This is a genomic window from Acidisoma sp. S159 (genome assembly GCF_009766125.1).
GTDB lineage: Bacteria > Pseudomonadota > Alphaproteobacteria > Acetobacterales > Acetobacteraceae > Acidisoma.
The window spans coordinates 1-56925 of record NZ_LMUG01000059.1 but is presented as its reverse complement, the minus strand read 5'-3'; the positions used below and the strand labels follow the sequence as shown (position 1 = coordinate 56925).

The following is a 56925-nucleotide window of genomic DNA, read 5'->3' as shown; positions in this document are numbered from 1 at the left end:
GATCTTGAGGCGATCGACTTCCAAGCCAGTCAGCCGCGCCGCCCGCTCATTGCCGCCGACCGCATAAAGCTGGCGGCCATAGACGCTGCGGCTGAGCACAAGGCTCGCGATGACCGAGAGCACCACGAAGATGATGAAGGGGTTCGGCAGGCCAAAGATAGCGCCGCCGCCCAGGTTAAAGAATGGGCTGTCATCGGGCCGGAAGCCGTCGATCGAATGGCCGCGGGTAATCACCAGTGCAAGGGCGCGCGCGATGCTCATGGTGGCGAGCGTCGGCACGAAGGGCGGCATGCGCAGCTTGGTGACACAAAGCCCGTTGAAGAGGCCAAAAGCGGCGGCGATCAGCAGCGCGAGAACACAGGCGGGAATGGTGCCCATACCGGCATTCATCAGGGCGGCGGAGGAGACAGCGGACAGACCCCAGACGCTGCCCACCGACAGATCGATGCCGCCGGTGATCATGACCATCGCCTGCCCCAGCACGACGATGCCGACGAAGGAGAAGTTGCGTGAGTCATTGAGGAAGTTGTCGGGTGTCGCGAAATCCGGCGCGAACACCGACAAGCCGATGACCATGATGATCAGCGCGAGGATAATGCCGGTTTCGCGGGAACGCAGCGCGCGGCTGACGAAGGACCGGCGGCCCTGATCTTCCGTGGCGCCGCTCATTGGCGTGGCCCTGCCGAGGCAGGTGCGACTGCGGCGTCGCGATGCTTGCAACGAGGCTGTTGGCCCACGTCCGTCCTCCCGACTCTTGTTGCGCCGGTTCAGGACCGGCCTTTTCGCACCACGGTCGTTGCCATGGCTTAGCCGGAAGTCATTCGCCGTTTCACGGAAGCACGTCTTGCCGAGGCGGACGGTATATCGCCGCGACAGATCGCGGCAAGTGCGGAACGCGGTTATGTCTGAGGATTGGAACGTTCTCAGCGATTCAAAGGGTTAAACCGCCGAAACTTGCCGAAAGTGCAAGTAGTGTGGTGCATTCCGCGACCTGTTCCACAGCTCCCAGCACGTCCCCGGTATGACCGCCCAGGCGCCGCCAGGCAATCGAGGTGACGAGCCCCGCCGCGATGATCGCCGCGACAAGCATCGGCTCGACCATGGCGACTGGCCGCAGCAGCAGCGCGAAAGCGACGGCGATCGCGGCGGCGATGCCGATACGAATCGGCTCCGGCCGCTCCAGACTGGCGCCAAGACCACCCGGCCGCACCGGGCGAAGGAGCAGGAAAGGCACCAGCATCCCGGCTCGCCCGATCACCCCGGAGAGAATCAGCGCACCCGCCACAAGGCCCGGCGTATTCGCCATGGCGATGGTGGCTAGAGTGCCCCCTCGCAATGCAACGGAGAAAATCAGCGCGAGCGCGCCGAAGCTGCCGATGCGGCTGTCCTTCATGATGGCGAGTCGCCGCTCAGGCGTGGCGCCGCCCATGGCGTCTGCGAAATCGGCCAGCCCGTCCTCATGCAATCCGCCGGTCACGAGCGTGGTCGCGGCGAGCGCCAATAGCGCCGCGAGCCAAGGTGCGAGCCCCAGCCGCGCGGCGACCAGGAACATCGCGGCGCCGATCGTCCCAACGACAGCACCCACCACCGGCCAGGCCCAAACGGCGCGGCCGGACGGCGCCCCTTCGACACCGCGCGGCAATGGCAGTCGCGTCAGCAGCCCGAAGGCGGCGACCAGCTCCGCTACGCGGCTGTCGATCTGGCTCCGGATATCCGCCATCGCTCAGTCCCGGTCAGTCACCCCTGCCTGATCGAAAGTCGCCATCCCCGTATGGCAGGCGAGCGCCGCACGGAGGATCGTCACGGCCAGCGCTGCTCCGGACCCCTCGCCAAGCCGCATGTCGAGATCGAGGAGATGCGGTCGGCCCAGTTCGCGCAGCAACCGCCGGTGGCCGGCCTCGGCCGAGACATGGCCGATCAGGGTGTGATCCAAGCCCCCCGGCAGCAGCCTTGCCAAAGGCGCGGCCGCGGCGGAGCAGACGAAACCGTCCAGCAGCACCGGCACGCCACGGCGGCGGGCGGCGATCACGGCACCCAGTATCGCCGCCGTCTCGCGCCCGCCGAGACGGCGCGCGACCTCCCAGGGATCACCCAGCGCGGCTGCATGCAGCGCCAGCGCCCTATCCACCACCATCGCTTTGCGGCTCACGCCTGCCGGGTCGAGGCCCGTGCCGCGTCCAGCCCAATCGGCGCCACCGCCGCCGAAAAGCGCCGCCGACAGAGCTGCCGCCACCGTCGTATTGCCGATGCCCATTTCGCCCAGGCACAGCAGATCGAGCCCCGGCGTCACCGCCGCGAAGCCCGCCGCGAGGGCGTCGCGAAATTCGGCCTCGGTCATCGCTGGGGCGAGGGTGAAATCGGCGGTCGGCTTGTCAAGCGACAGCGGATGAACCGCCAGCGCCGCCCCCGCCTGGCCCGAAATCTGGTTGATCGCGGCCCCGCCCGCCTCGAAATTCGCCACCATTTGCGCCGTGACCGCCGCCGGAAACGGCGACACGCCCTGGGCGACGACGCCGTGATTGCCCGCGAAGATCACGACCTCCATCTGATCGAGGCGCGGCACCGCGCGGCCCTGCCAGCGGGCGAGCCAGGCCACGCCTTCCTCCAGCATGCCCAGGCTCCCGGCGGGTTTCGTCAGCCGCGCCTGCCGGGCGGCGACCGCACGGGCCGAGGCTTCGTCGCCCTGCGGCAATCCCTTGAGGAGATCCGCGAGGCGGTCGGGAAGAATGGTGGTCATGGCGTAGCATCCTCGCGCGCGATGAGATGGAAGAAACTGCCGGAAACGCGGCCTCGCCTGCCGCCCGCCTGACCGAGATCGGTTCCGGCGGCGTCGCTCAGCCTGGCGAAGGGCGCGTCCGTGCCGGGCTCCGAGACCGTTGCATAATGAAACTCATGACCCCGCAGCGCCGCCCCTGCGGCACCCAGCGGCCCCACCGCCTCCAACACCGCGCGGCGATAGCCGAGATGCAGCTTGCGCCGCGCGAAGCTGGTGGCGTGGTCGAGCAGCCCCGCCATCGCATGCGCCTCGCCGTTCGCATCGGTAAGGCTGCGGCCGAGCACCATCATGCCTCCGCACTCTCCATGAACGGGGCGGGTGGCCGCGAAAGCCGCAAGCCCTGTCTTGAACCGCGTGGCGGCGGCGAGTGCCGGGGCGTGCAATTCGGGATAGCCGCCGGGCAGCCAGCAGGAATCGGCGAAAGCAGGCGGAGGCTCGTCGGCCAGCGGCGAGAAGAACAGGATCTCGGCGCCCATCCTGCGCCAGCCTTCAAGCAGATGCGGATAGAGGAAAGTGAAGGCTGCATCCCGCGCCACCGCTATGCGCTGGCCGAACGGGAGCGCGGGCAAGGTCGCCACCTCCGCCGCAATGGGCACCGCCAGCGCCTGGATAGCGTCGAGATCGAGCCGCCGTTCCGCCAGCTCCCCAAGATGGGCGAGCCGGGTGTCGAGATCCGCGAATTCGCCCGCCTGCACCAGCCCGAGATGGCGCTCCGGCAAAGCCAGCGAGGGGTCGCGCAACAGCGCGCCCAGAACCGGCAGACCAATCTCGGCCATCGCGGGCCGGATGCCCGCCTCATGCTTCGGGCTGCCGAGGCGGTTGAGGATGACGCCCGCGATATCGACACCCGCCTCAAAACCCATAAACCCCCGCGCATTCGCCGCCGCCGTCTGGGACTGGCCGGAGACGTCCAGCACCAGCACCACCGGCAATCCCCAACGTGCCGCCAGATCCGCCGCGCGACCGGCGGCGCCCTTGGGACCCGCGCCATCGAAGAGTCCCATCGAAGCCTCGATGAGGACGAGATCGGCGCCCGCCGCCGCCTCGCCCAACAGCGCGTCCAGCAACTCGGGCGGCATGGCCCAGCTATCGAGGTTGAGCGCCGGGCGGCCGGTCGCCGCCGCATGGAAGGCGGGGTCGATGTAATCCGGCCCGGATTTCGCCACCGCGACCGCGAGCCCATGGCGCCGGAATGCCGTCGCCAGCGCCAGCGTCACCGTCGTCTTGCCGGAACCCGAGCGTGGCGCCGCCAGGATCAGCCCGGCGGCCAAGGCAGCTCCCCGGCGATGCCCGCGACGAGATCGGCGATCCGCCCGCGCATAGAGACGATGCCGCCGATCACGATGAGGGTCGGCGCTTCCTCGTCACCCGGTCCCACCGCCGCCGCGACATGGCCGAGATCGGTGACGGTGACCTCCTGCGTCGGCGCCGTGGCATTGCGGATGATGGCGGCGGGCATCTCGGCCGCCATGCCGCCCGCCATGAGGCGACGGGCGATGGTGCCGATGCGGCGCGCGCCCATATACAGGATGATGGGCTGGCCCAGCGCCGCCATCGCCTCCCAGTTGAGGCTTGCGTGCTGCGACTCGGCGCCGTGACCGGTGGCGAGGATCACCGCCTGGTTGATGCCGCGCATCGTGGCCGGGATCAGCGCGGCGGCGAGCCCCGCGACGCCCGCCGTCATGCCCGGAATGACCCGAAACGGAATCCCGGCCTCGGCCAGCGCAAGAACCTCCTCGCCGCCGCGCCCGAACACGAAGGGATCGCCGCCCTTCAGGCGCAGCACGCGCTTATCGGCCTGCGCCAGTGCCACAAGAGCCTCGATGATGCTCGTTTGCTCGGAGGAAGGACGGCCGCAGCGCTTTCCGGCATGAATCCGGGCGGCATCTGGCCGCGCCAGAGCCAACACGCGGTCGCTCACCAGCGCGTCATGCAGCACGACATCGGCCTGGGCGAGCCCGGCGATCGCGTGCAGCGTGAGGTGGCCGACATCGCCGGGACCGGCGCCGGCGAGCCAGACATGGCCGGGCCGAAACTCGGGAACCTCGCCCATCAGCCGGCGCAGGGCATCCGAGACCGTCATCGTCCTTTCCCGCCGTCGCCGGCGTCTCTAACTACGGGGCTGTGGATGCGCCCCCTCTCCGTCGCGGCTGGACCACCGGCGCCTGCGCCACCGCCGCCACACGCGCGGCCGCCGAAGGGCTGCTGACCGGCCAGTTCCCCGATCCCGTTACCATAAGCCTGCCACGCGGCGGCACCGCCGCCTTCGCCTTGGCTGAGGCGCGGCTGACGGCGGGCACCGCCATAGTCGGCATCGTCAAGGATGCCGGCGACGATCCGGACGTGACCCATGGCGCCCTGATCCGCGTCACGCTGTCCCCCGGCGCACCCGGCACCGGAATCCTCTTCCACGCGGGCGAGGGCGTCGGCACCGTAACCCTGCCGGGCCTGCCGGTTCCGCCGGGCGAACCCGCGATCAACCCGGTGCCCCGGCAAATGATCCGCACCACCCTGGCCGAGTTCGGAGCCGACTGGGTGGTGGAGATCGCCATCCCGGGCGGCGAGATTCTGGCCGAGCGCACGCTGAACGGGCGGCTGGGGATTCGCGGCGGGCTCTCGATCCTCGGCACCACGGGCATCGTCATCCCGTATTCCTGCGCCGCCTGGATCGACAGCATTCAGCGCGGCATCGACGTGGCACGCGCCACCGGCCTCACCCATGTCGCGGCGGCCACCGGCCGAACCTCGGAGCTTGCGGTCCAGGCGCATCACGCGTTGCCGGACCTCGCCCTCATCGACATGGGCGACTTCGTGGGCGGCACGCTGAAATACCTGCGGCGGCATCCGGTGGAGCGGCTGACCCTCGCCGGCGGCCTCGCCAAGATGACCAAGCTCGCGCAGGGACGGCTCGACCTGCATTCCAAACGCGGCGGCGTGGACTCCCTGGCGCTGGCCGCGTTCGCGACCGAACTCGGCGCCACCGCCGAGGTGGCGGCGGCGGTGGCGGCGGCGAATACGACCGCGCTCGCCTTCGAGGTCGCGCCCGAGATCCCGCTGGCCCAAGGCATCGCCGCCCGCGCCCATGCCGTGGCGGCGGAGGTTCTGGCGGGTGCGCCGATCGTGCTTGAGGTGCTGATGTTCGACCGCCAGGGCAACCTGGTCGCCTCTCACGGCGACCCCCTAAAGCGGCGGACATAGCCGGCGTCGTAGAGGGCGCTTTCGCGAAACCCTTCCGCATCCAGCGCCACGCCGACCAGGATGAGCGCCGTGCGCGGGATCGGGTCCGCCGCGTGCAGCATCACCAGCCGGCCAAGCTTTCCCCGGATGACCCGCTCCTCCGGCCAGGTGGCACGGGCCACGATGGCGGCGGGACAATCGACCCCGTAATGCGGCAGCAACGCCGCCACCACGGCGTCGAGCGCGTGGATCGCCAAATGGATCGCGAGTGTCGCGCCCGTCGCCGCGAAGGCCGCCAGATCCTCGCCGGGCGGCATGGCGGAGGCACGCCCGCCGACCCGCGTCAGCACCACGCTCTGCGCGAGCCCCGGCACCGTCAGCTCTCGCCCCAGCACGGCGGCGGCGGCGGCGAAAGCGGGAACGCCGGGCGTCATGGTCCAGGCGATGCCGCGCCGGTCGAGCCTGCGGGTCTGCTCTGCCACCGCGCTGTACAGGGAAAGATCGCCGGATTGCAGCCGCGCCACATCCTGCCCGGCGGCATCGGCAGCGACGCATTCGGCCTCGATCGCATCGAGGTCGAGCGATGCCGTATCGACGATGCGCGCGCCCGGCGGGCAATGCGCCAGCATCTCGGCCGGGATGATCGAACCGGCATAGAGGCACACCGGGCATGCGGCGATCAGCGCCGCGCCCCGCAGCGTCAGCAGATCGGCGGCGCCAGGACCGGCGCCGATGAAATGGACCGTCATGCGGCGCCTGGCCCCTCGGCCAGCGCAAGCGTCACGCCATCACGCGCGATGCGCGGCAGGATCAGCCGGCTATCCGGCCCCGCCGCCGCCAGCGCCGCGGCCTCGGCGACCGAGGCGAGACCGACCTCGGCTTCCGCGCGGACTGAGCGGGTGAGGCAGCGGCCTTGCTCGCCCTTGAGTGCCGCATGGTCGATCCAGCGGATGGGCAGGCCCAAGGTCGTGGCGGCCTCGGCAATACCGGCTTCCCTGCCGCGGAACTCGGGAGCGGCCAGCACATCTAACCTTGCCGCGATCCGTTCCGCAGCGTCTTGCGCCAGCGCGACGATGGCGGCGGCGCTTACCTCCCGACGGCAACCGATGCCGACGACGATCACGGCTTCACCACGCGATACTGGGTCACGACGCGCGCCGGGGCGAAGCCTTGCAGACTGCCGATCGGCTCCAGACGCTCGATGCCGATGCGGGTAAGGCGCCCTCCCCAAGCCGCATGACAGGCGGCGACCGCCTGCTCGGTTTCCAGCGTGACCGCGTTGATCACGAGCCGCCCGCCCGATGGCAGCACATCCCAGCACGCCACGCGCAAAGCCGCATCGCCCGCGCCGCCGCCGATGAAGACGGCATCCGGCGGCGGCAGCCTCTCCAGCGCAGCCGGCGCGGTGCCCTCGCGCACCACCAGTCCCGGCACACCCAACGTCCCGGCATTGCGCTTGATCCGCGCCGCGCGATCCGCCCGCGCCTCGACGGCGATGGCGCGCATCGCGGGGTGGCGCAGCATCCATTCAATGCCGATGGAACCGGAGCCCGCGCCGATATCCCACAACCGCTCGCCACGTCGCGGGGCCAGCGCCGCGAGTGTTATCGCCCGCACCTCGCGCTTGGTGATCTGTCCATCGGTCTCGAACCAATCCTCCTCGAGGCCAGGCGACAGCGGCAGGCTTGGCCCGCCGGCGACTTCCAATGCGATGACATTGAGCGGAGCGAGCCCGTCGGGCGCCGTCTCCTCCGCTCCGAAGCCGCGCCGACCCTCGAGCGGGCCGCCCATCGCTTCGAGCACCGTAAGCTGTGTCGCCCCGAACCCCCAGGCGCGCAGATGCGCCGCCACGATTCCCGGCGTCGTGCCATCCGCCGACAGCGCGAGGATACGGGCGCCGGGTTGCAGCAGCGGACGCAGCGCCGCCACCGGGCGCCCGCATAAGGAAATGGTCGCGGTGTTCTGCATCGCCCAGCCCAGCCGGGCACTGGCAAGCGTGAAGGCGGATGGCGCGGGCAGGCACAGGATCTCCGCCATCGGCACCTCCGCCGCCAGCAAACTCCCCACGCCAAAGCAAAAGGGATCGCCCGAGGCGAGCGCCACCACCGGCTGCCCGCGCCGCGCCAGGATCGCGGGAATGCCCTCGGCCAGCGGATTAGGCCAGGCACGCGCCTCGCCCCGGATCAATGCTTTCGCCAATGCGAGGTGCCGCCCCCCGCCCATCACCAGCGCCGCCGCGCCGATCGCCGCGCGCGCGGTGGCGGAGAGCCCCTCGACACCATCCTCGCCGATGCCGACAAGGGTCAGCCATGGTAGAACCGCCACCACTACGAACCCTCATTCTCGGCGGGACGACCGAAGCATCCGCCCTCGCCCGCCTGCTCGCGGGCGATGCGCGCTTCGCGCCCATCCTGTCCTTCGCGGGCCGCACCCTGGCACCCGTCCCGCCACCGATCCCCCATCGCCTCGGCGGGTTCGGGGGAGCGGCCGGTCTCGCCGCCTATCTGCGGGCGGAGCGCTTGGCGGCGCTGGTCGATGCGACGCATCCCTTCGCTGTCCGCATCTCTGCCAATGCCGAAGCGGCGGCTGGCGCTACCGGCATTCCGCGGTTGGTGTTGCGGCGCCCCGGCTGGACGGCGATCCCGGGCGACGACTGGCGCCGCGTCGACACTGTGGCAGAGGCGGCCGAGACACTTGGTGCCGATCCGCGCCGCGTCTTCCTGACGATCGGGCGGCAGGACCTGCTGCCATTCCGAGCGGCGCCACAACACTCTTACCTGCTGCGTTCCGTCGATCCGCCTGACCCGGCCCTGGTGCCGCCCAGAGCCACCGCCATCGCAGCACGCGGGCCATTTTCCGAGGCGGCCGAGCGGGCGCTGATGGCCGGGCATGCGATCGAGCTCGTAGTCACCAAGAACTCCGGCGGAGATGACGCCAAACTGCGCGCGGCGCGAGCCCTCGGATTGCCCGTCATCATCGTGGACCGCCCGCCCATGCCGTCGGGCGAGACCGTCGCCGATGCCCCGGCCGCGCTGGCTTGGCTGCTGGCGCATCACGCGGCGGCCGACCCGCGCGGGGTATAAACCCAGTCGCGCATCCCCTTGCCCCGCGCGAGACGGCGCGTCTCCGCCGAACCCACCAGCACCAGGGTGCGCATATCAGCGCCCGCCGAATCAGCTTGCGCCAGCGCGACGATCTCCAGCCGTTCGTCCGGCCTGCTGACGGCGGTGGCGAAGACCACCGGCGTCTCGGGCGGCAGCACCGCGCGCAGGCAATCCAGCGAGGCGCCGAGCTGCCACGGCCGCGCGCGGGAGACCGGGTTGTAGAGCGCGAGCACGAAGCCGGCTTTCGCCGCCGCCTCCAGCCGCCGCAATATCAGCGGCCAAGGCTTGAGATTGTCCGAGAGCGAGACGACAGCGAAGTCATGACCCAGCGGCGCCCCCAGCCGCGCCGCCGCCGCGAACATGGCGGAGACGCCGGGCACCACCGTCACCTCCAGATTCCGCCAAACCGGTTCGCCCGCCTCGATCGCCTCGAAGACCGCGCTCGCCATCGCGAAGACGCCAGGGTCGCCGCCCGAAACGATGCCAACCCGGCCGCCCGATGCGGCAAGCGCCAAGGCGGCACGGGCGCGGGCAAGCTCCTCCCGATTGTCCGAGCCATGGCGGACCTGGCCGGCGCGCGGCGGCACACGGTCCACATAGGCGGAATAGCCGAAAAGGTCGGTGCAGGCGTCCAGCGCGGCCCGCGCTTCGCCGGTCAGCAGCGCGTCATCGCCCGGCCCGAGGCCGATGACATAAAGGGCGCCGGATGCGCAGCTCACCGCGGCCTCTGGCGGCCGGGAACCAGGATGAGCGAGAAATACGGCGCCGTGTCGTCCAATTTCTCCGTCAGCAACTGGATCCGCGAGCCGGTCATGGTGCCGCGCTCGACATAGACCGCGCGATTCGCCCGCCCCGCCGTTTCCAGCGCCGCGCGCACCTTGGGCAGGTTGCGCCCAAGCTTCATGATCACCGCCGCGTCGGCCCCCGCGAGATGCCCGGCCAGCGCCTCGGCCGTCATGGTGCCGGGCAACACCGCCAGCACATCGTCGCCATGGGTCATCGGCAGCCGCGCTTCGGCCCAGCAGCCGCTCATGCCCAACACCCCCGGCACGATTTCGGTCGCGAAACGGTCGCGCAGCCGGTCGAAGAGATACATCGAGGAGCCATAGAAGAACGGATCGCCCTCGCAGAGCAGCGCGACATCTAGCCCTGTCGCCAGCCGCTCGGCCAAAGTCTCGGCAGCGGCGGCGTAGCAGGCGGCCATGGCATCGACATAGCGCCCGTCATGCGGCGAGATCTCGGTCGTCATCGGATAGTCGAAACGCAATTCCTCGGCCCGGGGCGCGATCATCCCCTCGGCGATGCCCCGCGCATGGCCGATGCGGCCGGCCTTGGCGAAATAGGCGACGACCGGCGCCGCCCCCAGGATGCGCGCCGCCTTGCGCGTGACCAGCTCCGGGTCGCCGGGTCCCATGCCGAGGGTGAAGAGCGTGCCGCTCACTCTCGCTCGCTCGCCACCGCATTGACGGCCGAGACCGCCATGGCGCTGCCACCCCGCCGACCCTCGACGATGACGTAGGGAAGCTTGGCATAGGCCGCGAGCGCCGCCTTGGATTCGGCGGCGCCCACGAACCCTACCGGCAGGCCGATCACCGCCGCCGGTGGAGGCGCCCCGGCATCGATCAATTCGAGCAGGTGAAACAAGGCCGTCGGCGCATTGCCGATGGCGACCAAGGCGCCACCCAGCCGCTCGCCCCAAAGCTCCAGCGCCGCCGCCGAGCGGGTATTGCCGATCCGGGCGGCGATTGCTGGCACCTCGCACGCATCCAGGGTGCAGAGGATCTCGTTCATGGCCGGCAGGCGCGCGCGGGTGATGCCATTCGCGACCATCTTGGAATCGCAGAGGATCGGCGCGCCGGCCAGCAGCGCCGCGCGGGCGGCCTTCGCGAAACCGCCGCCGAAACGGATGGCCTCAGCCACCTCCACCATGCCGCAACCATGGATCATGCGAACCGCGATGCGCGACTCTTCGGGCGTGAAACGCGAGAGATCGGCCTCGGCCCGGATGATGGCGAAGGACCGCTCGTAAATCGCGGCGCCCTCGCGGATGTAGTCGTATCTTGTCATGCGGCGGTCTCTAGCACCGCTGGTGTTTCAATCAGACTGAGGCCCCGCAACGCCGGAGGGTCCGCGGCGCGCCCGTCCGTAAGGAAATCGAGGCGGCCCGCGCGCCCGACCAGCATCAGCGGGGCGGGTCCGGGGTGAGCGCAGCCCTTGGGACAGCCGGAGAGATGCAACAGCGCCGCACCCGCCGGTCGTCGCGCGGCAAGCCAGGCCGCCGCCTCATGCGTATCGATCTCGCCCCGGCTACAGCGCCCGGCACCGGCGCAAGTCGCGATGTCGAGCCGCGAATCGCCGGGCGCGCTGATGAAGCCGAGCGCCGTGGCGGCGGCGAGCAGCGCGGCCGCGTCCGACACGGAAACACCGCCGACCGCAAGGCTCTTCCAAGGTGTGGGCCGAAGGCCGCCGTCGCCATATTCCCGGGCAAGAGCGCCAAGGGCGGCCAGTTGCTCCACCCGCATCTGACCAAAGGGCGGCATTATCAGGACCGCGCCCGCAAGCCCATCCACACATGCAACAAACCCGAGCCGCGACGGTCCCGCATGACGGGCCGGGCCGGGCCGGGCACGTCCGACGAACTCAGCCGCGAGACCGAGTGCACGAGACGCGGCATCGGCCGCGTCCAGCGTCAGCGTGTTGCCACCGCAGCGCAATTCCCAACGGACCGCGCCGCTAGCGCGGAGCATGATGTCCAAGCCGAGATCGCCGAGCGTCAGCGCGCCGCCGCCGTCCAACAGAAAGCCGAACTTGGCGGGCAGGCCAGCGAATTTCGGATCGGCCAAACCATGGCGGATCGCACGCGCGATCTCCGCCGTCTCCGCCGCGATGGCCGGATCGGCGCCGAGCAGCGGTGACACAATGATATTCGCCCGCGCCTCGATCGCCTCATCCGGATCCGCCGCACCGGCGGCCAGCATCGCCTCGGTGAAGGGCGCGATACTGTCCGGGCGCAGGCCGCGAATCTGGAGATTGGCGCGACTGGTCACTTCGATCAGCCCATTGCCGTGCCGTGCCGCCGCCTCGGCCAGCGCCGCGATCACCGGCTCCCCAACGACACCCTCGCGCGGGCGGATGCGGGCCAGCCAGCCGTCACCGGATTCCATCGGCCGGAACAGGCTCGGGCACCAACCGCGCTTCAGCGCCGCGCTCATGAGGCAAGGCTCGCGGCGGTGCTGTTGCGGCGCGGACGCCAGAGGTCGCGCACGACCGCATCCCGGAAGCGGGCGACGAGCGCCGCATGGGCCGCGGGATTAGCCTCGGTCAGGAACAGGGAAACCTCGGGCGTGCCCAGCGTCGCGTCATGCAGCAGATCGAATTGCGCGTCGAAACGGGTGGGGAGCATGGCGGCAAAACCCGCGAGCGTTTCGACACCGCGCACGATTTCGGCGGCGCCGCGATAGCCGTGACGCATCATGCCGGCGATCCAAACGGGATTCGCGGCGCGTCCGCGCACCACGCGCACGATCTCCTCGGCGACGAGCCGCGCCTTGGGCGCGTCGGGGCGGCTGGTATCCAGATGATAGAGTGCGGGGTTGTTGCCCAGCAGCGCGGCGGCGGCGGCGAAGCCACCTTCATGCGCGGCATAGTCCGTGCTTTCCAGGATATCGGTCTCGGCATGATCCTGCGGATGCACGAAGGCCGAGGCGCGCGCCAGCCGTAACGCGAGCCCGTCGCTTTCGGCCTGACCCTCGCCGCTGTCCCAACTGGTCGCGGAACCGGCGAGATAGGCGTGTCCCGCGTCCCGCGCTTCCAGCGCAACGCCGCTGCCATAGGCGCCGGCGGCGGGACCGAACACACGCGCCCCAGGGCTCGCCACCAGCGGATTCCAGTCGGGCGCCTCGTCGCGTGCCGCGACCGCGCGGGCGGCCTGGTCAAAAAGGGAAATCTGCGCCGCGAAGGCGTCCCGAAACAGGCCCGAAATCCGCAGCGTCACATCGACACGCGGACGGTCGAGCACTGCTAGGGGCACCACCTCGAAGCCGGAAACGCGGCTCGACCCCGCGTCCCAGAGCGGCGCAACGCCCATCAGGATGAAGGCGAGCGCCAGATCCTCGCCACCGGTACGCATCGTGGCGCTACCCCACAGGTCGAGCACCAGCGCGCGCGGCCACTCTCCTTGCTCCTGCCGATGCCGCGCGAGCAGCGCCGCCGCAGCGCGTTCGGCGAGTGCCATGGCGGAGCGTGTCGGGATCGCGCGGGGATCGAGCGTGGTCAGGTTGCGGCCTGTCGGCAGCACATCGGCGCGGCCGCGAGTGGGCGCACCGGCGGGTCCAGGCGCGACGAACTTGCCGTCGAGCGCGGCAAGCAGCGCCGTCATCTCCGCTTCGGCACAGCCATCGAGCCGCGCCAACAAGCTTTCCGCCGGCTGGCCGCAGGACTGCGCCAGCGCCGCCAGCAGACTGTCGCGCTGGGTCGGAGGGGGCGCCGTGCCGAAGACATGGAGCCCGTCGCGGATCTGCAACTCCTTCACGTCGCAGAGATAGGCGTCGAGCCGGGAAAGCGCCGCGTCCTCGCCCTCCTCCGCCAGCTTCACGCCGCTTTCGGCGAGCAGACCGGAAGATGCCGCCTCCTCCAATATCGCGCGGCGCAGGCTGACGGCACGGCGGCGGTCGAGACCGTCGGCGGCGGCGAATTCGTCGATGAGGCGCTCGAGTTCAGCGGCGCGACCATGTAGCCCGGCGGTGGTGACGGGCGGGGTCAGGTGGCCGATGGTCACGGCGCCCAGCCGGCGCTTGGCGGGTGCCGCCTCGCCGGGGTTGTTGACGATGAAGGGGTAGATCACCGGCAGCCCACCCATCAGCCGCACCGGCCAGCAGTCGGCGGAAAGAGCGGCGGCCTTGCCGGGCAGCCATTCCAGCGTGCCGTGGGTGCCGAGATGGATCATCGCATGGATGCCCAGGGTTTCGGTCAGCCAGCGGTAGAAGGCGATATAGGCAGCCGAGGGTGGCGCGGCGGGATCGTGGTAACCGGCCTTGCGGTCACCGCCCTCCGCCCGGTCGGGCTGGACGGCGACGATGATCTCGCCGAAGCGCAGCGGCACGGTCGCGGTCGAGAGGCGCCGGGCGATGGTGGCGGAGTCGGGGATGGCGCCGATGGTGAAGCCCTCAGCGGCCAGCCGCCGCAGGATGGCTTCCAGGCTTGCGAGGCTGTCGAGGCCTACGGCATGGCCGATCTCGTGCCGCGTTCCGCCTTCGGCCGCGCCGGGATAATCGGAGAGGATGATGGCGATGCGCCGTTCGGCACGCGGCGTGGCCGCCAGTCTTACCCAGCCGGCGGCCCGGTCGGCGGCGAGCGCGATGCCTTCTGTGTGAGGCACCAGACGGGCGACGCCCTCGGTGTCGCGCTCCTTGAAGGAGACGGCGGTGGTGAGCAGCCGCCCATCGGCTTCCGGCAACACCACCTGCATGGCGAGATCCGCCTGCGAAACCCCTCGCGAGGAGGCGTTCCAGGCATCCCGGCTGCTGCCCGCCTGGATCAGCTGCAACACCGGCACGCCCGGCGTTTCGAGCGGCGAAGCGGCATCGCCGAGGCGGGCGGAGAAGCCCGTCAGGTTCAGGACGACGGCCGGAGGATGGGCCGCCAGGCTCTCGCGCACGAAGGCGATGGCGGTGGGGTTCTTCAGGCTGTCCACGAAGAGGGCGCGAGCGGCGATGCCGCGTGCGGCGAGGGCGTCGGCAAGCGCGGTGACGGTCGCGGTCTCGCCGGCGAGGAGATGGGAACGGTAAAATACGATGGTGGCGGTTTGAGCGACACTCGTCATGCTCGGCGAGGGACATACCGGGCAACAATCCACCGTCATCCTCGGCGAAGGCCTAGGATCCACGCCTTCGGCTTCACCGCCACAAGCAAGGCGTGGATCCTCGGCCTTCGCCGAGCATGACGTGATGGGCCGTGTCGGCCACAGAAACTCGCCGAAATCGGTGAGCAGCTCCGCAGGTTCCGGCGACCCGCGCCAAATGCCAGCCGCGCAAGCCGCCGCGACGAAAGCGCGGGCCATGTTCGCGGCGCCGCCTTGCCTCAGACAAAGGTCAATCGCCGCCCGCGCAGACTCCGCCATCGTCGACAGCGCCGCTAGACGCGCATCCTCTGGCCCGTCACCCGGCAAGACTGCCAGCGGGATGCCCTCGGCAAGACAGGTCGCGGCGATTTCCTCCGCGCCGTAGCGCCAATAATCGAGGCCGCCGAGCAGCCGCAGCACGACCACGCGCGCCGGTGCGACCAACCTTTCGCACAGAAGATCGACGGAGAGAGGATGCAGATACCGCCCGATCCGCTCCGGCCGCAGCCGCGGGAATTCTTCGGGCAGGACAGCGGCATGTGCGGCGGCCAGATCGCTGTCGGAGAAGGACAGGAACAGGATCGGCGCGGCCTGCCCACCGGGCTCCACGGCCGCCTCGCCTTCCTCCAGCCCATGCGTTTCCCGCAGCAGGAGGTGCATCAGAAACCCGAACGTCGAAGTCGCGGCGCCCCGCTCACCCGCGCACCGCCGCAGTGATGGCCGCCTGATCCAGGCCCTTGCGGCCGATCACCACGATCCGGCCGGTCCGGTCCTCGCCGGGCTTCCAGGCGCGATCGAATTCGTGGCGGAAGCGGAAGCCGACGCCCTGCACCAGCAATCGCAACGGCTTGCCCGTCACGCTCGCGAAGCCCTTCATGCGCAGCACATCATGCGCCTCGGCCGCAGCTCGCAACCGGGACACCAACGGCTCGGGCGACGCCGCCTCGGCGACTTCCACCACGAAACTGTCCCAGTCGTCATGCTCATGCGCGCCATCGACCGCGTCGTGATGCGACGGCCGCGACGCCAGATCATCCTCCGCCCGAGCATCGAGGCCGAGCAGCACGCCGAGATCGACCTTCCCCTCCCGCGCAGGCACCACCTTCACCCCACGCGGCAGAAACGCCCTGATACCGGCGGCGACATCAGCAATCGCCAGCCCGTCCATCAGGTCCGTCTTGTTGAGCAGCACCAGATCGGCGGCGGAAAGCTGGTCCTCGTAAACCTCGGCCAATGGATTATCGTGATCGACGGCGGGGTCCGCCGCCATCTGGGCCGCTACCGCCACGGGATCGTCGGCGAAATGACCGGCGGCGACCGCCGGGCCGTCCACCACAGCGATCACGCCATCCACCGTTACCTGGGCGCGAATGGCGGGCCAGGAGAAAGCCTTCAGCAGCGGCTTGGGCAAAGCGAGGCCCGAGGTCTCGATCACGATATGGTCGGGCGGATTTGGCCGGTCGAGCAGCGCTTCCATCGCCGGCAGAAACTCATCCGCGACCGTGCAGCACAGGCAGCCATTGGACAGCTCGACGATCTGGTCGGCGTCGCAGCCCTCGATGCCGCAGCCTTCCAGCACGGCGCCGTCGATGCCGAGCGCGCCGAATTCATTGACGATCACCGCGATCCGCAGCCCGCGCGCATTCTCCAGCAGATGGCGCACCAGCGTCGTCTTACCGGCGCCGAGAAAGCCGGTGATGATCGTGGCCGGAATCCGCGCCTTCATGCCGCGGCCTCCAAGGCCGGTATCCGCCCGATGATGACGTTCTTGAGGCTCGCCGGCCGCCGGGACGGCAACACCGCCCCGCTCGCGGTAGCGGCGTACGCGGTCGCATAGGTGATGAGGTCGGGCGCATGGTCGGGGGAAAGGCGCCCGAGCAAGTAGCCCCATTTGCCCGGCGCGGTCGCCGCCACGCTGCAACCGTCGTCGCAGCGCGCGAGGCAGGTCACCGGTTTGAGCACAAACGGCTCATCGCCCTTCAGCAGACCGGCAATACGGTCGTGCAGAATTTGGCCGGACCGCGGCTCGTCCGGGTAGCCGCAGGTAACGCAGACATGCAGGCAATTCTCCGCCACGTCCCACTCCTTCGTCGCGCCCTGTCGCCGGACGGAAAGCGGGGATGCGGTCGAACGGAAAGGTTCGACGGCGGATGCGTATCCCGCCGAGGCACCCCGCCCGGAAGGAAGACTAGGGTCGTGCGATGGCAGGTCTCCTGGCTCGCGGATCCGATCGCTTCCGGCCTTCCTTCCCAGGCGTCTCGCCCAGTGGACCTTGGCCGGCAGCTCTCCGCTTACAGTTGCGGGGGCAGCCGCGGCATAGGGCGAAAGGCCGCCCGCACCGCATTCCCTTTTCATCCACCTACCAGCAAGCTGATTGGTGGAACCATCACGGCTGATCTAAGACGCCACTCCATGGCCCGTCAATCTCACGCCCCGCTGACCCTCGTGCTTGGCGGCGCCCGCTCCGGCAAAAGCCGCCACGGCGAGTCGCTGCTCGCAGCGGTGCCCGGCCCGCTGATGTATCTCGCCACCGCCGAGGCCTGGGACGAGGAGATGCGGCTGCGCATCGAAACCCACCGCGCCCGCCGCGACCAGCGCTGGACCACGATCGAGGCGCCGCACGATCTGCCCGGCGCTTTGGCTTTGGCCGGCTCGCGCCCGGCTCTGGTCGATTGCCTGACGCTATGGCTGACCAACCTCATGCTCGATGCGCGCGATCCGGAAACGGAAACCACGCGGCTGGAAACGGCGCTCGCCGCACGCGAGGCGCCTACGGTGTTGGTGGCCAATGAGGTGGGGCTCGGAATCGTGCCGGAGTCTCGGCTCGGCCGCGCGTTCCGGGATGCGGCGGGGCTGTTGCACCAGCGGCTGGCGGCCCGTGCCGACCGGGTGCTGTTCATGATCGCGGGCCTGCCAATGGTGGTGAAATGAGCGACACGGATCCCGCCGAGGCAGAGCGCTGGCGCGCCAAGATGGCCCGCCGCAAGGAAATCCAGGACGCTGAGGTCGCCGGCAAGACGATCGAGCGCGGTTTGCTCATGGTCCATACCGGGCCGGGCAAGGGCAAGACGACGGCGGCGATGGGTCTCGCGCTACGGATGCTCGGCCGAGGCCGTCCGGTGGCGATCGTGCAATTCATCAAAGGCGCCTGGAGCACCGGGGAGCGCACCGCCCTCACCCGTTTCGACGATCTTCTTGCCTGGCACAGCATGGGCGAGGGTTTCACTTGGGAAACTCAAGACCGCGAACGCGACATTGCAGCGTGCAAGCGGGCCTGGGCCGAGGCTTGCGTCCAAATGGCGCGGCCCGAACTTGGCTTTCTGGTGCTCGACGAGCTGTGTATCGCGTTACGCTACGATTATCTGGGGCTCGACGAGGTCTTGGCGGCTTTGCAGAGTCGGCGCGCCGATCTGCATGTTTGCGTGACGGGCCGCAACGCGCCAGCGGGGTTGGTGGAAGCGGCGGACCTGGTGACGGAAATGCAGGCCGTGAAGCATCACTTCAAGGCCGGCGTAAAGGCGCAGGAAGGCGTCGAGTTTTGAGCGCAGACGCGCGCGCGATCGCTTCCATCATGTTGCAAGGTACCGGCTCCAGCGTCGGCAAGTCGCTGCTGGTGGCGGGACTCTGTCGTGCGCTGACGCGACGGGGATTTCGGGTTCGCCCGTTCAAGCCGCAGAACATGTCCAACAATGCGGCGGTCACAGCGGAGGGCGGCGAGATCGGCCGTGCCCAGGCATTGCAGGCATTGGCCTGCGGCGTGTCGCCTTCCGTTCACATGAACCCCGTGCTGCTCAAGCCGCAAAGCGAGATCGGGGCGCAGATCGTGGTGCAAGGCAAGGTCTTCGGCCAGGCTCGCGCGCGAGACTATCAGGCCATCAAGCCGCAACTCCTTCCCCGCGTGCTGGAGAGTTTCAGCCGCCTGCAAGCCGAAGCCGATATCGTTGTGGTCGAAGGGGCCGGCAGCGCCTCGGAAGTCAATCTCCGCGCCAGCGACATCGCGAACATGGGCTTCGCCCGTGCCGCTGATGTGCCGGTGATTCTGGTCGGCGACATCGATCGCGGCGGAGTCATCGCGAGCCTTGTCGGTACCCAGACCGTATTGGATGCCGATGACGCCAAGATGATCCGGGGCTTCATCGTCAACCGCATGCGCGGCGATGCCTCGCTCTTCGATGCTGGAATGCGTTTCATCGCCAACCGCACCGGCTGGGCGCCGCTCGGCCTTGTGCCCTTCTTCGCGGACGCGCATCGCCTGCCTGCGGAAGATGCCGCCGATCTGCCGCGCTCCACCACGCCGCTTGGCGCCAAGCTTCGGATCGCCGTGCCAGTTCTGCCAGGCATCGCCAATTTCGACGACCTCGACCCATTGCGGGCGGAATCCTCGGTGGCACTCCTCATGTTGCGGGACGGCGCGCCTCTGCCGCCGGAGACCGATCTCGTCATCCTGCCCGGCTCGAAAACCACGATCGCCGATCTCGCGGCCCTGCGCGCCTTTGGCTGGGACGCGGATATCCTGGCGCATTATCGGCGCGGCGGCCGGGTGCTCGGGCTTTGCGGTGGCTACCAGATGCTCGGCCGCCGCATCGCCGATCCCGAGGGCATCGAAGGCCCGCCCGGCGAAACCCTCGGACTCGGCTTGCTCGATGTCGAAACTGTCCTGCGCGGGTCCAAACGTCTCGCCAGCGTGACCGGCCGCACGAACGCCGATGGCGCCGCCTTTCATGGCTACGAGATGCATATGGGCGAGACCACAGGCCCCGATACGCATCATCCCTTGGTGCAACTCGCGGATAGCCGAATGGACGGCGCGACCTCCGCGGACGGTCGCGTGATGGGCAGCTATGTCCACGGCTTCTTCCAGCACGACGCCCAGCGCGCCGCGTGGCTCACCCGTTTCGGCGCCACCGTCATCCCGAAGAGTTACGCCGCGGGAATCGAATCAGTGCTCGACGCCTTGGCAGGCCATCTCGAATCCCATTGCGATATCGCAGCAATTCTGGCGATCGCGGCATCCGGCTACCCTGCCGCCGCGTAGAGAGTATGTGGACGGCAGAGGCCGCCCCAATCTTTCACGCGAGGACCAAAACCGTGGCGCTGGCCTACCCTCTCACCATGCCCGCGCTTGCGCGGACGCCGATACGAGGCAATATGCCCCTTCGGCGACCGTCGTATTCCGCGCGGCGCCTGCGGGAGAGCGTCACCCTGGGCAGTCTCGGCAATGATACCGGGAATAGCGGCGAATCCACGCTGCGCGCGCTGCTCGAGCGTTGCGCGCAGGGCGACCGCCAGGCCTTCCGAACGCTTTATGATATGCAAGCGCCCCGCATGCATGGGCTGGCGATGCGCATCACCCGCGATACCGCCTTGGCCGCGGATGCGACGCATGACGCCTTTATTCAGGTCTGGCGCCAATCCGTACGCTTTGATCCGGAGCGCGGCGCGGCGGGAGCCTGGCTCACCAGCATCGTGCGCTATCGCGCCCTCGACATCGCGCGGCGGCGAATACGCGAAAAGCCGGGCTACGAGCCGCCGGAGCAAGAGGACGAGTCACCCGACGCACTGTCACAGATGATCAGCAGCACCGAAGGTGCCGCGCTGCATCGTTGCCTGGACCAGCTCGAACCTGATCGGCGCAAGCTCATCCTACGCGCCTATGCGGATGGTTTGTCTCATAGCGAGCTATCCGAATCGATGGGCACGCCGCTTGGCACGATCAAGTCGTGGATCCGCCGCGCGCTGATCGCCCTCAAAGAGTGCCTTTCGCCATGAGCGGCGTGGCGGAGGAAGACGATCTGCGCGCCGCCGAATATGTTCTCGGCACGCTTGACGAAAGTGAGCGCGCTACCGTCGCGAGGCGCGCAGAAACCGATGACGTATTGAATTCCGCAATCGCCGCCTGGGAAATTCGGCTTAGCCCCTTGGCGGTTCTGGTGTCTCCGGTCACGCCGCCGCCTGAGTTGTGGCGGAGGATCGAGCAGTCGCTTGGTGCGCCCGTCGTTGCCGAAGCGCGTCGTCCCGCGCGGCGGAGTTTCTGGGAGAGCCTCGGATTCTGGCGTGGCGTTTCGGGTGCCGGCTTCGCTTTGGCAGCCGCGTTGGCCGTGCTCGTGCTGCTCAGGCCGGTGCCGCCTACCGGGCCGTCCGCGAATCTGCCATCCGCGAGCGCCGTACTCGCCGCCTCCCCGGGCGGACCCCCGGCATACTTGGCCGAGGCGGATACCAACGGCCGCCTGACGCTTCATCCGCTGACGCATGTGGCGGTGGCGTCGGATCGAGATCTCGAACTGTGGGCGCTCCCGGTCGGCGGCACGAAACCGCAATCCCTCGGTGTATTGCGCGCGGCGGGCGGGGTGGCGACTTTGCCTCAGGCGACTCAGGCGGGAATGCAGCTCATGGTGAGCCTGGAGCCACGAGGCGGATCACCAACCGGGGCGCCGACCGGTCCGGTTCTCTTCGCTGGGCGTTTGGCACGGCTTTGATGGCGACCGCATTCGTGGTGTCTGCCGCACCCCCGGAAAATTGAATATCCGGCCCTTCCTGTGGCGCTAGAGCAAGCGTGGATACCCGGCCTTCGCCGAGCATGACGGGGTAGAGGCGACGCGCGTTGGCACTTCGTCATCCTCGGCGAAGGCCGAGGATCCACGCCCTCGCTAGTCTAGTCTGCGAACATGCGGAATGTCCGCGTTTGCCAGGACGACGCGCGTCCAATAACGCAGTCACCAGCACAACAAAATGTCGGGGCGCCTCTGTGAAGCGCCCCGACCACCGACATAGAAATCGATGCGGCCAGGAAATTCCGGCCGTCTACCTTTAAAAATTTGCTGCGTGCTGATCAGGCCGGCATCAGCACGTGATCGATCACCTGGATCACACCGTTCGACTGCTTGACATCAGAGATCGTGATGTCGGCCATACCGCCTTTGCCGTCTTCAACGACGATATTGTTCGGGCCGTTCATCATGAAATGCAGCGTGCCACCCTCAAGGGTCTTGAGTGTCGCCTTGCCGCCGCCCGCATGAATGATGTGCTTAAGCGCGGCCGTCGTGTAGTCACCCGATACAACATGATAGGTCAGGATTTTCGTGAGTGCCGGCTTGTTCTCCGGCTTCACCAGCGTCTCGACCGTGCCAGCCGGCAGATCGCCAAACGCCTCGTTGGTCGGTGCGAACACAGTAAATGGACCCTTGCCGCTCAGCGCATCGACAAGGCCTGCTGCCTTGACGGCCGCAACCAGTGTCGTGTGGTCGCCTGAATTCACCGCATTCGCGACAATCGACTTATTGGGATACATCGCCTGGCCACCGACGACGACGGTATGAGCCATGCCAGACGATTGGGCGAGCGCAGCCGAGATTGTAGCCGGCGCGACAAGGCCGGTGCTGACAGCAACGATTGCAAGGCGAGCGAGATTCTTCATGGGCCATCCTCCGAAAAGAGGCGGCCCGTTCGGCCGCACACACCATCGCGAGACGACGGGCATTCGGATGCGGGCGAGACGTAAATTTTTTGGAGTGGCTTGGTGATCGGGCGCGCGCCCCAGTCTCCCCGCGAGGGAGCACATTCGGCGAGCTACTCCTGGCGCGGGACAAAACAAGCCTGCGGATATCTCCCGTATTTTCTAACAAAGAAGCCGAGCCACTCATGATTCTCGAGCCATCTGTAAGCTTGTTGTGACATCTGCGGCGCGATCTCACAGGTGTTGTGCCAAAAGTAAGGATACGTAACCAAGGTCTTAGGATAGTCGTATGTAAGCAAGGTGTTTGCGGTTTGGCCGTGCATATGGCGGGGGAGTGGCCACTCATCCGGCCACCAGATGGGTGCGCAAGATCTGTGCAGTCGGCCCAACTCGTTTAACATCGTAGTGAAGACGGGCCGTTGGAGCGGCGAAACATAGCGCTGAGCCTGCGGCAATGTCGCATTGAGGGCAACTTGTGGCATCGAGACAGATCCCACAGACTGCTGCAATGCCCGAGCGAATGAATCTCCGTTCTCCGCATAGCCTTGTTCGTAATCCTGTGTTGCATCGGGTAAAGGACGCGTTCCAGGTGGCGGGGAGGTCCCAGGCATACTGCTATCTCCGTTAAGCGGAACGGCTATAACGCGAATGCTGTGAATCTAATTTAAACGATACCTGACCGGCGTTCACCAGTCGGCCTCTTAAAACCCAGGCTAATATGCGCTCCGTCCTTGGACGAGAATTGTCTCGTCGAGCGGAGCGCCGATCAATCTTGCTCTGACGGACCTGACGAGGACTCTAGGGGCTGGCCAAGTAGTTTCGTCGAATGATGTGGCGGCTTGAAGTCTTCGAGTTGGTGTTGCAGCGCGTCTAGCTCATGATCGACCTGCTGCTCCTGGCCCGGGCTGCGGGGAATGCCGGAACCGGCTGTCGGCTGGTGATCGAGCCCGCCCCAGACATTCGCATTCTGTGCCGGCTGCGCCTGCGCCGCCACCGCGAGCAGCAGAGCAAGCCCCAGGCCAAGCCCAGCCGCCAGCCATGGCGTAGGAGACGTTCGCGAAGCGGCGACGGCGCGAGCGTGAACTGGGTGTCGCATGACGAGGCCTTTCAGGAACGAGGTCCAAAAACATATCCTGCCATAGTGACGCCCGCTCAAGGGCTTCCAAGTATGGCGAGCAGGCCTTCCCGAAACGTGGGGTAGCGCCAGCGGTAGCCCAGCATCCGCTGAGTCTCGGCGCCGCGGACCCTGCGGCTCTCGTTCCAGAAGCTGCGACCGATCGGGCTCATCGCCTTGACGGCCGTCTCGAACGGTATCAAAGGCGGCGGCGGCAGGCCCAGCAGCCGGGCCGCCGCCTCGACAACGGTGGCCGGTTCCGCCGGCAGGTCATCGTTGAAATTGAGAACGCGGACGCCCGGCGGAAGCTCCTGCCGCATCGCCGCCACCGTTCCCCCGGCGATATCGTCGCGATGGATGCGCCCGAAGGCATGGCCCGGCTTGTCGATCCGCCGCCCGCCGCCGGCCCTCACCTCGTCCAGCACTGACCGGCCTGGACCGTAAATCCCCGCCAGGCGGATGAGATCGAGCGCCACGCCGCGAGCCGCCGCCGCCGCCTGCCATTGCAGCTCCGCCTCGCGCCGGGCCGTGGCGCGGCGGGACCTCGGGGCCGGCACGCTTGCCTCGTCCACCCAGTCCCCGCCGCGGTCGCCATAGACGCCGGTCGAGGAAAGATAGCCGATCCAGCGCAACCCCTCGGCCGTGGCAATGGCCTCGCCGTAGCGCGCGAGCACCGGATCCCCCGCCTCCCCCGGCGCGGCTGTCGCGACGATGTGCGTCGCTTCGGCCAAAGCCGCGCCCGCTTGCTCGAAGGGAATGAGGGCGATGCCGGGCACGCCCGCATGGCTCGAATCGCGACTGGTGCCAGTGACCGCGAAGCCGGCCGCCGCCGCGGCCAGACCGATCGCCGTGCCGCTATAGCCGAGACCGAAAATGAGCAGCCTCGGCGCCATCCCGGCGGTCACCGCGGCTCAGAAATCCAGGTCGGCGTAATGGGCGGGCGGCGCGATGCCGACCATGCGGTCGCCCAGGATGGGCCGGAAACTGGGGCGCGACTTGATGCGCGCATACCATTCCTTGGCGGGCGGCGAGAGCGACCAATCCACCTCACCCGCGAAATCCAGCGACGAGAGATGCGCCGCCGCCGCGAAATCGGCGAGAGACAGGTTTGCGCCCGCCAGCCATTTGCGCGTCTCGGCGAGATAGCCCAGATGTTCCATATGCGTCTTGAGATTGGCATAGCCGACGCGCAACGCCCCGGTATCCGGCTGGCCGCGCCCGGCGATGCGTTTCATGATCTTCTCGCCCAGCAGATGGCGGGTCACGTCATGGTTGAATTTGAGGTCGAACCACGCGACCAGCCGCCGCACCTCCGCCCGCTCGGACAGCGTGCGGCCGATGAGGGAAAGATCGGGATAGGCCTCGTCGAGATATTCGCAAATGGCCGAGGATTCGGAGAGCACCAGCCCGTTCTCATCCGCCAGCACGGGCACCGAACCCGCCGGATTGATGTCGAGGAATTCGTCCCGCCGCTCCCAGGTCTTTTCCAGGCGCAACTCGAAGGGCAGGCGCTTCTCGGCGAGGACGAGGCGCACCTTGCGGCAGAATGGCGAATGCGGAAGGTGGTAGAGAACGCGCATGCGACCGAACTATCCCAATTCTGAGAGCGGGACCAGCGCCGAGGCGCAGGTTTCTGTACCTCTGCCGGAGGCTTCCGCCAGCCTGCCCCAGCGCGCCTGGCGCTCCGGCCGTTTCGAGGACGGCTTACGCGCTTTGCCCGAGGAGACGCCAGTCGCCATCAGCTACAATCGGCTGTCTCACGCGGTCATGATGGCGACCCCCGGCGATCTCGCCGACTTCGCCCTGGGCTTCAGCCTCAACGAGCGGATCGTCGATCGGCCCGACGAGATCGAGGAGCTGGAAATCCTGGCCGCCCCGCGCGGTGCGGTCGAGCTTCGGATGTGGATTGCCGAGGATCGCATGGCGGCGCTGGACGCGCGGCGCCGCCACCTGACCGGGGCCATGGGCTGCGGGCTTTGCGGGCTCGAGAGCCTGGAGGAGGCGACCAAGCCGCCACCGCGTGTGCCGGATGGTCTGAGGCTGTCGGCTGAGGCCATCATGGCAGCCTGCGCTTCGCTGGCGCCGGCACAGATCCTCAGCCAGCGCACGCGCGCGGTGCATGCGGCGGGCTTCTGGACCGAGGCTGAGGGTTTGATCGCGCTGCGCGAGGATGTCGGCCGCCACAATGCGCTCGACAAACTGGCGGGCGGGCTGATCGCCCGCGGCCGCGGAGCCTCCGACGGGGTGCTGGTGATGACGAGCCGGATTTCGATCGAGCTGATCCAGAAGGCGGCCGTGATGGGGGTGCAGATCCTGGCCGCGGTCTCGGCGCCGACGCTGCTCGCTGTGCGCACGGCCGAGGAAATCGGCATGACGCTGATTGGTGTCGCGCGAGAGGATGGCTTCGAGGTGTTTGCGGATAGGGGGCGATTGGCGGGCAGTCGGTGCAACCACCGGTCAGGTTGCTAGCGGCGCTTAGGATCCGTATTCCCCGGGGCGCCACAGCTTACCAAGGACTCAATCCCCGACAACAGCGAGAATATTTAATCGACTATCTCTGGAAAGCAGATGCTGAGGGGCAACTGGCTCAAGATCTGTATTTCACTTGCTCAATTCACGATGATGACGGCTTCCACGACTACACATTCATTCTTTCGAAAACCACGAGCGGAATAGTTATTCAACCAGTCAACGAGTATGCCGCCTGGCCGCGTCGTCCAACAGGTGTGTTTGTCTCTCAAGGTTATGCAGTTTACAATAACACGGATCCTGCGAACCTGACGACCGCCCAGCAGTGGAATATGAACCAGATTATTTACGAGGCACTCTCGCACGTTTCTCGGAGGTCTTTTCAAACGTAGTCGTCGCGGCAAAGCGGCTGATCGAATCCTCGACGCCTGGCGGGTTTGCGCCACAGTCGTAAGCTCGTCGGGATGTGTCTTTGTCAGAATTCTAAGCCACCGACCGGGTGCGGCTTAGTTCGTCAAGTGCTACGCCTCCAACATTGCTTCAGGCGTGTTCAGATTGCGGAAATCACCTGATTGCAACGCAGGATAGTCACAAGTCGCGACTCTGAGGCCCTTGGTGAAGCGGCGAATGGCCAGCGCCTCCGCCGCTCCCACCACGCGGCGCAGCGACGCCTCCAATTCCGGCTTCCACCAGGCGCAGGCATAGTGCGCTTCGCCGCCGCAAGTCGCATGCGCCACCTGCGCATGCCGCGCCTTGGCGGTCTCGGACAGTCGCAGGACGATATCAGCCGGCAGGAATGGGCAATCCACCGGCAAGCTCACGAGCCCGCTGCTTTCGGGATGGTGCTGTCGCCGCCAGGCAAGTCCCGCGAGCACTCCAGCAAGCGGCCCACGGCGATCGGCAAATGCATCAGTCAAAACCGGGAGGCCGAAGCGCCGCAAAGCCTCCGCCCCGGCGGTATCATGCGCGGCGATCGCCACTGGCCCTGCGATCGCGAGACGGTCTAGCAGATGGGCCAGCAGCGGACGCCCTCCGAGTTCCAGCAGCGCCTTGTTCGCACCACCCATCCGCCGCCCAGCACCACCGGCAAGAATAACGATTGCGGGTGTCATCGTAAAATATCCGCCGCCGCCACTGCATGATCACGAATGAAGGCCGCGATGGCCTCGATATCGTTGATTCCGTAGACAGCACCATAGAAATTCGGAAAGGCCGTCTCGGTCGAGATAGCGATTATCCTGGGATCGTCAGGATGCAGCGCCGGCTTACCATTTACAGCGCGAAAAACTTCAAGCTTAGGATGCGGATCACGCTTGAAACCCTCGACGAGCACGAGATCCACCGGCGAAAGTCTCCCGAGCAGCTCCGCCAGTTCCGGCTCCCGAGAGTCGCGCAGCTCGTGCATCAGCGCCCAGCGGCGGGACGAGGCAACGAGCACCTCGCTCGCGCCAGCCTGCCGATGCTCCCAGGAGTCCTTGCCCGGCTGGTCAATGTCGAAGTCATGATGGGCATGTTTCAGTGTCGACACGCTCATCCCCTGCCCGATGAGGCATGGGATGAGCCGCTTCAGCAGCGTCGTTTTACCGGCGCCGCTCCATCCCGCGAGGCCGAAAATCCGCATCACGCCGCCTGTTTCACCTTCACCGGCACAGACTTCGCCGCCGGTGTCTTGCTGCCCTCGGCATAGTGGCCGATCGGCACCAGCGTATTCGCCTCCGGATAATAGGCGCCGACGCAACCCAGCGGAATATTATAGGGCGTCACGCGGAACCCACCCTTCTCGCGATGATGCCCGTCGGTCGATTGGGTCACCAGGGAAATGATCTCGCCTTCCGCGAGGCCCAGACGGCCGATGTCATCGCGATGCATGAGAACGACCATGCGGGTGCCCTTGATCCCCCGGAAGCGATCATCATAGCCGTAAACCGTCGTGTTGAACTGGTCGTTGCTGCGCAGCGTGATCATCCGCAGCACGTCCGGCCCAATCTCCGGCATATCCGGGTCCTCCTCAAGCGCGCGCGGCGTGATGATATTGGCTTTTCCGTTCTTCGTTTTCCACTCGCGGTGCCGCGCGGGGAGTTTGCGATGAAACCCACCCGGTTCCCACATGCGTTTCTCGTAGTCATGGAAGATCTCGGGATAGGTCTCACCGATCGAGGTGCGAATCCGGCTGTAATCGTCGATCCACTGGGTCCAGGGCACCAGGGGATTCGGATCAAGCGTCGCCATGGCGATCTTCGCCACCAGCTCGATCTCGCTGACAAGATGGCGCGAGGCCGGCCGCCTCACGCCGCGTGAGCCATGGATACAGGCGGAACTATCCTCCATCGAGAGACTCTGCGGCCCAGTCGCTTGCTTGTCTATCTCGATGCGCCCGAGCACCGGCAGAAGATAGCTGATGGCGCCCGGTAACAGATGGCTTCGGTTGAGCTTGGTCGCGATATTGACCGTCAGGCGCATCTGCCTCCAGGCCCCCTCCATGCGCTCGGTATCCGGAATGGCGCGCGCGAAATTGCCGCCCAGCATGACGAAGGCCTCGATCTCGCCGGCCAGGATCTTCTCGCAAGCCTCGACGGTATTGAGGCCCAAGTCGCGCGGCGGCTCGAAACCGTATTGCTCGGCGAGCTTATCCATCGGCACGAGCTCGGGCTTCTCCGTGATGCCCACGGTGCGCTGGCCCTGCACATTGGAATGGCCTCGCACCGGGCAGATACCAGCGCCGTCGCGGCCGATATTGCCGCGCAGCAGCATCAGGTTGACGAGCATCTGCACGGTCTCGACACCCGCGCGATGCTGAGTTAACCCCATGCCGTAAATGCCTATGGCGGCTTTAGACTTCGCGTAGGTCTCGGCTGTCTGCACAAAAGCGGCGCGGCCGAGGCCGGAATGCCGCTCCAAATCCTCCCATTTCTGCTGCCGCAGCCACACGACGAATTTCTCCAAGCCATGCGTGTGCTCGGCGATGAAGTCGTGATCCAGCACCCTCTCGCCGCCACTGGCTTGCGCGGCGTCATCCATCTGCACCAGCCATTTGCAGATTCCAGCCAGCGCCGCGAGATCGCCACCGGCCTTGACCTGATAATATTGCGAACTGATCCGTGTCTCATGCCCAGTCAGCATCTCGGTCGGCGACTGCGGGTTGGTGAAGCTCTCCAGCCCGCGTTCGCGCAGCGGGTTATAGGTGATGATCGGCACGCCGCGTTTGCTGGCTTCCTCCAGCGGATGCAGCATGCGCGGGCTATTGCTGCCGACATTCTGGCCGAAGAAGAAGATGCAATCCGTCTTCGCGAAATCATCCAGCGTCACGGTGCCGACCGGCACGCCGATGCTTTCCGGCAATGCCACCGAAGTTGTCTCATGGCACATGTTGGAACTGTCGGGCAGGTTGTTGTTGCCATAGAGCCGCGCGAAGAGTCCGTAGAGATAGCTCGCCTCGTTGGAGGAGCGGCCGGAACTATAGAACACAGTATTGCGGCGATCCCGCACGGACCTCAGCTCTCTGCCGATCTCGGCATAGGCTATCTGCCAGGAAACCGGGCGATAGGTGTCGGTCGCAGGGTCGTACCGCATCGGATGCGTCAGGCGGCCCGCCTGTTCGAGATGATACTCGTCCCAGCCCAGCAATTCGGTGACTGTGTGTTTGGCGAAGAAATCGGGCGTCGCGCGCTGGGTGGTGATCTCCCAGGCAGTCGCCTTGGCACCGTTTTCGCAAAATTCGAAAGGCAGCGGGGCCGCCGGCTTAGGCCAGGCGCAGCTCACGCATTGAAAGCCATCAGGCTTGTTTTGGCGTGCCAGCACCAAAGGGCCGCTCAGCGGCACACCTTCCCGCGCCAAAATCTGACCGAGGGAGCGCGCTGAACCCCATCCGCCGGCCGGTGCGGTATAGGGCCTGAAGCTCTCGTGCCGAGACATGGTCATCTCCTCCGGGCATAGGCGTGGCCGGGAGTTGGGTTGCGTCTCCATTGTAGCAACGCCCGGCGGCACCACATTCGCGGCATCGCGGAGGATAGGGCCATGGTGTCCATCGACTACATGATCGCCAAGCCACCTCCGCCCTCGGCGATGCGGCGCCTGTTCAACCAGCGAGCCATGCCAGTGGCGATCGATGCGGCGATGCGGGTTGAAGATGCGGTCCACATGCTGGGCCAAAACACCCGGCAGCGGCCCATTCTCGCGCTCTCGCTGGCGGTCGGCGCAGGGGTGTTGCTGGGCGCGGTTTGGCCCCGCCGAAGCTAAACGCCACCCCTAACCCCTCCTTGCAGGGAGGGGAGATAACGGCGTCTCAGCTTACCCCGTCGCCTCTGCCGGCGCGTCGCTCAGCGAGTGAGGCAGGTAGCGCACGTAGTCCTTCGGCACGACCTGCCACATTGCAGCAAGCGTCTGGTCCCAGTCGTGCAGCAACATCGCAGCGTAGCGGCTGGAAGTTTCGTGCACATGCCGCTCGACCAAGCCCCGTAACACACCCTCCCAATACGCGGATTCGATACGCTGCCATGTGATCGATTCCGGATTGACGCGATTGCCGAACAACCCGTCCTCGTCATGCACGAAGGCCACCCCGCCGGTGAAGCCCGCACCGAAATTCTCGCCCGACTTGCCAAGGATCGCGACCACACCGCCGGTCATGTATTCGCAGGCATTCGAGCCACAGCCCTCCACCACGGCGGTAGCACCCGAGTTCCGCACCGCGAATCGCTCGCCCGCCTGCCCCGCCGCGAATAACTGCCCCGCCGTCGCGCCATAAAGGCAGGTATTGCCGATGATGGTGTTGTTCTGGCTCTGCATCTTCGAGGACGGCGCGGGCCGCACCACGATGGTCGCCCCCGACAGCCCCTTGCCGACATAGTCATTGGCATCGCCAATAACCTCCAGCTTGAGACCCTGCACCCCGAAAGCGCCCAGCGATTGGCCGGCCGAGCCGCGCAGTCTCACGCTCATATGCGCCGGCGGCAGCGCCGACATGCCGTAGCGCCGGGTGATGAGCGAGGAGAACTTCGTGCCGATGGCGCGATGCGTGTTCCGGATATTGTATTGCAATTGCATCTTCTCGCGCCGGTCGAAGAAGGCGCCCGCATCCGCGATCATCTGCGCATCCAGCGTTTCCGGCACCGGATTGCGGCCTTCCAGCGTGCAGTAACGCGGATAGGGTCCGGGATCCGCCTGGGCGAGGATCGGGTTGAGATCGAGATCGTCCAGGATGTCGCTGCCGCGGCTGACCTGCTGCAACAGATCCGTCCGCCCGATGATGTCGGTCAGCTTGCGGAACCCCAGCCGCGCCAGGATTTCGCGCACCTCCTCGGCGATGAAGGAGAAGAGGTTGATGACCTTCTCGGGTGTGCCCTCGAACTTAGCGCGCAGCTTCTCATCCTGCGTGCAGACGCCGACCGGGCAGGTATTGGAATGGCACTGCCGCACCATGATGCAGCCCATCGCGACGAGGGAGGCAGTGCCGATGCCGAACTCCTCGGCGCCCAGCATCGCCGCCATCACGACGTCCCGCCCAGTCTTGAGCCCGCCATCCGTACGCAGCTTCACGCGATGACGCAGCCGGTTGAGCATCAGCACCTGATGCGCCTCCGACAGCCCCATCTCCCAGGGCAAACCGGCATATTTCACGCTGGTCAGCGCGCTGGCGCCGGTGCCGCCGGAATGGCCCGAGATCAGGATCGCATCCGCCTTGGCCTTGGCGACGCCCGCTGCGATCGTGCCGATGCCCGAACGTGAAACCAGTTTCACGCAGACACTTGCATCCGGATTGATCTGCTTGAGGTCGTAGATGAGCTGCGCCAGATCCTCGATCGAATAGATGTCGTGATGCGGCGGCGGGCTGATCAGCATGACGCCCGGCGTCGAATGCCGCAGCTTGGCGATCAGCTCCGTCACCTTGAAGCCGGGCAACTGCCCGCCCTCACCGGGCTTGGCGCCTTGTGCCACCTTGATCTCAATCTCGCGGCAGTCATTGAGATAGGCCGCCGTCACGCCGAAACGCCCTGATGCAATCTGCTTGATCGCGGAGGAGGCATTGTCGCCATTCGCGCGCGGCTTCGAACGCTCCGGATCCTCGCCGCCCTCGCCACTATCGGAGCGGGCGCCGATGCGGTTCATCGCAATGGACAGCGTCTCATGCGCCTCTGGCCCCAGCGCGCCCAAGGAAATGCCCGGCGCGATCAGGCGCTGGCGGATCTCGGTGATGCTCTCCACCTCCTCCACCGGCACCGGGGTCAGCCCATCCTCGCGGAAATCGAGCAAGTCGCGCAAAGCGACCGGCGGCAGGCGGCGCACACCCTCGGAGTAGCGGCGGAACATGGTGTAGCTATCGGTCGCGACGGCCGTTTGGAGCAGATGGATGAGCCCGCCATCGAAGGCATGCGACTCACCGCCGCGCCGCATCTTGTAGACGCCACCGACAGGAAGCGTGACGACATTCGGCGACCAGGCGACCTTGTGCAGCTCCAGCACCTTGCGCGCTATGCCAGGGAGACCAATGCCGGAGATGCGCGATTGCATGCCGGGGAAAAACTCGCCGACCAGCGCACGGCTGAGGCCGATCGCCTCGAAACTATAGCCGCCGCGATAGGAGGAGATCACGCTGATCCCCATCTTCGCCATGATCTTCAGCAGCCCTTTATCGACTGCCTTGCGATAACGCCCCACCGCCGTTTTCAGCGGCATGTCGCCGAACAGCCCGCGGCGATGCCGATCCGCGATCGACTCCTGCGCGAGATACGGATTGACCGTGGTGGCACCTACACCCACCAGAACAGCGGCGTAATGCACATCCATGCACTCGGCCGAGCGGATATTAAGGCTCGTGAAAGTCCGCAGGCTCTGGCGCACGAGGTAGGTATGCACGGCGCCTGTCGCCAGAATCATCGGAATCGGCGCGCGGTCCGGCCCGACATGCTCGTCGGTTAGAATGATGTGGGTGGCGCCGGAGCGCACACCCTCCTCCGCCTCGCGCCGGATGCGATCGATCGCGGCACGCAAGCCGGTCTCGCCCTCAGCCGCCGCGAATGTCGCATCGACCTCGACGACGCTGGCCCCCAGCTTCGCCCGCAATGCGATGAATTCGGCGGTCGATAGCATCGGGCTATTGAGTTGGAGGATGTCGAACTGATGCTCGTCCTCGTCCAGCACATTGCCGAGATTGCCGAGCCGGGTTTTCAGCGACATCACCCGCGCCTCGCGCAGGCTGTCGATTGGCGGGTTGGTGACCTGGCTGAAAGTCTGCCGGAAGTAGCAATGCAGCCCGCGATAGCGATCCGACAGCACAGCGACCGGCGTATCGTCGCCCATGCTGCCGGTGGCCTCGTTGGCGTCGAGCACCATGGGGTGCAGGATGCTCTCCAGCTCCTCCAGCGTGGCCCCGATCGCGAGCTGGCGACGGCGCAGATCCTCGGAGGAAAGCAGCACAGGCTCCGGCGCGTCGGTCTTGATGAGGTCGTCGATGCCGACGATGCGCTTCGCCCATTCACCAAAAGGCGCGCGGGCGGCGAGCGAATCCATGATCGCGCCATTGTCGTAAAGGCGCGGATGGTCGAGGTCGACCGCGATCATCTGGCCGGGACCGACGCGGCCCTTCTCGACGATTTCCGCCTCATTGAACTTCACCATGCCAGTTTCGGAACCGACCACCAGCAACTGGTTCTCGGTCACCGCGTAGCGCAGCGGCCGCAGCCCGTTGCGGTCGAGACCCGCGATCACCCAGCGGCCATCGGTCGCGGTGATGGCGGCGGGACCGTCCCACGGCTCCATCACGGCGTTGCAGTATTCGATCATCTCGCGATGCGCCGCCGGCATTGCCGAAGTCGCGCCAATCGAAGGCGGGATCATCATGGCTTTCACCATCGGCGCCTCCCGCCCGGCCCGCACCAGCAGCTCGAAAACATTGTCGAGCGAGGCGGTGTCGGAGCCGCCGGCCTGCACCACCGGCTTGATATCCTCCATGAAGGAATCGAGCAGGGTGGAGGAGAGCCGAGTCTCGTGGCTCTTCATCCAGTTGATATTGCCGATGACCGTGTTGATCTCACCGTTATGGGCAAGCGCACGGAACGGCTGCGCCAGCTTCCAGGTCGGGAAGGTGTTGGTGGAATAGCGCTGGTGATAGATCGCGAAGCGCGACACGAAGCGCGGGTCGAGCAAATCCGGATAGAACTCGGTCAGGCTCTCGGCCAGGAACATGCCCTTGTAGATGATCGAGCGGCAGGACAGAGAACAGAAATACAGGTCCGGGATCTGCGCCGCGATCGCCTCGCGCTCGATGCGGCGGCGGATCACATAGAGGTCACGCTCGAATTCGGCCTCTGGCACGCCGCGCGCGTTCCACAGCATGATCTGCTCGATCTCGGGCCGTGTCGCATTGGCTTTCTCGCCGATGCAGGCGACGTTGATCGGCACCTGACGCCAGCCATAGATAAGATAGCCGCGATTGAGGATCTCGGTTTCCACGATCTGCCGGCAGCGTTCCTGCGCGCCGAGATCCGTCTTGGGCATGAAGACCTGACCGACCGCGATGCTGCCGGGGCGCAGCTTCGCGCCGCCGCGTTCGACAGCCGCCGCGAAGAAGTCTTGCGGGATCTCGATATGGATGCCGGCACCGTCACCGGTTTTGCCATCCGCATCGACCGCGCCGCGATGCCACACGGCCTTCAACGCATCGATGCCAGCCTGCACGACATCGCGCCGGCGCTTGCCATCCAGCGCCGCGATCATCCCGACGCCGCAGGCATCATGCTCCTGCGTAGCGTCATAGGTATCGGCAAGCGTGGTCGTGTTGCGCGCCCAGGCGTCGAGGAATTCGGCGGCGGTTTCCTGCATCTCGGTCATGTCACGCTCCTCGTTCTCGTACTGATTGGGGTAATCGGAATGCTCCCCAATCCATCCGTCATGCTCGGCGAAGGCCGAGCATCCACGCCTTACCTTTGTGTCGCAGGCAAGAAAGGCGTGGATGGCATGCCTTCGCATGCCATGACGCCAGATCGTTACTGAATGCTTAGCCCTTGAGCCTTCAGCTTCGCCTCGTCCTGCTGCAACACCTCGGCCCCGGCCTGCTGCACCCAAGCACGGCCGGTTGCGATCATCTGCTGCGTCAACGCGGGCGTCAGCGATTCCAGCTTCTGTCCTGCCGGCGTCTGGTAGAAAGCGAGAATCTGCTGCAACTCCTCAAGCGTGAATTGCTGCGCGTAGATCGTCGCGACGCTCGCCAGGAAGCGCGGCTCGCGGGCCTGCAAGTCGGGCACCACGATCTGGTCGACGATCGCGCCCACCTGATCCTCGGGCTTCTTGTTGCGCTGTGCGATGCTCTGCACGATGACGAGGCGAACGCCCTGCATCGCCGCATTGGCGACCTGGTTGATTCCCATCGCCTGCACGACCTGGCTCGCGACCTGCAGACTATCGGCCGAGGGCGTGGTCTGCGCCACCGCACTCACGCCGCCGACCAGCACCATCGCGCTCGCCAGAAGCAAGCCGCGCGGGAAACCGAGGCGCATCATGCCGCCACCGCCGTCGTGCAGGCGCTCTTGCGGATGAAGTCATGCACCTGCGCCGCCGCGTCCCGCCCATCCTTGATCGCCCAAACGACCAGGCTGGCGCCGCGCACGATGTCGCCCACAGCAAACACGCCGGGCAGGCTGGTCATGAAGCTGCGGTGGTTCACCTTCAGCGTGCCCCAGCGGCTGATCTCCAGCCCCGGCTCGCCGAACATGCGCGGCATATCCTCGGGATCGAAGCCGAGCGCCTTGATGACGAGATCGGCCTCGACATTGAAGTGGCTGCCCGGCAGCGGGCTGACCGACTGCCGGCCGGACAGATCGGGGAGGCCGAGATGCATCCGCACGGCGCGCACGCCCTCAACCTCGTGGTCGCCCGTAAAGGCCTCGGGCGCGGAGAGCCACAGGAACTCGACGCCCTCATCCTCGGCGTTCTTAACCTCGCGCATTGAGCCCGGCATATTCGCCTTGTCTCGGCGATAGAGACACTTCACCGAAACGGCGCCCTGCCGCACAGCCGTCCGCACGCAATCCATCGCGGTGTCGCCACCGCCGATGACAACCACGCGCTTGCCCTCGGCATTGAGCAGGCCGGAATCAAACTCGGGCACCACATCATCCAGCCCGCGACGGTTCGAGGCGGTGAGGTAGTCGAGCGCCGGAACGATGCCGCCAAGCCCGGCACCCGGCCCGCCGATGTCGCGCGCCTTGTAGACGCCCGTCGCGACGATCACCGCCGCGTGACGCTCGCGCAGCTCCGCCATCGAAATCCCGCCGACGCCGATTGCCGCGCCGAGATGAAACTGGACGCCGCTCTCCTCCAGATGCTTCCAGCGGCGAAGCACGACGTCCTTCTCGAGCTTGAATCCCGGAATGCCATAGATCATGAGGCCGCCGACGCGGTCGTAGCGATCATAGACATGCGCCTGATAACCATGCTGGCGCAGCATCTCCGCCGCCGCCAAACCGCCCGGCCCCGCGCCAATAATACCGATGCTCTCCGGCCGCTCCATGATGGGCCGTACCGGCTTCACCCAACCCTGCTCGAAGGCGGTGTCGGTGATGTAGCGCTCCACGGCGCCGATGGTGACACTCTCGAAGCCTTTCTCGATGACGCAATTGCCCTCGCAAAGCCGGTCCTGCGGGCAGATGCGACCGCAGATTTCGGGGAAGGTATTGGTCGCCGAGGAAACTTCGTAAGCTTCCTCCAGTCGGCCCTCGGCGGTCAGCTTCAGCCAGTCGGGGATGTTGTTCCCGAGCGGGCAATGGATCGAGCAAAAGGGAATGCCGCATTGGCTGCAGCGGCTGGACTGGTCTGCCGCGCGGGCCGGATCGAAGCGGCGATAGATCTCGTCGAAATCCTCACGGCGGATGGCGACCGGGCGCTTGTCAGGTGATTGTTGCGGCAGGTGGACGAATTGCAGCATGCGCTCAGCCATGGCGTACCTCCACCGCGGACCCCGCAGGTCCACCCCATCCCGATCAGCTTTTAGACGCCTCCCAAACTAAAAGTCACTATTCGTGACCCATTTTCGACGCATATCACGGTTTCGTGAAATGATGTGCGTAAAAGCCGCCTGATTTAGGTCCGATATGGACCCATTAGAGATCCGCGTGCTTGATCGTGCGATCCACGGGGTCATAGGCGCGGCCGCCCTGGCGATAGCGGGCCAAATAGGTCGGCACTACCAGCTCCATCGGCTTCGGTATGATACCCAGCGCCTCCAGCCCGGGCAGTTCGCCGCTCGCGACGTTATCCTGGCCCAGCATTTCGAGCTGGTCGGTGGTCAGCAGCCGGCCCGGCAGGCGTTCGAGGATCCGCGCCTCGAACCGCGCGAGCTTCGGCGACACCTCGAACAAGGGCCGGTGACGTTGCGTCACGCTGAGGATATAGCGCAGCACCTCGCGGAAGGTGAGGACTGTGGGTCCGCCAAGTTCATACAGGCCCGGCGCCGTTGGCGACAGTTCCAGCGCGGCGATGATCGCCTCCGCCACGTCGCCGACATAGACCGGCTGGAAGCGGGTATCGCCGGAGATCACCGGCATAATTGGCGAGAGTCTCGCGAGGCCGGCGAAGCGGTTGAAGAACGCGTCCTCGGGACCGAAGACGATCGAGGGCCGCAGGATGACGACCTCCGGGAAGGCCGCGGCCACCGTGATCTCGCCACGGGCTTTGCTCCGGGCATAGCCGCTGCGGCTATCGGCGGCGGCACCGATCGCCGAAATATGCACCAGCCTCGGCACGCCAGCTGTAAAGCAGCGTTCGGCGATGAGACGCGGACCGCTCGTATGAACGCGCTCGAAATCGCCCTTGCGACGCTCTGCCAGGATGCCCGCCAGATTGACGACGAGGTCGGCGCCCATGACGGCCCGATCGATCCCGGCCGAATTGCCCGGCGAAATATGCAGCGGCACAATTTGTCCGACTGCGCCCATAGGCTTGAGCTGGCCCGCCCGCTCGACGTCGCGGGTCGCCAGCCGGATCCTGTAGCCTTGCCTCGCTAGACGCTGGATGAGATGGCGGCCGATGAATCCGGTGCCACCGAAGATCGTCGCTATTTTGCGCGTGTCGCCGGCCATGAGGACCCCCATCCGTCTTCTTAATCCATGCTTAGGCAGAGCCGGGCCTGCCCTCAAGGGCACGTCTTGGTTGACGCCCGCACAGCCGCAGGATACATGCCCCGCCCACCGCAGCTTGCCCAGGTGGCGGAATTGGTAGACGCGCAGGTTTCAGGTACCTGTGGCCGTAAAGGTCGTGGAAGTTCGAGTCTTCTCCTGGGCACCAGCAGCTCCCGACCCTCCGATCGCTGGCGGATAGGTTCGCTCCGGCGTGGTGGCCGGTCAGGCCGTGGCAGGCTCGGACAAGCTTCCCAGTGGAGTTTTGTTCTTCGGCGGCTGGCCGAGACAGGCCGGCCTGAGCATCTTCGCGAAAACCAGCCATAGCGCCAGGGATAGCAGCGCGAACGACCCCAGGATCGTGAAGGTCACGCTATATCCTAGACCCTGCGCGATCCAGCCGCCCAACATCGGGCTGAGGGACGCGCCGATCCCCTGCACGGTCATCACCGCGCCCTGCCCGACATTCACCCGGCCCGTACCGTTCAGCACTCGCGCCACCATGCCGGGAACCGCGACGCTTTGCAGCCCCGCGCCGATGCCGTCCAGCGCCTGCACGGGATAGACGCCCCAGGGCACCAGAAGCTGCGAGGCGAGCAGCCCGCGGATCGGCAGCGCGATGAAGGTGATCAACATGATCCACCAGTAGCCCTGGCGCTGCGCCATCCGCGTCGCCACGATCGAGGCGACGATCATCACCGCCTGTGCGACCACGATGGTCTCGGCCACGAAGACCGTCGGATTGCCCTTGTGCGTTCCCGTCACCGCCAGCCCGTATAGCGGCAGCATCGCGCCATTGCCGAGATGGAAGCAGCCCAAGGCCGCCGCCAGAATCAGCAGCGGCTTGTTCCGTAGCAGCACGGTAAATCCGCTGACCTTCTTGCCCTCCTCAGCCTCATCATTGACTCCACGCGCCGCCGCATTGTCGATCGCATCGCGCGGTATTAACGCTACGGAGGCGATTGAGAGCACCGCGAAGACAACTGCTAGCCAGAAGATCGCCGAATAGCCAAACCGCCAGCCGAGATAGCCGGAGAGGCCGGCACCAATCATATTGCCGGCATGGTTGAACGCCTGGTTGCGGCCATTCTGCCGCGGGAACCCAGCCTGGCGCACAATGCCCAGAGTCATGCCAGCGACGGCAGGACCGATTGCCGCCCCCGCGATCGCAGTCGCCACCTGCGACAAGGCGATGATCCAGAAATTCTGTGACAACAGAACCAGCAGCGAGGCAATCACCGCGCAGGCGCCCGGGATCGCCACATAGGCGCGCTTGCGCGAAGTCGCATCCACCAGCGCGCCGAAGGGCACCGTCATCAGCATGCCCGCGACGCCGCCGAGCGTCATCACCGTGCCGATCATCCCGCTCTTCCACTGATGGGCGAGCAGGAAAACGCCGAGGAACGGTCCGATGCCCGACTGCATGTCGGCCATAAAGAAGTTCAGCGCTTCAAGCGGGGCCGTCACACGACGGGAAACGGCATTTGACTCAGGCATTCGGCCTCCATCCGGACCACCGTTTTCAGATGGAGGCTTTCGCCAAACTACCAAGCGAAGGCTCGCGTTTCCGTGATTTCGAATCGCTAGCCCGCACCCATCCGCCGCAACACGCCATTGCCGCGAATATAGTGATGAGAAAGCGCCGCGAGCGCGTGCATCCCCGCCAGACCGATGATGCTCCAGGCGACATAGTCGTGCAGATGAATGACTGTCGTGCGGGTCGCGCGATCCAGTGACAACAGCGGAGAAATCGGGACAAGCCAGAAGATCTTCAACACCCGGCCGCTCCCCGCAAAAAGCAGGCCAGCGCGATCTGCACCGTCAGCAGCGCGTAAAGCAGCAGATGCATCATCGTCGCCGTCAGATGCTCAGGCCGCGACAGAAAACGCGGCAGGCGTCGGCCATGGCTGAGACGCCAAGCCAGACGAGCGACAAAAATCATTGTGAGAAGCACGCCCAGTGAAATATGGAGCGACTGCATGCCGCGTCGCAGCGGCGTGCCATGCGGGACGAAACCCCAAATCTCAGCAAGCGCGAAAAGCGAAATTACCAGGGCAGCGGTCGCCCAATGCAGCGCGACCGTAAAGCCATCATACCGAACGGCCGGAGCTGTATACGGGCCAGAGGGCGGTCGAGGAATCGCAGTCGCGCTCATGACCCAATCCTGTTGATGCGGGGGAATGAAGCCGGCGCGTGCTACGCGGGCGTGTTGGCCAACCGTCGCGCGATCGATTGAGCGAAGGTAGAAAGCTGCTCCTTGGGCTGGCGGCCAATCAGCATGAAGGCATGCCCGGCAAAAGACCAATAGGCGACGTTCAGCCCCCGCCGCCGCTCGGTATCCACAGGGGCGCCCGGAAGAGACGATTGCATGATGCACAGCGCCGTCGGGCCGTATCTCGCATCGAGATACAGGATCTGCCCCAACGCCTTGCCGTCATATTGCAGAAGCTGCGCTTGTTTCAACGCGATGCCGGGAAGTGCGATCGCCTCCGGCCGCAGGTCGGGCAGCGCTATCCCGGACTCCACTACCCCTAGCTCCTGAGCGCGCTCAGCCGCGTCGTCCGTCATCACCGCGAGCGTCTGCGGCGTGTAAAGCTTCAGGTATTCCGCAACCGCCGTGCGCCAGTGGGCATTTCCCTCGGCGCCCATGAATCCGCCGACGACACGATCTCCCAAAGCCCCGACTGCAAGAAGCGCCACACTCGCCGCGATCAATCCGCGACGGCTCCGATGCGAGCGAGAGGAAACCGCGACCTTTGCGGCCGTCACCCTCGCCAACATCGCATCGAGGCTGGCCGCGGGCGCGGCGTCCAGCAGCGGCGCGAAGGCCTCCTCATAGGCAAAGTTGCTGCGCGACAGAAAATCGTAATGCGCGGACAGCGCCGGATCGGCGGCCAGCCTCTTCTCCAGCCGCTCCCGGTCCTCCGCATTCAGCTCACCATCGAGATAGGCCACCAGCCGGGCGTCGTCCGACTGGCCGATGTCCTCATCGCGGCTCATCGCGCATCGTCCTTAAGCGCCAGCTTCCCGCGCGCGGTGGCAAGACGGCTCATGACCGTTCCGATGGGGATCTCCAATATCTCTGCCACCTCGCGGTAGCTCATGCCTTCGACATAGGCGAGGAATACCGTCGAGCGCTGAGCCTCGGGTAGCGCTTCGACCCGCCGCAGCACCTCATTGGCCATCACCTGATTCTCGGCCGCCGCGAGCCCATCGGTGACCAGCGCGGTCTCGGCATCCACGAAACCTTGACCCATGCGGATGCGGCGCGAGCGCACGTCGTTGAGCCAGATCGAATGCAGGATGGAAAAAAGCCAGCGGTCCAGCCGCGTCCCCGGCTCGTACTGGCCGGCACGTTCCAGCGCACGGACGCAGGTGGCTTGGACGAGATCCTCCGCCACGTCAGAATTGGCCGACAAAACCATGCCGTAGCGCCAGAGCCGCCGCAGATGCGTGCTCAGCCCCGCTTGAACCTCGTTTTTCATTCCGCCTATCGGCCTAGGCGCTGGCGATCGCATAGGGACATCCGCGTTAGTTAGCGGCCTAACGATACCACGGCGCGCGCCCTGTCGCGTCTGTTTGTCGAACGGGACACGACTATCGGGCGACCACTTGGCTATCGACATGCGATAGCTCTTTCCATGGCCGTCCGCTCCTCCGGCGCTAACCGATGCAGCTGCAAACGAATTCGGAACGAAACCCAGGCGGCGACCCGTCGATCCTGACCATTGCCTTGTCCGGAAAGAAAGCTGAAAGCTTGGGGCCCATCTTGGTGTTTTCCTGATCCGTGCGGCTCACCACAGGAGAACACGCGGGCACGCGCTTTATTCAGCCTCAGGTTGCGGCAACTTGGTCGGCCATTTCGGCGCGGCGCTGGCCGAGCGGCTTTTCCGGCCCCTCGGTGGTATCGCGCGCGGTCTGATGCTCCATCTCGGCGTTCAACTCGGCGCCGATCAGAACGACGGTGGCGGATAGCCACATCCAGGTCATGAAGCCAATCACCGCGCCGAGCGAGCCGTAGGTTTTGTTGTAGCTCCCGAAATGTGAAACATAGAAGGAGAAGGCGAGCGAAACGATCAGCCAAAGGATCGCCGCGGCCACGCTGCCCCAGCTCACCCAGCGCCAGCGTGCTTTCGCCCGGCTAGGGCCGTATCGATACCCCAAAGCGAGGAAAACACTGATCGCCACGATGAGTACCGGCCAGCGACCGAATTCGAGCAACAGCGCTGTGGCTCCGCCTAACCCGACGAATTTTAGCACTGCCGGCAATACCACGATCCCGGCAAGCGCGAGGATCAAGAACAGGATCGTGCCCAGCGTGAAGGCCAGCGAAATCAGGGTCCGCCGGATATAGCTGCGCTTCTCGCGCTCGCCATAAACAACGTTTAGGGCATCGAACAGCGCCTTCATCCCGGCATTGGCACTCCAGAGCGAGGTCAACAGCCCAATGATGACGCCAATGCCAAGCGCCTTGCTGGGGCTCGATGCCAGGGATTTGAGCTGATCGGTGATGATCGACATCCCGCCGCCAGGCATTACGCCGGACAGCGAGGTCACCTCGGTCGATAGCGTCCTGGGATCGGCAATCAGCCCATATAGCGAAACCAAGGCGGCAAGCGCGGGGAAGAGCGCGAGTAGCGCATAAAAGGTCACGCTCGCGGCTTCGGCCAGCACGGAATCCTCGCCGATTTCGCTGAAGACACGCTTGAGAATCTGGATCCAGCCACGCGGCGGCAATTCGGAGGGAACCTTCGCGCCCCGACCCGTCTCACCGCGCGACCCGCCAGGTTCCATCGTCACACCCCGAGAGCCCGTGCTTCCATCGGCGGTCACGGACCATCGACCCCCCTGCCGATCGCCGCCACCGGCCTTGTCGAGCCACAGCCCGAATAGCGCGAGGCCGGTGACGAAGCCGATGTTTCGCGTGAGGTTGGATGCCAATAGATGCTCCCCGGCCGAATGCCGGGCAAGACGCCGGCGAGACGGCTAGGGACTTGTGCCGAGGCTCTCGCCCGACAAGGCCGAACGGAGCCGCGAGCGTGTCACACGCTGGTCACGTCCCCTTGTGGTCGATCGGCGTGATGGTGTGTCGGTCGCTTGCACGGCGCGGTATTGCGAAGCCGCCACGCGAGACAAGATGAGAACTCCAAGAGACCGCCAGGACCGCGCCGGTCCCGGCATCCAACAGGAGGCATCCCATGAGCGATCAGACGACGGAAGGCACCATCAACGACCTTAAGGGCAAGGTGAAGGACGCAGCTGGTGGCCTAACCGGCGACGCAGCGACCCAGGCCGAAGGGAAGGCCGATCAGGTCATCGGCAAGGCACAGGGCGCCATGGGCGACGCCGCGGAGAAAGTTTCTGGCGCCGCGAGTTCCGCCGCTGACTACGCCTCGGATCTCGCCAGCCGCGCGGGCAGCAAGCTCCACGGAACAGCGCAAACCGTGAAGGAAGGCGCCGCATCGGCCGGCGGCCGCATTTATGAAGCGGGCGCGCAGGCTGGCGACTATGTCGGCTACGCCGTGGAACGCCAGCCGCTGCTTTCGCTGCTAGGCGCAGCCGCGGTGGGCTACTTCATCGGCTATCTGGTGCATTCATCCTCAAGCCCCTTCGCGCCCCGCCGCTCGTTCCGCGACCGCTGGCTCTAGCCTTTCAGCTCGGCTGGGGTTGCCATTGGCCGAACTGCGCGACGCGGCGTGCGGGGCGAATGGCGACCAAGCCGGGTCGTTAGCCGATCCGTTTGCGGAGCGAGCGTAGGCGTCCGGTGGCATAGTCCACCGGCGTTGGCCCGAGGGGATAGTCACCCCGGCCAGCCTCAAGCGCGCTCTGAATGACATCGATCGCCGCAAGCGCCTCCTGCCTTGTGAGCGCGCCCTTGGTAATCATCGCCAGAAGTGCCGCTTCAGCCACAGCACCCGCATAAAGTGCATTTCCGAGCGCGATATGCCCGGATGCATCGAATTTCGACATCACAATACTCTGGTTTTCTCCGAAACTGAGAATGGCATAGGATCTTGACCACGGCTCTTCGTCTTTTGTGACGCAATCTTGATGTCCAAACGTAAGCCCTGGCCTTTGCGCTGATCACCCCGCCTTCGTTTCGGGGGTGATTCGTGCAATTTCGGACATTTCGGACTGGATCATCCCCGGAGTGCGGAATCGGCCACCACGATGAGATGCGGATGGCCGATCAGCGCCGTCACTGGCCAAGCCGGGTCCGGACGGCCGGCGCGTAGCATCGCCAGGGCCTCGGCTTTCGCCACACCTGTCACCAGCAGCAGCACGCGGCGAGCCTTCCGCAGCATGCCGATACCCATGGTCAAGCCATCGCGGGGCACCGTGAAGCCATCCTCGAAATACGCCTGATTGGCGATCCGCGTGGCCTCGGTCAGGGGCACGCGGTGGGTGCCTTGGTTCCAGTCGGCGCCCGGCTCGTTGAAGGCGATGTGGCCGTTGCCCCCAAGACCCAGGATGGCGAGGTCGAGCCCGCCCTGGGCCGCAACCGCCGCATCATGCGCCGCCGCTTCGCCCTCGAGGTCGGGCGCATCACCACGCAAGAGCCGCACCCGTGCGGGGTCGATCGCCGCACGGTCGAGGAAATGCCGATGAAGGAAAGCCGCGAAGCTATGCGAGTCGGCCTGCGGCAACCCGGCATATTCGTCCAGATTGAAGAAATGCGCGCGGTTGAGCTGCACCTCTCCTGTCGCGGCGCGCTCCACCCAACGGTCATACAGGCCGATCGGTGTTGAACCGGTAGGCAAGGCTATGGCCGCTTCAGGCATATCGTCGATGACGGCGGCAGCATGGGCCGCACCGCGCTCGGCGAATTCCTCGGGGCTATCAGTCCATTCAAACAGCATCTGTCATCCTCATCTGGCGGCGGCAACTTAGGCCGCCGCGCCGGTCAAGGCGAGGCGTCGGGAGTAACAAGCGCATGCTCGATCAGGGAATCTCATTGCGTCGTGCCGATGACAGCGCCGCGGCAACGCGACGATCTGGAACCAACCACATCAAAGCGACCGCCGCGTAAATCAGGTAGGCAAGCGCGGGCAGCACGAACGACATCACGATGCCGCTCAGGTATAGGATCGGCGAGACTTTCCCTTTGACGTCTCGCCCAAGCGCCTGACGCAGCGGCGATTCCTCAGCTTGCGAACGGATGATTGCCGCTTGCATGATATACCAGGCTGTTGCGCAAGCCAGTAGCGAAGCACCGTAGACCGCCGTCGGGACAGCGGCCAATTCATGTTCCCCAAGCCAGGCCGTGGTGAAGGGCACCAGTGACAGCCAAAACAGGAAGTTGAGGTTCGCCCAAAGCATCGCGCCATCGACCTCGGGCGCAAGTTTGAAGAAGTGGTGATGGTTGTTCCAGTAAATCGCCACGTAAATGAATGACAATACGTAGCTCACGAACACAGGCCATAATTCCGCGAGCGCACGTAAGTCGGTGCCTTGGGGCGCTTTCATCTCAAGCACCATGATCGTGATGATGACTGCGACGACTCCGTCGGTCAGCGCCGTCAGCCGTTCAGAACCCATCTCTCATCCGCCCCGACGTATGGCCCAGGTATCGTCTCAGTCGTCGTCATCGCCGGCGGCGAAGACTTCCACGTTCAAGGGCAGAACATGACCGAGCCAGGCGGCATGGGTCGTGTGGTCCGTGAGATCGTCGCCGGTCTCCGGATGCAGCAGCACGTCGAGCCCCTCGCGATTGAGCATGAGCCACGGCGCCAGGCTCGGAAAGAGCGAGACGGGGAAAGCGATCTGATACATCGCCTCGGTATGCGGCCCGACCGGCTTGGCATGCCAACGACCGAGACGCGCCTCAGGGAACAGCGTACCGACCGACTCCCGCAGCCGCGCCGCGGCGTCCTCGGTGACGCCCGGCTGGTAGTAGATGTGCGCGTGATACTCCGTGATCTGCGAGGGATCGGCCATGGCGAGCTCCTTTGGGTGCTTCGCCCGTAGCTTAGCGGCACGTTTCAGCGCCGGACAGCCGCCATCGCGATGGTCGTCGGCGCTGCGGGCCGGTCGGACCGAGCCGCCGCGGCCTCCGCCAGAATGGCGCGGCGGGTGGCCGACTGGGCCGCGAGGCTGTGCTGTCCGAGCAGCGACGCCCGTCCGGCTTTCGCCAGTTCGAGCCTACGGGCGGGTTGCCGGATGAGCTTTGAAAGCGCGTGGAACCAGGCCGCCTCGTCGGCTGCCAGCAAGGTGCCCGGCAAAGCGGTGCCATCTGCCGCCTGGTAGGCCGGCATGTCGGAGGCGACGGTTGCAAGGCCCAGGGCTCCGTAGTCCAGCAGCTTTATCGACGATTTGCAGCGGTTAAAGTCATTGTCGGCGAGCGGTGCTATTCCGATTGCCCAAGGCCGCTGCGACTGCTGCGCCGTCAGCCAGGCGACGAAAGCCGGGTAGGAAAGCCCGGCCCGGTGCGGCACCTCCGCCCGCTTGACGAAGGGCGGCAGATCGACCGCACCGACGATGCCGACGAGTTCGATGGAGATTTGCTCCGCGAAGGTCGCCTTCAGCCGCCCGAGGGCGGGCAAGATGAGGCCGAGATCCGCGCCATGCGTCGCCGTTCCCATGTAGAGAATGCGCGTGACGCGGCCGGTGACGCCCGCCGCCGCGAAACTCGGGCCGCCCTCCGCATGCTCGGGCGACGGCGCTGTGGACCATAGCCGCTCGTCGAGCCCGTTCGGCACGATGACAAGGGCGCCGGGCCGCGCCACCTGAGCCAGCCGGGACGCGAGTTCTGACGTCGAAACTTGCACTCCGTCGGCGCCCCTCACCAGCGTCTCAACCACCAAGGCCTTCGGTGCCAGGCGATTGATTTCGCTGTGTTCCAGCGGCAAGTTCAGCAGGTCGTCGTCGAGATCGAAGAGAAGTTTTCCGCCACTTTCCCGCACGTGCGCGATCAAAGACTTGGCGGCCCGGGGATCCGGCACGGCATAGCGCTGCGTCACGATGAGGTCGGCGGTCAGGCCCAGCGCCTCGTCGGCGGTCGCCAGCGTGATGTCGATGCCCTCCCCGGCTTGCGGATGGGCGAGCGGCAATAGCGTGCGGATATAGGTGCAGGGGCTGAGGAGATCGCCTTCGTCCAGCCGCTCCGGCACCAGGATGACGGCGGTGCGTCCGGGTCGCCGTAAATCCTGCACCCCGGGCCTCGACCCACGCCGTCGCGGCTGGCTTGGCTGGGTCTTGAAAGGTAACAAATAAGAGGCCGGATAAAACTGAGCCACCTGAGGCACGGGCGGGATCGTGGGCGCGGTCCGCGACTTCGCAGCTGTGAAGAGGCCTGCGCTCCATTCCTCCGCGTTTGCGCCAGGATGCAGAAGCAGGGCCTCTGGATAGGTTGCGAGCCGCTCTCGGAAGGCGCCGAGATCTGTCGCCACGATTGGCCGGCCTGAGGCGATGGCCGCCGTCAAAGTGAGGCTCCAGGTCTCGGGCCAGGGCGCGGGAAACCAGATCACCTGCGGATCAAGCCGCGCGATCAGAGCGGGGAGCGCCTTTGGCCTGTAACGGCCGGTCTCCGCGATGAGGTGGGCGAAGTGCCTGGCCAGAGGCCGCTCGGCCTCGCCTATGAGGGTGATCGCCAGGCTGCCGGGCGGTGACCGCTCCGCCACTTCCATGACGAGCGGAGCGCCCTTGTGGTCGGCGAGCATGCCGAGAATTGCGACTCTCACCGGTGCCTCCGGCCGAGAGGATACCGACGCTGTCTGGCGCGCCGCCGGAACCGGCGCCAACTCCAAGGGTGCGATTACCGCGCGGTCCGCGAGGCCGTAGCGATCGAGGCGGCGCCGCGTGTCCTCCGTGCCGCAGAAGACGCGGTCCGCGAGACGGAACAACCAGGCGGTTTCGGAACGCCACGCCGAGATGTCATGCGCTTCGGTCGGCTCGCCCTGGTGGAGGCAGGCGTTGCAGACTTCCGGCCCCGGCTCCCCACAGTAGATAGCGTCCCGCCTCGGTAGCAGATTGACGCGCGGGCAGATCGCGAACCAGTCATGCACCGTCACGTCGAACGGCACAGCAAGCACGGCGATCATTCGCCGGAGGTTGAGGCCCAAACCGCGCCAATGGTGGACGTGCACCCGCGCTATCCCGACGTGCCGCAGCAGGCGAAAGATGGTTGCTTCGAGGTTTTTCGCGGGCAGGGTAATCTCAGGGTGGCCGACAGCGGCGGGTGCGCCGAGACGAAGACCTGGGCTTTCCAGGATGGAGCTGAGTAGCAGGATATTCGCCTGTCCGACGCAGGCTTCCGCCAGGTCGCGGATGTGTTGTCCGACCCCGCCGTCATGGGCGTGTTTGACCATCAGGATGGTAGGGAGACCGTTGGTGGCGAAGAATTGCAGCGTCGTTGCAAGGCGAAACGGGGCACCCTCGTCCAAGCGGATATGCACCGCAACGAGGGGGCGATAGCTCGGCCAGCGCCGGTCGAGCAGATCGGCGTTGCCCGAGAGTTCCGGCGCCCCGGCACCGAAACTCACGCTGCCGGCGTGATAGACAAAAATATCGCAGGCGAGGCGATGCTGCCACCCCGCCGCGGACGCCCGCATGCAATAGTCACTCTCCTCGCCATAGCCACGCCCGAAGGTGTCGGCATCGAAAAGGCCCAGCTCCGCATAAGCGTCGCCGCGCAGATAGAGGCAAAAACCGACTGTCGTGGGAACGCGGATTGACCGGCCCGCATTCGCCTTGCGACAGGCTGCATCGATGCTGGCGAGGCTCGCGCCGAATGGAATGGGGCCGCCATCGATCGCCGGATAGGAACAAATTGTCGCGTTGTTCGAAAATGGCGAAACCGTCGCGACATTAGGATGCGCATAGGCGTGTGCGGCGAGACGCTGCAACCAGCCGGACGGCACCTCGGTATCGCTGTTGAGCAGCACAACATCTCGCGCGCCGGCATGCTGTATGCCGCGATTGACGCTGGCAACGAAACCGAGATTGCGCTCGTTCTTGATCAGCGTGATCAGGCCGCGTGTGGCGAGGCGCCGCAGATAACGCGACAGGCGTGGTTCTGGCGAGGCATCATCGACCACCACGATGCGGAGTGCGGGATGGTCGGCATCGACTCCGGCGACACTTTGAGGGTCGCGCAGAAGGCTATGCAGGCAGCGGCGAGTGTCCTCAAAACCGCGAAAGACGGGGATGACGATATCGACGGCGAGATCACGCGGAGAGCGCGGCGGGGCAGTCTTGGCAGGCAAGCAGTTTTCAACGTCGAAGTGCCGCTCGGTCGGCAGTCCCAAAGCACGCCCGATCGCAAGGTGGAAAAGTAGGGGGTTGGGCGCCGACTCAGGTATTTGCGCAACGTAAAAGAGGGGATCGAAGCGTGGATGCGGTTGGCGCATCTCTTGGGCGCCGAAGCGCGCGTAATGCTGCAACGGGCTGAGACCCGCTTTCGCGACATCCGGATTATGCTGCAAATACCAGGAAGGGTTGAAATAAGGGCTAGGATCGCGAGCCTCGAAAGCACCCCAGCCCCGGTAGTGCTCGAGCGGATCAATACCATTGGTGCGGACATCTGGATAACGGTCGAGGTAATAAGCCGCATCGAATAACAACGCCTCGACGTCCTTGGTTTCGAGGTCCGCAAAGAGCGCGGCCGTGCCGGGGAATGCCTCGTCAGAGAGTGTCGCTCCGCGCTGCGTTTCCGAGCCTGTCCGCCGCTGTTCCGGCTGCTCTGTTCTGGCCCCGCCGGTACCCACCTTTATCTCCCAGCCTCCTCCTCCGCTTGATACTGTTGACGCGCGCAACGGATGTGCGATGGCCAGTTTAGAACACGTTTCTTGCGATTTCGCAACATACTGGATCGGCTGGCTAGCGTTGGTTTCAAAGCCTCATGCCGGTGTTCGTCAGTCGCTCGGATAACGCAGCCAAGACGGTCGGTCGCGCGTGCACGTTTCGGCTTGTACGGGCTATGCTTTACGAATTAGCGATGGCCAAATAACGTACCGACTTCTGGATCCACTTCTTTTCGGAAACGTTCCAACCAAAAACAGCTCTAATTACCTAAGAACCTAGCCCAGTACCCCGGCCGATGAGTTATCAGTATGGGGTAGTTCAGGTTTGGTTGTTGTCGTGATATGAACTAGCGGAACCCAAATCGGTGCCTGGATGCGCCATAGGCTTAGGAGGAAAGCATGTATATTCCGCCGTTCGACTCCCTTTTGAAGGCACTCGGAGCCACGCGGAAAGAGTTCAATCGCGTGGACCAGATCACCTTGCCTGTTCCATTGCTTAAAATCTTATTGCAGATGGCCAATGCCGCCTCGGACTTCAACGAGATCGGCTATCTCCGAGAGAATCCTGACATCGCGGCCGCCGTGAAGACAGGTGAGATCCAGAGTGCGAAGATGCACTACATCGGCTTCGGATATTTCGAGGGCCGGCTAGGTGCGATTCCTGAAGTGGATGCCCCTTGGTATCTCGAGAGCAATCCCGATGTTGCCGATGCGGTCGAACAGCAGAAGGTTGGTTCCGCCTCCGAGCATTTCAATGTTGTTGGTGCCGGCGAAGGCAGAAGCCCAAGCAAAAAATATGAGACCGTGGCCGCGCAATGGAAGAAGGTCCTGGTCAGGGACTAGAGCCTCGAAGCCGCGTCGCAACGCTTCGAAACGGGGTGACGCAGCGGATGGCAGAGAACGTCATGAAGCGGATCCGAAGTCGCCTCCGCATTCCGTCTTCTCCGCGAAATGGTCCCGCCAACTCGGCGACTTCGCTTCCGCCTTGTTCCAGGGAAAGTCCATGATCACTCCGAGGAGTGCCGCCGATCATAGCTCATAACCCAAATCCTCCATAATGGGCCTGACGATATCCAGAATTGGCTCGAGATGCTTGATATATCTGCGGTAGCGATAGACATATTTCTCGGACAGCGGCGCCCTGACCTGATTTGCGCCCGCTGAGTGTTCGTAATGCGAATTTTTCTGAAAATCCAAGAGGCCATCATGAAATGGTCGCCCCACGAAGGTCATCATGCCACGAACGATATCTGATTGCGCTGCGACGAATTGCTCATATCGCAAGGTAAGTAGACTGAGATCGAGCTCCTTTTTGTAGTGACCAACCAGATCGTGCAACAGAGCATAATGCCCGGCGATCGTTTCCAAACGGAGGGCGCAGTTCGCGCCGTGGCTCATCGTGCGGAAGTATACGGAGAGGATGACATCGAGCGGGTGGCGGACGATGTGGATGATGCGAGACGCTGGAAACAGAAGATGAATCAGCCCCAAATGGGTCTCGTTTAACGGCATCTTATCCACGAAGAAGCTCAAACCTTCCTTATATCCGAGCGCCTTCTTTGCCTCGTAGAGATAGTGGTCACGCATCGCCGAGAACATCTCCCGCTTGTCTCCGTGCAGGATTCGGAGCAAGGAAAACGGATACCGACCGAACCGACCGGACCTCTCGGTTAAGCCTGACAGCCGGTCGATGGTCGGTAGCTCTCCCGCCGCTGCGATGTCGGGGTCGAGTGATAGCGTCTGCTGGATAAGGGTCGTGCCGGATCGCGGAAAGCCGACTACGAAGATTGGCTGCGGCTCGTCCGCGCGTAACGACGCACGTGGCATCTGGCTTACACGGTCTCGCGTAAAGAATTCTTTCAAAGACGCGCAGCGTTGGCGATGAAACTCGGCCGTATAGGGTGGATGACTTAAAGTGCGCTGCCACTCCTTGGAGGCGGCGAAGCTTGCGAAGGCCGCATCATATTCGCCGCGCTTGTCGAGGATGAGACCTCTCGCTTGGCATGCCACACCGGCCGGCTCGATCTGGTCCAGTATCGCCAGTGCCTCGTCAGCACGTCCAGCTCCTTCAAGAACCGAAGCCCTCAGCAGCAGGGTCCGGTGATCGACGGGTCGCTGATCGGTCAGGGTGAGGATGCGGTCTATTAAACTCAGCGCCTCGTCGAGGTTCCCTTCGGCGTCCTCTATCCGGGCCAAGCCATAAAGCGTCATGATATTGCCGGGCTCGAGGATATCCGAGCGCGCATAGTGCTGGCGTGCCGCCGCCAGTTGGCCGGTCTTTCTGAGACCCCAAGCAAGATGGCGTAAATTGACGGCGCTCTCACCTTCGAGTTCGGTTGCTCGCCTGAAATGAAACAGGGCACTGGCAGGGTCGTTGAGTTCGATCATGACGACGCCAAGGGTGCGATGCGTCATGGGCTTGCCATGATTGAGAAGTAACGACGTCCTGACGAATCGTTCGGCGGCTCGGTATCGATTCTTCGCGAAAAGATGGCGGGAGATTTCACCGATTAGCTTTTCGTCGTCTTCAAAATCGTTGAACAGATAGTCCAGGAGAAGGTTTGGTAGTGCTGTCGTATGGTCCTGGATAGCCTTGTACGCGCTGAAGACTGTGTCGCCCGGCAGCGCAAGCGAGGCCACGAGGCTGCGGACGTCCTCGATTGTCGCCTCTGCCTTTAGAAAAAATAAAGCATTTTGTATCGAGGTCTTGTTCCCTTCAATGCGTGACATCCCTGACTTCCTGTCTCTGGTATAGTGGCATCTCCCTCTATCCTGTGGTTTATTGCTAAACGATGAAGTGATTTCTCCATATCGAATCGCGACGCTGTGACGTAAAGCCTGCGGGCAGATCGAAACAGATTCATTGCTGAATTTTCCTAGCATTCTGTCATTTTTGCGACGCCATGTTACTCATGGATTTTAGAAGAGTGCGGATTAACACGCGCTGCTATTGCTAGCACAGAACATATCACACAAACCTCGCTGCCCAAGAAAGATGCTAATTCGAAACCGTCTGGGCGCATCGTCCCGCTCCGCCTATGGTGCGCGAAAGCTCCCCGGATGAATGCGGCATATCATGCAGATTGCTCTGTCAGACTCGAACCACGCGCAGGCCCTGCTGAAATTGCGGTCTGTTATCGAAGATCCCTCGATCGCCACGATTCGCCGGGTAAGCGCCGGCTTTGTTCTGGGAGAAGCGCTCGACGCCGCGGGTCGATGTGATGAGGCCTTTCCTGTCTACCTTAGTGCGAACACGACGTTCTTAGAAATGAAGAGGAGCGCGGGGGAGGTCTTCGACGGTGCGCGGTTTCAGCGTTACGTCGACAACATGGCGCGATTCATCACGCGGGAGTCCATAGATGCGGCACAGCGCGGGCAGAGCCAGTCGACCGAGCCGCTCTTCGTTCTTGGCCTGCCGCGTTCGGGCACTTCGTTGGTCGAGCAGATCCTATCCAGCCATTCGGAAGTCTTCGGAGGTGGTGAAAGCGATGGCATCGGGGCGATAAGCCGCGAGCTTGCGCAGCGCTACGCGGCACGGTCGCACCCTTCGGAATGGAATGCCGACGATCTCAGGAGCGAGGCCGAATCCTACTTGGCGACGCAGCGCAGGCTGAGCGGCGGGGCCAGATGGATCACCGACAAGATGCCGGACAATGTGCTCAACCTCCATATCATCGCAATGCTGTTTCCGCGAGCGACGGTGATCCACGTCATCCGCGATGAGCGTGACGTGAGAATCTCCAATTTCTTTCGGTTCTATAGAGACGGGAACCTGTTTTCCTACCGTCTCGCGGACTGCACGCTTCGCGTCGAGGAAACGAGACGCCTCGCACGCCACTGGCGCGCCGTGCTGCCGATCAGGATCATCGAGGTTGCTTATGAGGATATCATTGCAGCCCCCGAGGACCGGATCCGAATCCTATTGAGCGAGCTGGATCTGCCCTGGCAGGACACATGTCTGCGATTTTTTGAGACGCCGCGCCGAACGCCTTCGCCAAACCCGAATCAGATTACACGAAGACTATATTTGAGTTCAGTCGGACGATGGAGAAACTACTCGACATCTCTTTAGCTCTAAGCATCCGATCTTATTCCGACAATTAACGTTATTAGAGAGTTCATAACATGGTTAACGTGTCTTCGGGTCAAATTCTTTCTAATTTCGTAACGGAACCCTCAAATCCCAACAATCCGACGTACATCTTTGCAGGAGGTACCGGCATAGACTGGTACCAGCAACCATCTGGGTCCTTTCAATACAACACCATTTACGACTTCGGCGTCCTGATAAGTAATACGGCCAACTACCGCACCGGCCTCATAGTTGAAAGCGGCGGCCTTCTATCGGCGTCTGTGGAAAATACCGCGGGCGTTACGGTCTCCTCGGGAGGCACAACTATTGGCATGACGCTCCAGGCAGTGGGCGGCAATGAAGTGGTGCTTGCGGGCGGCACCGCCAGTGCCACGCACATCAGCGCGACGGGGTACGAGGTAATCGAGAGCGGCGGAACCGGGCTGAACGCGATCGTGTCCTCAGGCGGCGCCGAGTATGTGTGGTTGGATGGCACCGTCAGCGCCACGATCGTTTCCTCGGGCGGCGTGGAATACGTCTCCGCGGGCGGCACCGCCAGCGCGACGCTGATCAGCTCGGGGGGGATCGAGGCAATCTCCCGCGGCACCGGGCTGAATGATGTCCTGTCCTCGGGCGGCACCGTGGCCGTGTTCGCGGGCGGCATCGCCAGTGCCACGCTGATCAGGGCGGGCGGTAACGAGATAATCTCCAACGGTGGTACCGGGCTAAATGATACTGTGTCCTCAGGTGGCACGGAGGCCGTGTTCGGCGGCACCGCAACTGCCACGCAGATCAACGCGAGCGGCCTCGAGATAACCTCTGCGGGCGGGCTCGGGCTGAGCGCGATGCTGTCCTCGGGCGGCACGGAGGTCGTGCTCGCGGGCGGCATCGCCAGCGCTACGCCGATCGTCTCGGGCAGCACCGAGATAATCTCCGGCGGCGGCACCGGGCTGCACGATATCCTGTTCTCGGGCGGCATACTAAGTCTCACTTCCGGTGCCCTCGAGAGTGCCGGCACGGTTCTCTCCGGCGCGGCCCTGACCCTCTCTAGCGGCGCCATGGCGAGCGGCGTCACGGCCCTCGCGGGTGGCTCAATCATGGTGTTGTCAGGCGGCATCGCCTCGAGAAGCATCGACAGCGGCGCGGTCCTGGTCAGTGCGGGTGGCTCCGACTTTGGCGGCACTGTCCTCTCGGGCGGTCAGGATGCCGTCCAGTTTGGAGGAACTGCTAGCGGCACGACGATCAGCGCAGGCGGCATCCAGACTGTATCGAAAGGCGGAACTTTGCTGAACCCGTTGCTCTCCTCGGGCGGCGTGCTGATCATTCAGTCCGGCGCGGTGGAAAGCGGCGCCACGGTGGCAAGTGGCGGCATCCTCTTTGTCTCTAGCGGTGCCACGGTGAACAAGGTCACGCTGCTGGCCGGTGGCTCGGAGGTGATCGAGGCCGGTGGCACCGCGAGCGGCAATAGCGACAGCGGGACGGTCATCGTGTCGTCAGGCGGCTTGGAGGTTGGCGGCACCGTTCTCAACGGCGGGCAAGAGGCGGTTCAGTCTGGCGGCGCGGCGAGTGCGACCACGATCAGTGCCGGCGGCACAGATACGATAGCGAGTGGTGCTACGCTGCAAAACCCGATGCTGTCATCGGGAGGTATGCTCAACATCCTCTCAGGCGGGGCGGGAAGCGGCGGGACGGTCACCGCCGGCGCGACATTGGTCGTGTCTTCGGGCGCGACCGTGAGCGCGATGACGGTGCTGGCCGGCGGTACAGTGTTGGTTTTGAATGGGGGGGCGGATCTCGGCGCGATCGACGTCGGCATGGTGGTCGTCAACAGCGGGGGAGTGGATAGCGGCGATTTCCTGAGCGGCGGCGGGCAGGTTCTGGTGTCCTCCGGCGGCACTGCGGTGTCGGTCACATTGAGCGCGGGTGGCACCGAGACGGTGCTTCTGGGCGGCAAGGGTCTAGGGCTGAACCTTTCCGCGGGCGGCTTGATCAACCTGTCCTCCGGCGCCTTGCAGAGCGGCAGCACCGTGCAGACCGGGGCGACGTACACCGTCACCAGTGGAGCGACCGCGCTCAATATGTTGGTCACGGCGAACGGGTCGGCGAATATTGATGGTTTCGCCAGCGGCGTGATGGAACAAGGGGGCGCCGGTATTCAGGTCTTTAGCGGAGGAACCCTCAACGGTTTCACGGTCGGCACGAGCGGGCTCAACACCGTAGAGAACTACCTCAATGTCCTGGCCGGCGGAACCGCAGAAAACGGGACCATCAATCCTAGTACGAATGTCAACAACGGCGATCAAATCAACCTCTATGGGACCATGTCCTCGGTGGTCGATGACGACAACATCTTCATGTACGGCGGCTCGGGCAGTCTCATTACAGTGGCCAGCGGCGGCTTTCTCAATACCAACGTCACCACTTATTCTCCGCGTATCCTCACCAGCACAACTATCACGAGCGGCGGGTCGGGCGAGTTTACCGTCGGTATCTATACGGACACGGTTGTCAGTGCCGGAGGGACCGTGACGGTCATCGACGGCGCCACGGCGATCGCGTCGGCGGGAACGAATGAGGGGCTGACAGTCTACAATGGCGGCACCGACCTCGTCTTGAAAGGTGGCGTCGATATCGCCACGACAGCCAGCGCTGGCGCCGTCTATGACATCAGTTCGGGCGGCACAGGCCTCGGCACGCTCATCAACGACACGATCGCCTTCGTCGACTCGGGCGGCTTCGAGAGTGGCGCCACGGCGGTGGCAGGCGGATGGCTGGCGACACAGAATGGCGGGTCAGAGAGCGGGCTGCTCGCCAGCGGCGGCACGGCGGCCGTCAGCGGCGTTGACATCGGCGATACGGTCGTAGCCGGCGGCGGCGAGACTGTGACGACCGGAGGAACCGTCAGCGGGTTCGCAATCGGCTCGAGCGGGGTCAACACCACCGCGAGCTATATCAACGTCCTTGCGGGCGGAACCGCCGAAAACGGGATCATCAATGCTAGTGTCCTGGCCGAGAAATAACTAGACACCTTCGCGTGGCTATGATTCGCTGAGTTCCTGGCAGCGCAGGAGAC

Annotated in this window: 52 protein-coding genes, 1 tRNA gene and 1 riboswitch (1 of these 54 only partly in view); of the genes, 15 read left to right on the top strand and 38 right to left on the bottom strand. The window is 65.2% G+C overall.

Translation table 11 applies throughout. The features are described 5' to 3' along the window. From GSQ92_RS17070 to cobA, 5 genes are all read right to left on the bottom strand, one after another. A protein-coding gene (locus tag GSQ92_RS17070) for an ABC transporter permease (protein ID WP_158803902.1) crosses the window boundary here: on the bottom strand, positions 1-669 show its 5' portion. It extends 321 nt beyond the left edge of the window; 669 of the gene's 990 nt are visible here — the first part of the coding sequence; the start codon lies at positions 667-669; the stop codon falls past the left edge of the window. Positions 670-931: 262 nt separating this feature from the next. Further along, positions 932-1720: an adenosylcobinamide-GDP ribazoletransferase gene (gene cobS, locus GSQ92_RS17065; RefSeq protein WP_158803903.1), complete on the bottom strand. Its 789-nt coding sequence runs from the start codon at positions 1718-1720 to the stop codon at positions 932-934. A 3-nt stretch (positions 1721-1723) separates the two neighbouring features. Further along, positions 1724-2737 (bottom strand): nicotinate-nucleotide--dimethylbenzimidazole phosphoribosyltransferase, encoded by a 1014-nt coding sequence (gene cobT / locus GSQ92_RS17060; RefSeq protein ID WP_158803904.1) that lies wholly within the window; start codon positions 2735-2737, stop codon positions 1724-1726. Beyond that, positions 2734-4047 carry a cobyrinate a,c-diamide synthase gene (locus GSQ92_RS17055; RefSeq protein WP_158803905.1) on the bottom strand — a complete coding sequence of 438 codons (1314 nt, stop codon included), beginning with the start codon at positions 4045-4047 and terminating at the stop codon, positions 2734-2736. Before GSQ92_RS17055 ends, cobT begins: the two co-directional genes overlap by 4 nt. Next, a complete protein-coding gene (gene cobA, locus GSQ92_RS17050) occupies positions 4032-4859 on the bottom strand; it encodes a uroporphyrinogen-III C-methyltransferase (RefSeq protein ID WP_158803906.1) in 828 nt (275 codons plus the stop codon). Before cobA ends, GSQ92_RS17055 begins: the two co-directional genes overlap by 16 nt. Before the next feature lie 41 nt (positions 4860-4900). Here cobA and GSQ92_RS17045 point away from each other — a divergent pair, with 41 nt between their 5' ends. After that, positions 4901-5974, top strand: a complete 1074-nt coding sequence (locus tag GSQ92_RS17045) for a cobalt-precorrin-5B (C(1))-methyltransferase (RefSeq protein WP_158803907.1) — start codon at positions 4901-4903, stop codon at positions 5972-5974. On the opposite strand, the gene cobM is transcribed toward GSQ92_RS17045, so the two are convergent. Genes cobM through cbiE form a run of 3 tightly spaced genes read right to left on the bottom strand, consistent with a single transcriptional unit; the run spans position 5944 to position 8278 of the window. Continuing rightward, complete coding sequence (gene cobM / locus GSQ92_RS17040) at positions 5944-6702, bottom strand: precorrin-4 C(11)-methyltransferase (protein ID WP_158803908.1); 759 nt, start codon at positions 6700-6702, stop codon at positions 5944-5946. The two genes, GSQ92_RS17045 and cobM, sit on opposite strands and share 31 nt — an antisense overlap. Then, positions 6699-7076 (bottom strand): cobalamin biosynthesis protein, encoded by a 378-nt coding sequence (locus tag GSQ92_RS17035; protein ID WP_158803909.1) that lies wholly within the window; start codon positions 7074-7076, stop codon positions 6699-6701. The genes cobM and GSQ92_RS17035 overlap by 4 nt, the downstream gene beginning before the upstream one ends. Next, positions 7073-8278 (bottom strand): precorrin-6y C5,15-methyltransferase (decarboxylating) subunit CbiE, encoded by a 1206-nt coding sequence (gene cbiE, locus GSQ92_RS17030; protein WP_254066638.1) that lies wholly within the window; start codon positions 8276-8278, stop codon positions 7073-7075. Before cbiE ends, GSQ92_RS17035 begins: the two co-directional genes overlap by 4 nt. Between cbiE and GSQ92_RS17025 the strand changes: the two genes are divergently transcribed. Further along, positions 8263-9036 (top strand): cobalt-precorrin-6A reductase, encoded by a 774-nt coding sequence (locus tag GSQ92_RS17025; RefSeq protein ID WP_216850235.1) that lies wholly within the window; start codon positions 8263-8265, stop codon positions 9034-9036. The genes cbiE and GSQ92_RS17025 overlap by 16 nt on opposite strands. On the opposite strand, the gene cobJ is transcribed toward GSQ92_RS17025, so the two are convergent. The 7 genes from cobJ to GSQ92_RS16990 are packed head-to-tail and all read right to left on the bottom strand — an operon-like array spanning position 9006 to position 16972. Then, the gene (cobJ, locus tag GSQ92_RS17020; RefSeq protein WP_158803912.1) at positions 9006-9776 is read right to left on the bottom strand and encodes a precorrin-3B C(17)-methyltransferase; all 771 of its coding nucleotides are present in this window, start codon (positions 9774-9776) and stop codon (positions 9006-9008) included. The two genes, GSQ92_RS17025 and cobJ, sit on opposite strands and share 31 nt — an antisense overlap. Next, complete coding sequence (locus GSQ92_RS17015) at positions 9773-10498, bottom strand: precorrin-2 C(20)-methyltransferase (protein ID WP_174246671.1); 726 nt, start codon at positions 10496-10498, stop codon at positions 9773-9775. Before GSQ92_RS17015 ends, cobJ begins: the two co-directional genes overlap by 4 nt. Continuing rightward, positions 10495-11124 (bottom strand): precorrin-8X methylmutase, encoded by a 630-nt coding sequence (locus GSQ92_RS17010; RefSeq protein ID WP_158803913.1) that lies wholly within the window; start codon positions 11122-11124, stop codon positions 10495-10497. Before GSQ92_RS17010 ends, GSQ92_RS17015 begins: the two co-directional genes overlap by 4 nt. Beyond that, positions 11121-12269, bottom strand: a complete 1149-nt coding sequence (locus GSQ92_RS17005; RefSeq protein WP_159013773.1) for a hypothetical protein — start codon at positions 12267-12269, stop codon at positions 11121-11123. Before GSQ92_RS17005 ends, GSQ92_RS17010 begins: the two co-directional genes overlap by 4 nt. Further along, positions 12266-15556: a cobaltochelatase subunit CobN gene (locus GSQ92_RS17000; RefSeq protein ID WP_158803915.1), complete on the bottom strand. Its 3291-nt coding sequence runs from the start codon at positions 15554-15556 to the stop codon at positions 12266-12268. Before GSQ92_RS17000 ends, GSQ92_RS17005 begins: the two co-directional genes overlap by 4 nt. A 34-nt stretch (positions 15557-15590) precedes the next feature. Continuing rightward, positions 15591-16622, bottom strand: a complete 1032-nt coding sequence (gene cobW, locus GSQ92_RS16995; protein WP_158803916.1) for a cobalamin biosynthesis protein CobW — start codon at positions 16620-16622, stop codon at positions 15591-15593. Further along, a complete protein-coding gene (locus GSQ92_RS16990) occupies positions 16619-16972 on the bottom strand; it encodes a DUF1636 domain-containing protein (protein WP_158803917.1) in 354 nt (117 codons plus the stop codon). The genes cobW and GSQ92_RS16990 overlap by 4 nt, the downstream gene beginning before the upstream one ends. A gap of 109 nt (positions 16973-17081) precedes the next feature. Continuing rightward, a riboswitch (cobalamin riboswitch) is annotated at positions 17082-17299 on the bottom strand. A gap of 9 nt (positions 17300-17308) precedes the next feature. Here GSQ92_RS16990 and cobU point away from each other — a divergent pair. The 5 genes from cobU to GSQ92_RS16965 are packed head-to-tail and all read left to right on the top strand — an operon-like array spanning position 17309 to position 21372. Beyond that, positions 17309-17827 (top strand): bifunctional adenosylcobinamide kinase/adenosylcobinamide-phosphate guanylyltransferase, encoded by a 519-nt coding sequence (cobU, locus tag GSQ92_RS16985; protein ID WP_174246672.1) that lies wholly within the window; start codon positions 17309-17311, stop codon positions 17825-17827. Beyond that, complete coding sequence (gene cobO, locus GSQ92_RS16980; protein ID WP_159013772.1) at positions 17824-18438, top strand: cob(I)yrinic acid a,c-diamide adenosyltransferase; 615 nt, start codon at positions 17824-17826, stop codon at positions 18436-18438. The genes cobU and cobO overlap by 4 nt, the downstream gene beginning before the upstream one ends. 29 nt (positions 18439-18467) lie before the next feature. Then, positions 18468-19931, top strand: coding sequence for a cobyric acid synthase (locus GSQ92_RS16975; protein ID WP_159013907.1), 1464 nt, complete (start codon positions 18468-18470; stop codon positions 19929-19931). 53 nt (positions 19932-19984) lie between these two features. Continuing rightward, positions 19985-20665, top strand: a complete 681-nt coding sequence (locus tag GSQ92_RS16970) for a sigma-70 family RNA polymerase sigma factor (protein ID WP_158803919.1) — start codon at positions 19985-19987, stop codon at positions 20663-20665. Continuing rightward, complete coding sequence (locus tag GSQ92_RS16965; protein ID WP_158803920.1) at positions 20662-21372, top strand: anti-sigma factor domain-containing protein; 711 nt, start codon at positions 20662-20664, stop codon at positions 21370-21372. The genes GSQ92_RS16970 and GSQ92_RS16965 overlap by 4 nt, the downstream gene beginning before the upstream one ends. A gap of 353 nt (positions 21373-21725) precedes the next feature. Here GSQ92_RS16965 and GSQ92_RS16960 read toward each other — a convergent pair whose 3' ends face one another. From GSQ92_RS16960 to GSQ92_RS16945, 4 genes are all read right to left on the bottom strand, one after another. Then, positions 21726-22310 (bottom strand): fasciclin domain-containing protein, encoded by a 585-nt coding sequence (locus GSQ92_RS16960; protein WP_158803921.1) that lies wholly within the window; start codon positions 22308-22310, stop codon positions 21726-21728. Positions 22311-23115: 805 nt separating this feature from the next. Next, entirely contained in the window at positions 23116-23445 is a 330-nt protein-coding gene (locus tag GSQ92_RS16955) for a hypothetical protein (RefSeq protein ID WP_158803922.1), read from the bottom strand. A 56-nt stretch (positions 23446-23501) separates the two neighbouring features. Then, positions 23502-24368: an SDR family NAD(P)-dependent oxidoreductase gene (locus GSQ92_RS16950; RefSeq protein WP_254065730.1), complete on the bottom strand. Its 867-nt coding sequence runs from the start codon at positions 24366-24368 to the stop codon at positions 23502-23504. A gap of 6 nt (positions 24369-24374) precedes the next feature. After that, positions 24375-25043, bottom strand: coding sequence for a glutathione S-transferase family protein (locus GSQ92_RS16945; protein WP_158803923.1), 669 nt, complete (start codon positions 25041-25043; stop codon positions 24375-24377). Here GSQ92_RS16945 and fdhD point away from each other — a divergent pair. Continuing rightward, positions 25042-25932 (top strand): formate dehydrogenase accessory sulfurtransferase FdhD, encoded by an 891-nt coding sequence (fdhD, locus tag GSQ92_RS16940; protein WP_158803924.1) that lies wholly within the window; start codon positions 25042-25044, stop codon positions 25930-25932. The genes GSQ92_RS16945 and fdhD overlap by 2 nt on opposite strands. Continuing rightward, positions 25908-26324: a hypothetical protein gene (locus GSQ92_RS29845; RefSeq protein WP_158803925.1), complete on the top strand. Its 417-nt coding sequence runs from the start codon at positions 25908-25910 to the stop codon at positions 26322-26324. The genes fdhD and GSQ92_RS29845 overlap by 25 nt, the downstream gene beginning before the upstream one ends. A 129-nt stretch (positions 26325-26453) precedes the next feature. On the opposite strand, the gene GSQ92_RS16935 is transcribed toward GSQ92_RS29845, so the two are convergent. From GSQ92_RS16935 to GSQ92_RS16925, 3 genes are read right to left on the bottom strand one after another with little or no spacing between them, the layout of a single operon-like run. Continuing rightward, entirely contained in the window at positions 26454-27044 is a 591-nt protein-coding gene (locus GSQ92_RS16935) for a molybdenum cofactor guanylyltransferase (RefSeq protein ID WP_158803926.1), read from the bottom strand. Then, positions 27041-27553, bottom strand: a complete 513-nt coding sequence (gene mobB, locus GSQ92_RS16930; protein WP_158803927.1) for a molybdopterin-guanine dinucleotide biosynthesis protein B — start codon at positions 27551-27553, stop codon at positions 27041-27043. The genes GSQ92_RS16935 and mobB overlap by 4 nt, the downstream gene beginning before the upstream one ends. Then, positions 27553-29844 (bottom strand): FdhF/YdeP family oxidoreductase, encoded by a 2292-nt coding sequence (locus GSQ92_RS16925; protein ID WP_216850237.1) that lies wholly within the window; start codon positions 29842-29844, stop codon positions 27553-27555. The genes mobB and GSQ92_RS16925 overlap by 1 nt, the downstream gene beginning before the upstream one ends. A gap of 102 nt (positions 29845-29946) precedes the next feature. Between GSQ92_RS16925 and GSQ92_RS16920 the strand changes: the two genes are divergently transcribed. Beyond that, positions 29947-30168, top strand: a complete 222-nt coding sequence (locus GSQ92_RS16920; RefSeq protein WP_158803929.1) for a hypothetical protein — start codon at positions 29947-29949, stop codon at positions 30166-30168. 51 nt (positions 30169-30219) lie between these two features. On the opposite strand, the gene gltB is transcribed toward GSQ92_RS16920, so the two are convergent. The 4 genes from gltB to GSQ92_RS16900 all read right to left on the bottom strand — a co-directional run bounded on the left by gltB (position 30220) and on the right by GSQ92_RS16900 (position 38003). Then, the gene (gene gltB / locus GSQ92_RS16915) at positions 30220-34758 is read right to left on the bottom strand and encodes a glutamate synthase large subunit (RefSeq protein ID WP_158804198.1); all 4539 of its coding nucleotides are present in this window, start codon (positions 34756-34758) and stop codon (positions 30220-30222) included. A 155-nt stretch (positions 34759-34913) separates the two neighbouring features. After that, positions 34914-35426: a DUF2059 domain-containing protein gene (locus tag GSQ92_RS16910; RefSeq protein ID WP_158803930.1), complete on the bottom strand. Its 513-nt coding sequence runs from the start codon at positions 35424-35426 to the stop codon at positions 34914-34916. After that, a complete protein-coding gene (locus tag GSQ92_RS16905) occupies positions 35423-36862 on the bottom strand; it encodes an NAD(P)-dependent oxidoreductase (RefSeq protein ID WP_158803931.1) in 1440 nt (479 codons plus the stop codon). Before GSQ92_RS16905 ends, GSQ92_RS16910 begins: the two co-directional genes overlap by 4 nt. A gap of 163 nt (positions 36863-37025) precedes the next feature. Further along, a complete protein-coding gene (locus GSQ92_RS16900) occupies positions 37026-38003 on the bottom strand; it encodes a complex I NDUFA9 subunit family protein (protein WP_158803932.1) in 978 nt (325 codons plus the stop codon). A 117-nt stretch (positions 38004-38120) separates the two neighbouring features. On the opposite strand from GSQ92_RS16900, the gene GSQ92_RS16895 reads away from it, so the two are divergent. Beyond that, positions 38121-38208 (top strand) — tRNA-Leu (locus GSQ92_RS16895). 56 nt (positions 38209-38264) lie between these two features. Here GSQ92_RS16895 and GSQ92_RS16890 read toward each other — a convergent pair. The 6 genes from GSQ92_RS16890 to GSQ92_RS16870 all read right to left on the bottom strand — a co-directional run bounded on the left by GSQ92_RS16890 (position 38265) and on the right by GSQ92_RS16870 (position 42980). Beyond that, positions 38265-39536 carry an MFS transporter gene (locus tag GSQ92_RS16890; protein ID WP_158803933.1) on the bottom strand — a complete coding sequence of 424 codons (1272 nt, stop codon included), beginning with the start codon at positions 39534-39536 and terminating at the stop codon, positions 38265-38267. An 86-nt stretch (positions 39537-39622) separates the two neighbouring features. Continuing rightward, complete coding sequence (locus tag GSQ92_RS30315) at positions 39623-39817, bottom strand: cytochrome b (RefSeq protein ID WP_216856864.1); 195 nt, start codon at positions 39815-39817, stop codon at positions 39623-39625. Then, complete coding sequence (locus GSQ92_RS16885; protein ID WP_216856863.1) at positions 39811-40194, bottom strand: cytochrome b; 384 nt, start codon at positions 40192-40194, stop codon at positions 39811-39813. The genes GSQ92_RS30315 and GSQ92_RS16885 overlap by 7 nt, the downstream gene beginning before the upstream one ends. Positions 40195-40235: 41 nt before the next feature. Then, positions 40236-41039, bottom strand: coding sequence for an anti-sigma factor (locus GSQ92_RS16880; RefSeq protein ID WP_158803935.1), 804 nt, complete (start codon positions 41037-41039; stop codon positions 40236-40238). Continuing rightward, on the bottom strand, positions 41036-41524 hold the full coding sequence (locus GSQ92_RS16875) for an RNA polymerase sigma factor (RefSeq protein WP_216850238.1): 489 nt from the start codon (positions 41522-41524) through the stop codon (positions 41036-41038). Before GSQ92_RS16875 ends, GSQ92_RS16880 begins: the two co-directional genes overlap by 4 nt. 349 nt (positions 41525-41873) lie before the next feature. Next, the gene (locus GSQ92_RS16870; protein WP_254066637.1) at positions 41874-42980 is read right to left on the bottom strand and encodes a YihY/virulence factor BrkB family protein; all 1107 of its coding nucleotides are present in this window, start codon (positions 42978-42980) and stop codon (positions 41874-41876) included. Between the two features lie 257 nt (positions 42981-43237). Between GSQ92_RS16870 and GSQ92_RS16865 the strand changes: the two genes are divergently transcribed. Then, entirely contained in the window at positions 43238-43687 is a 450-nt protein-coding gene (locus GSQ92_RS16865; RefSeq protein WP_158803938.1) for a CsbD family protein, read from the top strand. Between the two features lie 79 nt (positions 43688-43766). On the opposite strand, the gene GSQ92_RS16860 is transcribed toward GSQ92_RS16865, so the two are convergent. The 5 genes from GSQ92_RS16860 to GSQ92_RS16840 form a co-directional block, all read right to left on the bottom strand. Beyond that, complete coding sequence (locus GSQ92_RS16860) at positions 43767-44009, bottom strand: hypothetical protein (RefSeq protein ID WP_158803939.1); 243 nt, start codon at positions 44007-44009, stop codon at positions 43767-43769. 170 nt (positions 44010-44179) lie between these two features. Then, complete coding sequence (locus GSQ92_RS16855) at positions 44180-44899, bottom strand: glucosamine-6-phosphate deaminase (protein ID WP_158803940.1); 720 nt, start codon at positions 44897-44899, stop codon at positions 44180-44182. Positions 44900-44981: 82 nt separating this feature from the next. Next, the gene (locus tag GSQ92_RS16850) at positions 44982-45578 is read right to left on the bottom strand and encodes a TMEM175 family protein (protein ID WP_158803941.1); all 597 of its coding nucleotides are present in this window, start codon (positions 45576-45578) and stop codon (positions 44982-44984) included. Between the two features lie 36 nt (positions 45579-45614). Then, positions 45615-45977, bottom strand: a complete 363-nt coding sequence (locus GSQ92_RS16845; protein ID WP_158803942.1) for a DOPA 4,5-dioxygenase family protein — start codon at positions 45975-45977, stop codon at positions 45615-45617. Between the two features lie 44 nt (positions 45978-46021). After that, positions 46022-49744, bottom strand: a complete 3723-nt coding sequence (locus GSQ92_RS16840; RefSeq protein WP_159013771.1) for a glycosyltransferase — start codon at positions 49742-49744, stop codon at positions 46022-46024. Positions 49745-50179: 435 nt separating this feature from the next. On the opposite strand from GSQ92_RS16840, the gene GSQ92_RS16835 reads away from it, so the two are divergent. Beyond that, the gene (locus GSQ92_RS16835) at positions 50180-50623 is read left to right on the top strand and encodes a hypothetical protein (RefSeq protein WP_159013770.1); all 444 of its coding nucleotides are present in this window, start codon (positions 50180-50182) and stop codon (positions 50621-50623) included. Between the two features lie 186 nt (positions 50624-50809). On the opposite strand, the gene GSQ92_RS16830 is transcribed toward GSQ92_RS16835, so the two are convergent. After that, complete coding sequence (locus GSQ92_RS16830) at positions 50810-52510, bottom strand: sulfotransferase (protein WP_158805694.1); 1701 nt, start codon at positions 52508-52510, stop codon at positions 50810-50812. Between the two features lie 538 nt (positions 52511-53048). Here GSQ92_RS16830 and GSQ92_RS16825 point away from each other — a divergent pair. Together GSQ92_RS16825 and GSQ92_RS16820 are read left to right on the top strand one after the other, a co-directional pair. After that, a complete protein-coding gene (locus GSQ92_RS16825) occupies positions 53049-53852 on the top strand; it encodes a sulfotransferase (RefSeq protein WP_158805693.1) in 804 nt (267 codons plus the stop codon). 53 nt (positions 53853-53905) lie between these two features. Further along, positions 53906-56872 (top strand): hypothetical protein, encoded by a 2967-nt coding sequence (locus GSQ92_RS16820; RefSeq protein ID WP_159013769.1) that lies wholly within the window; start codon positions 53906-53908, stop codon positions 56870-56872. Positions 56873-56925 lie beyond the last annotated feature (53 nt).

Bases quoted from the DNA above. Each gene is read 5' to 3' on its own strand.
- cobS (WP_158803903.1), bottom strand. From the start codon at position 1,720: ATGGCGGATATCCGGAGCCAGATCGACAGCCGCGTAGCGGAGCTGGTC.
- cobT (WP_158803904.1), bottom strand. From the start codon at position 2,737: ATGACCACCATTCTTCCCGACCGCCTCGCGGATCTCCTCAAGGGATTG.
- cobA (WP_158803906.1), bottom strand. From the start codon at position 4,859: ATGACGGTCTCGGATGCCCTGCGCCGGCTGATGGGCGAGGTTCCCGAG.
- cobM (WP_158803908.1), bottom strand. From the start codon at position 6,702: ATGACGGTCCATTTCATCGGCGCCGGTCCTGGCGCCGCCGATCTGCTG.
- GSQ92_RS17025 (WP_216850235.1), top strand. From the start codon at position 8,263: ATGGTAGAACCGCCACCACTACGAACCCTCATTCTCGGCGGGACGACC.
- GSQ92_RS17010 (WP_158803913.1), bottom strand. From the start codon at position 11,124: ATGACAAGATACGACTACATCCGCGAGGGCGCCGCGATTTACGAGCGG.
- GSQ92_RS17005 (WP_159013773.1), bottom strand. From the start codon at position 12,269: ATGAGCGCGGCGCTGAAGCGCGGTTGGTGCCCGAGCCTGTTCCGGCCG.
- GSQ92_RS17000 (WP_158803915.1), bottom strand. From the start codon at position 15,556: ATGCACCTCCTGCTGCGGGAAACGCATGGGCTGGAGGAAGGCGAGGCG.
- cobW (WP_158803916.1), bottom strand. From the start codon at position 16,622: ATGAAGGCGCGGATTCCGGCCACGATCATCACCGGCTTTCTCGGCGCC.
- cobU (WP_174246672.1), top strand. From the start codon at position 17,309: ATGGCCCGTCAATCTCACGCCCCGCTGACCCTCGTGCTTGGCGGCGCC.
- cobO (WP_159013772.1), top strand. From the start codon at position 17,824: ATGAGCGACACGGATCCCGCCGAGGCAGAGCGCTGGCGCGCCAAGATG.
- GSQ92_RS16975 (WP_159013907.1), top strand. From the start codon at position 18,468: ATGTTGCAAGGTACCGGCTCCAGCGTCGGCAAGTCGCTGCTGGTGGCG.
- GSQ92_RS16965 (WP_158803920.1), top strand. From the start codon at position 20,662: ATGAGCGGCGTGGCGGAGGAAGACGATCTGCGCGCCGCCGAATATGTT.
- GSQ92_RS16960 (WP_158803921.1), bottom strand. From the start codon at position 22,310: ATGAAGAATCTCGCTCGCCTTGCAATCGTTGCTGTCAGCACCGGCCTT.
- GSQ92_RS16955 (WP_158803922.1), bottom strand. From the start codon at position 23,445: ATGCGACACCCAGTTCACGCTCGCGCCGTCGCCGCTTCGCGAACGTCT.
- fdhD (WP_158803924.1), top strand. From the start codon at position 25,042: ATGCGACCGAACTATCCCAATTCTGAGAGCGGGACCAGCGCCGAGGCG.
- GSQ92_RS16945 (WP_158803923.1), bottom strand. From the start codon at position 25,043: ATGCGCGTTCTCTACCACCTTCCGCATTCGCCATTCTGCCGCAAGGTG.
- GSQ92_RS16935 (WP_158803926.1), bottom strand. From the start codon at position 27,044: ATGACACCCGCAATCGTTATTCTTGCCGGTGGTGCTGGGCGGCGGATG.
- mobB (WP_158803927.1), bottom strand. From the start codon at position 27,553: ATGCGGATTTTCGGCCTCGCGGGATGGAGCGGCGCCGGTAAAACGACG.
- GSQ92_RS16925 (WP_216850237.1), bottom strand. From the start codon at position 29,844: ATGTCTCGGCACGAGAGCTTCAGGCCCTATACCGCACCGGCCGGCGGA.
- GSQ92_RS16920 (WP_158803929.1), top strand. From the start codon at position 29,947: ATGGTGTCCATCGACTACATGATCGCCAAGCCACCTCCGCCCTCGGCG.
- gltB (WP_158804198.1), bottom strand. From the start codon at position 34,758: ATGACCGAGATGCAGGAAACCGCCGCCGAATTCCTCGACGCCTGGGCG.
- GSQ92_RS16910 (WP_158803930.1), bottom strand. From the start codon at position 35,426: ATGATGCGCCTCGGTTTCCCGCGCGGCTTGCTTCTGGCGAGCGCGATG.
- GSQ92_RS16905 (WP_158803931.1), bottom strand. From the start codon at position 36,862: ATGGCTGAGCGCATGCTGCAATTCGTCCACCTGCCGCAACAATCACCT.
- GSQ92_RS16900 (WP_158803932.1), bottom strand. From the start codon at position 38,003: ATGGCCGGCGACACGCGCAAAATAGCGACGATCTTCGGTGGCACCGGA.
- GSQ92_RS16890 (WP_158803933.1), bottom strand. From the start codon at position 39,536: ATGCCTGAGTCAAATGCCGTTTCCCGTCGTGTGACGGCCCCGCTTGAA.
- GSQ92_RS16885 (WP_216856863.1), bottom strand. From the start codon at position 40,194: ATGAGCGCGACTGCGATTCCTCGACCGCCCTCTGGCCCGTATACAGCT.
- GSQ92_RS16880 (WP_158803935.1), bottom strand. From the start codon at position 41,039: ATGAGCCGCGATGAGGACATCGGCCAGTCGGACGACGCCCGGCTGGTG.
- GSQ92_RS16875 (WP_216850238.1), bottom strand. From the start codon at position 41,524: ATGAAAAACGAGGTTCAAGCGGGGCTGAGCACGCATCTGCGGCGGCTC.
- GSQ92_RS16865 (WP_158803938.1), top strand. From the start codon at position 43,238: ATGAGCGATCAGACGACGGAAGGCACCATCAACGACCTTAAGGGCAAG.
- GSQ92_RS16860 (WP_158803939.1), bottom strand. From the start codon at position 44,009: ATGTCGAAATTCGATGCATCCGGGCATATCGCGCTCGGAAATGCACTT.
- GSQ92_RS16855 (WP_158803940.1), bottom strand. From the start codon at position 44,899: ATGCTGTTTGAATGGACTGATAGCCCCGAGGAATTCGCCGAGCGCGGT.
- GSQ92_RS16850 (WP_158803941.1), bottom strand. From the start codon at position 45,578: ATGGGTTCTGAACGGCTGACGGCGCTGACCGACGGAGTCGTCGCAGTC.
- GSQ92_RS16845 (WP_158803942.1), bottom strand. From the start codon at position 45,977: ATGGCCGATCCCTCGCAGATCACGGAGTATCACGCGCACATCTACTAC.
- GSQ92_RS16835 (WP_159013770.1), top strand. From the start codon at position 50,180: ATGTATATTCCGCCGTTCGACTCCCTTTTGAAGGCACTCGGAGCCACG.
- GSQ92_RS16830 (WP_158805694.1), bottom strand. From the start codon at position 52,510: ATGTCACGCATTGAAGGGAACAAGACCTCGATACAAAATGCTTTATTT.
- GSQ92_RS16825 (WP_158805693.1), top strand. From the start codon at position 53,049: ATGAAGAGGAGCGCGGGGGAGGTCTTCGACGGTGCGCGGTTTCAGCGT.
- GSQ92_RS16820 (WP_159013769.1), top strand. From the start codon at position 53,906: ATGGTTAACGTGTCTTCGGGTCAAATTCTTTCTAATTTCGTAACGGAA.